This window comes from Bradyrhizobium sp. HKCCYLRH3061, from assembly GCF_051168015.1.
GTDB lineage: Bacteria > Pseudomonadota > Alphaproteobacteria > Rhizobiales > Xanthobacteraceae > Bradyrhizobium.
In genome coordinates this window covers 506,060-561,803 of sequence record NZ_JBNPUE010000001.1, presented here as the reverse complement: position 1 = coordinate 561,803, position 55,744 = coordinate 506,060, and the positions used below count along the sequence as shown (strand labels likewise).

The 55,744-nt window shown below is 65.7% G+C and carries 54 protein-coding genes (1 of these 54 only partly in view); 33 read left to right on the top strand and 21 right to left on the bottom strand.

Going from position 1 to position 55,744, the window contains the following annotated elements; genetic code table 11:
- Positions 1 to 602, top strand: partial view of a ribonuclease Z gene (locus tag ACQR2C_RS02690; protein WP_434880371.1) — the 3' portion only. Its footprint begins 304 nt before the window's first position; the window shows 602 of its 906 coding nt (coding positions 305–906); the start codon falls outside the window, past its left edge; it ends in the stop codon at positions 600 to 602.
- A gap of 21 nt (positions 603 to 623) precedes the next feature.
- On the opposite strand, the gene ACQR2C_RS02685 is transcribed toward ACQR2C_RS02690, so the two are convergent.
- Positions 624 to 2,669, bottom strand: a complete 2,046-nt coding sequence (locus ACQR2C_RS02685) for an acetoacetate--CoA ligase (RefSeq protein ID WP_434880370.1) — start codon at positions 2,667 to 2,669, stop codon at positions 624 to 626.
- A gap of 55 nt (positions 2,670 to 2,724) precedes the next feature.
- Positions 2,725 to 3,417, bottom strand: coding sequence for a TetR/AcrR family transcriptional regulator (locus tag ACQR2C_RS02680; protein WP_434880369.1), 693 nt, complete (start codon positions 3,415 to 3,417; stop codon positions 2,725 to 2,727).
- Positions 3,418 to 3,693: 276 nt separating this feature from the next.
- Here ACQR2C_RS02680 and ACQR2C_RS02675 point away from each other — a divergent pair, with 276 nt between their 5' ends.
- The 8 genes from ACQR2C_RS02675 (at position 3,694) to ACQR2C_RS02640 (ending at position 11,568) form a co-directional block, all read left to right on the top strand.
- Positions 3,694 to 4,914, top strand: coding sequence for an ABC transporter substrate-binding protein (locus ACQR2C_RS02675; RefSeq protein WP_434880368.1), 1,221 nt, complete (start codon positions 3,694 to 3,696; stop codon positions 4,912 to 4,914).
- Positions 4,915 to 5,033: 119 nt separating this feature from the next.
- Complete coding sequence (locus ACQR2C_RS02670; protein WP_434880367.1) at positions 5,034 to 6,305, top strand: serine hydrolase domain-containing protein; 1,272 nt, start codon at positions 5,034 to 5,036, stop codon at positions 6,303 to 6,305.
- A complete protein-coding gene (locus tag ACQR2C_RS02665) occupies positions 6,302 to 6,523 on the top strand; it encodes a hypothetical protein (protein WP_315802022.1) in 222 nt (73 codons plus the stop codon). The genes ACQR2C_RS02670 and ACQR2C_RS02665 overlap by 4 nt, the downstream gene beginning before the upstream one ends.
- A gap of 28 nt (positions 6,524 to 6,551) precedes the next feature.
- Positions 6,552 to 7,784 (top strand): branched-chain amino acid ABC transporter substrate-binding protein, encoded by a 1,233-nt coding sequence (locus ACQR2C_RS02660; protein ID WP_315802023.1) that lies wholly within the window; start codon positions 6,552 to 6,554, stop codon positions 7,782 to 7,784.
- 118 nt (positions 7,785 to 7,902) lie between these two features.
- Positions 7,903 to 8,850, top strand: a complete 948-nt coding sequence (locus tag ACQR2C_RS02655) for a branched-chain amino acid ABC transporter permease (RefSeq protein ID WP_434880366.1) — start codon at positions 7,903 to 7,905, stop codon at positions 8,848 to 8,850.
- Complete coding sequence (locus ACQR2C_RS02650; RefSeq protein ID WP_434880365.1) at positions 8,847 to 10,127, top strand: branched-chain amino acid ABC transporter permease; 1,281 nt, start codon at positions 8,847 to 8,849, stop codon at positions 10,125 to 10,127. Before ACQR2C_RS02655 ends, ACQR2C_RS02650 begins: the two co-directional genes overlap by 4 nt.
- Positions 10,124 to 10,873 carry an ABC transporter ATP-binding protein gene (locus ACQR2C_RS02645; protein WP_315802026.1) on the top strand — a complete coding sequence of 250 codons (750 nt, stop codon included), beginning with the start codon at positions 10,124 to 10,126 and terminating at the stop codon, positions 10,871 to 10,873. Before ACQR2C_RS02650 ends, ACQR2C_RS02645 begins: the two co-directional genes overlap by 4 nt.
- The gene (locus tag ACQR2C_RS02640) at positions 10,873 to 11,568 is read left to right on the top strand and encodes an ABC transporter ATP-binding protein (protein WP_434880364.1); all 696 of its coding nucleotides are present in this window, start codon (positions 10,873 to 10,875) and stop codon (positions 11,566 to 11,568) included. Before ACQR2C_RS02645 ends, ACQR2C_RS02640 begins: the two co-directional genes overlap by 1 nt.
- Before the next feature lie 58 nt (positions 11,569 to 11,626).
- On the opposite strand, the gene ACQR2C_RS02635 is transcribed toward ACQR2C_RS02640, so the two are convergent.
- From ACQR2C_RS02635 to ACQR2C_RS02620, 4 genes are all read right to left on the bottom strand, one after another.
- Entirely contained in the window at positions 11,627 to 12,607 is a 981-nt protein-coding gene (locus ACQR2C_RS02635) for an ABC transporter permease (RefSeq protein WP_434880363.1), read from the bottom strand.
- The gene (locus ACQR2C_RS02630; protein WP_316217787.1) at positions 12,604 to 13,584 is read right to left on the bottom strand and encodes an ABC transporter permease; all 981 of its coding nucleotides are present in this window, start codon (positions 13,582 to 13,584) and stop codon (positions 12,604 to 12,606) included. The genes ACQR2C_RS02635 and ACQR2C_RS02630 overlap by 4 nt, the downstream gene beginning before the upstream one ends.
- On the bottom strand, positions 13,581 to 15,122 hold the full coding sequence (locus ACQR2C_RS02625) for a sugar ABC transporter ATP-binding protein (protein WP_434880362.1): 1,542 nt from the start codon (positions 15,120 to 15,122) through the stop codon (positions 13,581 to 13,583). The genes ACQR2C_RS02630 and ACQR2C_RS02625 overlap by 4 nt, the downstream gene beginning before the upstream one ends.
- A gap of 75 nt (positions 15,123 to 15,197) precedes the next feature.
- Positions 15,198 to 16,337 (bottom strand): sugar ABC transporter substrate-binding protein, encoded by a 1,140-nt coding sequence (locus tag ACQR2C_RS02620; protein WP_434880361.1) that lies wholly within the window; start codon positions 16,335 to 16,337, stop codon positions 15,198 to 15,200.
- Positions 16,338 to 16,579: 242 nt separating this feature from the next.
- Here ACQR2C_RS02620 and ACQR2C_RS02615 point away from each other — a divergent pair, with 242 nt between their 5' ends.
- Positions 16,580 to 16,870, top strand: a complete 291-nt coding sequence (locus ACQR2C_RS02615) for a LacI family DNA-binding transcriptional regulator (protein ID WP_434880360.1) — start codon at positions 16,580 to 16,582, stop codon at positions 16,868 to 16,870.
- On the opposite strand, the gene ACQR2C_RS02610 is transcribed toward ACQR2C_RS02615, so the two are convergent.
- The 6 genes from ACQR2C_RS02610 to ACQR2C_RS02585 form a co-directional block, all read right to left on the bottom strand.
- A complete protein-coding gene (locus ACQR2C_RS02610; RefSeq protein ID WP_434880359.1) occupies positions 16,843 to 17,601 on the bottom strand; it encodes an SDR family NAD(P)-dependent oxidoreductase in 759 nt (252 codons plus the stop codon). The genes ACQR2C_RS02615 and ACQR2C_RS02610 overlap by 28 nt on opposite strands.
- A 307-nt stretch (positions 17,602 to 17,908) precedes the next feature.
- The gene (locus ACQR2C_RS02605) at positions 17,909 to 18,781 is read right to left on the bottom strand and encodes an ABC transporter ATP-binding protein (protein WP_315802033.1); all 873 of its coding nucleotides are present in this window, start codon (positions 18,779 to 18,781) and stop codon (positions 17,909 to 17,911) included.
- The gene (locus ACQR2C_RS02600) at positions 18,778 to 19,665 is read right to left on the bottom strand and encodes an ABC transporter permease (protein ID WP_434880358.1); all 888 of its coding nucleotides are present in this window, start codon (positions 19,663 to 19,665) and stop codon (positions 18,778 to 18,780) included. Before ACQR2C_RS02600 ends, ACQR2C_RS02605 begins: the two co-directional genes overlap by 4 nt.
- Positions 19,662 to 21,077, bottom strand: a complete 1,416-nt coding sequence (locus tag ACQR2C_RS02595) for an ABC transporter substrate-binding protein (RefSeq protein WP_434848475.1) — start codon at positions 21,075 to 21,077, stop codon at positions 19,662 to 19,664. Before ACQR2C_RS02595 ends, ACQR2C_RS02600 begins: the two co-directional genes overlap by 4 nt.
- Before the next feature lie 163 nt (positions 21,078 to 21,240).
- A complete protein-coding gene (locus tag ACQR2C_RS02590; protein WP_315802036.1) occupies positions 21,241 to 22,026 on the bottom strand; it encodes a Crp/Fnr family transcriptional regulator in 786 nt (261 codons plus the stop codon).
- A gap of 73 nt (positions 22,027 to 22,099) precedes the next feature.
- Complete coding sequence (locus ACQR2C_RS02585) at positions 22,100 to 22,390, bottom strand: gamma-butyrobetaine hydroxylase-like domain-containing protein (RefSeq protein WP_315802037.1); 291 nt, start codon at positions 22,388 to 22,390, stop codon at positions 22,100 to 22,102.
- A gap of 251 nt (positions 22,391 to 22,641) precedes the next feature.
- Here ACQR2C_RS02585 and ACQR2C_RS02580 point away from each other — a divergent pair, with 251 nt between their 5' ends.
- The 7 genes from ACQR2C_RS02580 (at position 22,642) to ACQR2C_RS02550 (ending at position 29,736) form a co-directional block, all read left to right on the top strand.
- Complete coding sequence (locus ACQR2C_RS02580) at positions 22,642 to 23,415, top strand: ferredoxin--NADP reductase (RefSeq protein ID WP_315802038.1); 774 nt, start codon at positions 22,642 to 22,644, stop codon at positions 23,413 to 23,415.
- 107 nt (positions 23,416 to 23,522) lie between these two features.
- Positions 23,523 to 25,265, top strand: coding sequence for a fumarate reductase/succinate dehydrogenase flavoprotein subunit (locus ACQR2C_RS02575; protein WP_316181613.1), 1,743 nt, complete (start codon positions 23,523 to 23,525; stop codon positions 25,263 to 25,265).
- A gap of 21 nt (positions 25,266 to 25,286) precedes the next feature.
- On the top strand, positions 25,287 to 25,520 hold the full coding sequence (locus tag ACQR2C_RS02570; protein WP_006609939.1) for a 4Fe-4S dicluster domain-containing protein: 234 nt from the start codon (positions 25,287 to 25,289) through the stop codon (positions 25,518 to 25,520).
- 2 nt (positions 25,521 to 25,522) lie between these two features.
- The gene (locus ACQR2C_RS02565) at positions 25,523 to 26,500 is read left to right on the top strand and encodes a HEAT repeat domain-containing protein (protein WP_434880357.1); all 978 of its coding nucleotides are present in this window, start codon (positions 25,523 to 25,525) and stop codon (positions 26,498 to 26,500) included.
- A gap of 355 nt (positions 26,501 to 26,855) precedes the next feature.
- Entirely contained in the window at positions 26,856 to 28,316 is a 1,461-nt protein-coding gene (locus ACQR2C_RS02560) for an aldehyde dehydrogenase family protein (protein WP_434880356.1), read from the top strand.
- A 125-nt stretch (positions 28,317 to 28,441) separates the two neighbouring features.
- Positions 28,442 to 28,846, top strand: coding sequence for a carboxymuconolactone decarboxylase family protein (locus tag ACQR2C_RS02555; RefSeq protein ID WP_316236905.1), 405 nt, complete (start codon positions 28,442 to 28,444; stop codon positions 28,844 to 28,846).
- Entirely contained in the window at positions 28,843 to 29,736 is an 894-nt protein-coding gene (locus tag ACQR2C_RS02550; RefSeq protein ID WP_434873213.1) for an NAD(P)-dependent oxidoreductase, read from the top strand. The genes ACQR2C_RS02555 and ACQR2C_RS02550 overlap by 4 nt, the downstream gene beginning before the upstream one ends.
- Here ACQR2C_RS02550 and ACQR2C_RS02545 read toward each other — a convergent pair whose 3' ends face one another.
- The 9 genes from ACQR2C_RS02545 to ACQR2C_RS02505 form a co-directional block, all read right to left on the bottom strand.
- Positions 29,737 to 30,024 carry a YciI family protein gene (locus ACQR2C_RS02545; protein WP_434880355.1) on the bottom strand — a complete coding sequence of 96 codons (288 nt, stop codon included), beginning with the start codon at positions 30,022 to 30,024 and terminating at the stop codon, positions 29,737 to 29,739. It abuts the gene before it with no gap.
- A gap of 66 nt (positions 30,025 to 30,090) precedes the next feature.
- Positions 30,091 to 31,065 carry a sugar ABC transporter substrate-binding protein gene (locus ACQR2C_RS02540; protein ID WP_434880354.1) on the bottom strand — a complete coding sequence of 325 codons (975 nt, stop codon included), beginning with the start codon at positions 31,063 to 31,065 and terminating at the stop codon, positions 30,091 to 30,093.
- 37 nt (positions 31,066 to 31,102) lie between these two features.
- Positions 31,103 to 32,080, bottom strand: a complete 978-nt coding sequence (locus ACQR2C_RS02535) for an ABC transporter permease (RefSeq protein ID WP_316236909.1) — start codon at positions 32,078 to 32,080, stop codon at positions 31,103 to 31,105.
- On the bottom strand, positions 32,077 to 33,027 hold the full coding sequence (locus tag ACQR2C_RS02530) for an ABC transporter permease (protein ID WP_316236910.1): 951 nt from the start codon (positions 33,025 to 33,027) through the stop codon (positions 32,077 to 32,079). Before ACQR2C_RS02530 ends, ACQR2C_RS02535 begins: the two co-directional genes overlap by 4 nt.
- The gene (locus tag ACQR2C_RS02525; protein ID WP_434880353.1) at positions 33,020 to 34,543 is read right to left on the bottom strand and encodes a sugar ABC transporter ATP-binding protein; all 1,524 of its coding nucleotides are present in this window, start codon (positions 34,541 to 34,543) and stop codon (positions 33,020 to 33,022) included. The genes ACQR2C_RS02530 and ACQR2C_RS02525 overlap by 8 nt, the downstream gene beginning before the upstream one ends.
- Entirely contained in the window at positions 34,540 to 35,934 is a 1,395-nt protein-coding gene (locus ACQR2C_RS02520) for an FAD-linked oxidase C-terminal domain-containing protein (protein WP_434880352.1), read from the bottom strand. Before ACQR2C_RS02520 ends, ACQR2C_RS02525 begins: the two co-directional genes overlap by 4 nt.
- 64 nt (positions 35,935 to 35,998) lie before the next feature.
- Complete coding sequence (locus tag ACQR2C_RS02515) at positions 35,999 to 36,883, bottom strand: intradiol ring-cleavage dioxygenase (protein WP_434880351.1); 885 nt, start codon at positions 36,881 to 36,883, stop codon at positions 35,999 to 36,001.
- Positions 36,884 to 36,896: 13 nt separating this feature from the next.
- A complete protein-coding gene (locus tag ACQR2C_RS02510) occupies positions 36,897 to 37,796 on the bottom strand; it encodes an NAD(P)-dependent oxidoreductase (RefSeq protein ID WP_316181632.1) in 900 nt (299 codons plus the stop codon).
- A gap of 89 nt (positions 37,797 to 37,885) precedes the next feature.
- A complete protein-coding gene (locus ACQR2C_RS02505) occupies positions 37,886 to 38,212 on the bottom strand; it encodes a Dabb family protein (RefSeq protein ID WP_434845739.1) in 327 nt (108 codons plus the stop codon).
- Positions 38,213 to 38,329: 117 nt separating this feature from the next.
- On the opposite strand from ACQR2C_RS02505, the gene ACQR2C_RS02500 reads away from it, so the two are divergent.
- From ACQR2C_RS02500 to ACQR2C_RS02425, 16 genes are all read left to right on the top strand, one after another.
- A complete protein-coding gene (locus tag ACQR2C_RS02500; protein WP_316217771.1) occupies positions 38,330 to 39,259 on the top strand; it encodes a LysR family transcriptional regulator in 930 nt (309 codons plus the stop codon).
- A 1,029-nt stretch (positions 39,260 to 40,288) separates the two neighbouring features.
- Positions 40,289 to 41,299 carry a phosphate ABC transporter substrate-binding protein PstS gene (gene pstS, locus ACQR2C_RS02495; RefSeq protein ID WP_315802052.1) on the top strand — a complete coding sequence of 337 codons (1,011 nt, stop codon included), beginning with the start codon at positions 40,289 to 40,291 and terminating at the stop codon, positions 41,297 to 41,299.
- A 97-nt stretch (positions 41,300 to 41,396) separates the two neighbouring features.
- Positions 41,397 to 42,395, top strand: a complete 999-nt coding sequence (pstC, locus tag ACQR2C_RS02490) for a phosphate ABC transporter permease subunit PstC (protein ID WP_315802053.1) — start codon at positions 41,397 to 41,399, stop codon at positions 42,393 to 42,395.
- Between the two features lie 3 nt (positions 42,396 to 42,398).
- Entirely contained in the window at positions 42,399 to 43,280 is an 882-nt protein-coding gene (gene pstA / locus ACQR2C_RS02485) for a phosphate ABC transporter permease PstA (RefSeq protein WP_315802054.1), read from the top strand.
- Positions 43,277 to 44,101, top strand: a complete 825-nt coding sequence (pstB, locus tag ACQR2C_RS02480) for a phosphate ABC transporter ATP-binding protein PstB (RefSeq protein WP_315802055.1) — start codon at positions 43,277 to 43,279, stop codon at positions 44,099 to 44,101. The genes pstA and pstB overlap by 4 nt, the downstream gene beginning before the upstream one ends.
- A gap of 30 nt (positions 44,102 to 44,131) precedes the next feature.
- Positions 44,132 to 44,848 carry a phosphate signaling complex protein PhoU gene (phoU, locus tag ACQR2C_RS02475; RefSeq protein ID WP_315713504.1) on the top strand — a complete coding sequence of 239 codons (717 nt, stop codon included), beginning with the start codon at positions 44,132 to 44,134 and terminating at the stop codon, positions 44,846 to 44,848.
- A 16-nt stretch (positions 44,849 to 44,864) separates the two neighbouring features.
- Positions 44,865 to 45,572, top strand: a complete 708-nt coding sequence (gene phoB, locus ACQR2C_RS02470; protein WP_315754964.1) for a phosphate regulon transcriptional regulator PhoB — start codon at positions 44,865 to 44,867, stop codon at positions 45,570 to 45,572.
- Positions 45,573 to 45,719: 147 nt separating this feature from the next.
- Complete coding sequence (locus ACQR2C_RS02465) at positions 45,720 to 47,036, top strand: trypsin-like serine protease (protein WP_315802056.1); 1,317 nt, start codon at positions 45,720 to 45,722, stop codon at positions 47,034 to 47,036.
- 168 nt (positions 47,037 to 47,204) lie between these two features.
- Entirely contained in the window at positions 47,205 to 48,302 is a 1,098-nt protein-coding gene (locus ACQR2C_RS02460; protein ID WP_434880350.1) for a HoxN/HupN/NixA family nickel/cobalt transporter, read from the top strand.
- A gap of 23 nt (positions 48,303 to 48,325) precedes the next feature.
- A complete protein-coding gene (locus tag ACQR2C_RS02455) occupies positions 48,326 to 49,342 on the top strand; it encodes a HupU protein (RefSeq protein WP_434880349.1) in 1,017 nt (338 codons plus the stop codon).
- Entirely contained in the window at positions 49,339 to 50,778 is a 1,440-nt protein-coding gene (locus tag ACQR2C_RS02450; RefSeq protein WP_434880348.1) for a nickel-dependent hydrogenase large subunit, read from the top strand. The genes ACQR2C_RS02455 and ACQR2C_RS02450 overlap by 4 nt, the downstream gene beginning before the upstream one ends.
- Positions 50,779 to 51,012: 234 nt before the next feature.
- A complete protein-coding gene (locus tag ACQR2C_RS02445; RefSeq protein WP_315802060.1) occupies positions 51,013 to 52,116 on the top strand; it encodes a hydrogenase small subunit in 1,104 nt (367 codons plus the stop codon).
- Positions 52,117 to 52,137: 21 nt separating this feature from the next.
- On the top strand, positions 52,138 to 53,928 hold the full coding sequence (locus ACQR2C_RS02440; protein WP_434864174.1) for a nickel-dependent hydrogenase large subunit: 1,791 nt from the start codon (positions 52,138 to 52,140) through the stop codon (positions 53,926 to 53,928).
- Positions 53,929 to 53,944: 16 nt separating this feature from the next.
- Positions 53,945 to 54,688, top strand: a complete 744-nt coding sequence (gene cybH, locus ACQR2C_RS02435; protein WP_315802062.1) for a Ni/Fe-hydrogenase, b-type cytochrome subunit — start codon at positions 53,945 to 53,947, stop codon at positions 54,686 to 54,688.
- Positions 54,689 to 54,701: 13 nt separating this feature from the next.
- Positions 54,702 to 55,289 (top strand): HyaD/HybD family hydrogenase maturation endopeptidase, encoded by a 588-nt coding sequence (locus ACQR2C_RS02430; RefSeq protein ID WP_315802063.1) that lies wholly within the window; start codon positions 54,702 to 54,704, stop codon positions 55,287 to 55,289.
- A 22-nt stretch (positions 55,290 to 55,311) separates the two neighbouring features.
- Positions 55,312 to 55,602 carry a HypC/HybG/HupF family hydrogenase formation chaperone gene (locus ACQR2C_RS02425; RefSeq protein ID WP_315736711.1) on the top strand — a complete coding sequence of 97 codons (291 nt, stop codon included), beginning with the start codon at positions 55,312 to 55,314 and terminating at the stop codon, positions 55,600 to 55,602.
- Positions 55,603 to 55,744: the final 142 nt, after the last annotated feature.

Here is a 55,744-nt window from a genome sequence, read left to right as displayed (position 1 = left end):
TCGCGGGGCTGTGGGGCGAGGGCCGCGCGCCGATCCCGCTCGAGCTCGTTCCGCTCGGGCGCGGGACGGTTCTCGATGCCGGCGAGTTTACGATCAACTGCTTTCCCGTCCGGCACCGCGACACCGACAGCTTCGGCTTCGAATTTGCAGGTCAAGTTCGCCGCCATCTGCTGCCAGACCGTCTGGCGGCGCTCGCGGTCCCTAATGGGCCCGTGCGGAAGGCATTGGCGGAGGGCCGGCCGGTCACGCTGGAGGACGGACGAACCATCGATCCGGAGGATGTTCTGGGGCCTCCGCAGGGACCGAAAAAGCTCGTCATCGTCGGCGATGCTGGAACGACCGAGGGTCTGCACGAGCATGTTCGCGACGCGGACATGCTCGTGATCGAGGCCACTTTTCTCCGGCGGGATTCGGCCATGGCTCGTGACTACGGCCACCTGACGGCCGCGGAGGCTGCCGGGCTCGCGGCGTCGAGCAACGTCGGGCAGCTTGTCCTGAACCACATCTCCGGCCGCTATCCCGACGAGGAGATCCTCGGCGAGGCGCGGGAGATTTTTACCAACAGCCATGTTGCGGTCGATTTCGATCAGCTGATGGTCTAGCTGCTCGCTCGGGCGCGTCTGCTATGTCGAGCCTGAGCCGCTCTGCAAACGGCCCTGGGCGAACGCGATGTACCAGTCGAGACAACCGGGATTGGCCATGGCGTCGCGGTTGATGACTTTGTCGAGCGGCTGCCCGAGCAGGAGCTTCTTGATCGGCAGCTCCTGCTTCTTGCCGGACAACGTGCGCGGGATCTCGGCAACCGCAAAGATCTCGTCAGGCACGAAACGCCGCGACAGGCCGGCTTCGACCGCCATGTTGATCTTCCGCTTCATCGCCGCATCGAGCGCGACCCCGTCGCGCAGCACCACGAACAGCGGCATGTAGCTGTCTCGGCCGAGATATTCGAGATCGACGACCAGCGAATCCAGGATCTCCGGCAGCGCCTCGATGGCCGAGTACAATTCGCTCGTTCCCATGCGCAGCCCGTGGCGATTGATGGTCGCGTCGCTGCGGCCATAGATGATGCAGGAGCCATCCGGATTGACCTTGAGCCAGTCGCCATGTCGCCAGACCGGCCCGCCCGCGCGCGCCTCGAAGGCGTCGAAGTAGCTCGCGAGATAGCGCGCATTCCCCGAATCGTTCCAGAACCGCAGCGGCATCGACGGCATCGGCGCGGTGCAGACGAGCTCTCCGACTTCGCCGATAACAGGCTCGCCCTGGTCATTGAAGGCCTCGACGGCCGCGCCGAGTGCGCGGCATTGCATGGTTCCGGGCATCTGCGGCAATTCGCGGTTGCCGCAGATGAAGGCGCCGGCGAAGTCGGTGCCGCCGGAGATGTTGGACCACCACATTTGCGCCTGCGCCCGGCTGCCATTGACCCGCGACAGCTCCGCGAACCGCTGATCGAACCAGGCCTGCGTGTCGGCACTGAGCGGCGAGCCGGTGGACCCGAGACAACGCAGTCGGGACAGATCGCCCGCGTCGGCCAGGTTGATATCCGCCTTGACGCAGCTCGCGAAGAACGCCGCGCCGGCGCCGAAGAAGGTCGACTTCGAGTTCGCCACGAACCGCCACAGTGTGGTCCAGTCCGGATGATCCTTGGGCCCGGCCGGGCTGCCGTTGAAGATGCAGCACGTGGTGCCGTTGAGAAGCGCGCCGACCTGGTTGTTCCACATGATCCAGCCGGTCGAGCTGTACCAGTGATAGCGCTCGCCGAACGAATTCGGCTGATAGGAGCAGCCGATGTCGTTGTGCAGCCCAAGCAGCGCGAGCGTGACGATGATGATGCCGCCGTGACCATGCACGATCGGTTTCGGCAATCCGGTGGTGCCGCTCGAATACACGATCCAGAGCGGATGATCGAAGGGAAGCCACTCCGGTTCGAAGGCATCGACGCCAGGGCCTGTTCGTGACAGGACATCCGAGAGATGGACGCCCCCGGCGACCGGCGCGCCGGCATCGTCGCTGTGCAGGATGACGTGACCGACCGTTGGCAACGACCGCCGCAGCTCCTCGACGACATCGCGGCGATCGTGCCGGCGGCCGGCATAGGTGACCGCATCGCAGGCGATCAGCACCTTGGGCTCGATCTGCTTGAACCGGTCGATCACGGCGGGCGCGGCCATGTCGGGCGCGCAAACGCTCCAGATCGCGCCGATGCTCGCGGCAGCGAGAAACGCGATCATGGCTTCGGGGATATTGGGCAGATAGGCGGCGACCCGGTCGCCTGGCGCCACGCCTTGCTCGCGCAGATGCAGCGCCAGGGCGGCTGCCTTTCGCCGAAGCTCCGGCCAGGTCGTCTCAGTGAACCGGCCGTCCTCGTGACTGCTCACGATCGCGGGCAGGCCCGCCGCATCGGCGGCTTCGACGTGACGAAATACCTGCCGGGCGTAGTTGACCGAAGCGCCCGGAAACCAGACCGCTCCCGGCATCGTGCGCTTGCCCAGGACGGTCGAAAACCCGGTCGGCGACTGCAGGTCATAATAGTCCCAGATGCTGCGCCAGAATCCGTCGAGGTCGCGGATGGACCATTGCCGCATCTTCTCGAAGCTTTCGAAGTGGAGGCCGCGATGATCCTTCAGCCACTGGCGATAGAGGGCCATTTGCGGAATATAGGGAGCTGTCATCATTGGTTCCGGCTGGTTGTTTGCGTGCATCGACCGATGGGAGACGCCGAGGCGCTCATTTCGACTTCTGCTTCCGCCGCTTGTAGAGCGCGTTGAAGCCTCCGGCCATGAAGGTCACGAACCGCTCGCGGACGGCCACGAAATCGTCGGACTTGCACAGACCGCCGGACAGGCGGTCGATGCGGCCGGTCCGTGACAGGATCAGCGAATAGGCGCCGGAGGTGAACTGGAAGCTCCAGAACAGATCCTCGGGCCTGGCGTCGGGCAGCGCCTTCTGCAGCAGACCGATGAGACGCAGCACCAGCGGATCGAGATAGGTGTCCATCATCTCCACGCCATAGCCCGGCGCGTTGGCGACCTGCGCGAAGATACGGCCGAAGTGCCGCCAGTTGTCCTCTTCGTTGACGTAGACGTCGAACGCGCCGTCATAATAGGCGCGCAGCGCGCCTTCCACGGTCGGGCGATCTCCGACCTTGGCCTCGTAGGCATCCAGCCCGGCCGTGCGCACCGTGACAGCGTATTCCATGCGGCGTTCGAACACGGCGTCGAACAGCGCTTTCTTGCCCTCGAAGTAGTAATGGATCAGCGCAGGATGGATGCCCATCCTGTCGGCCACATCCTTGATCGTCACGCCGAAATAGCCGAGCTGCGCGAACAGCTCCTCGCTGGTGTCGAGGATGAGCTTCACCGTCATCGCGCGCTGTTCCGCGCGCGTGCGGCGCCCCTCGGGCTTCGGCTCTGCTGGCATGCTCTCCGTGGTCCCTGATCGGCGCGCGCAGGAACGGCGCCGTTGTCATTTTGACGATGAGGGGGTGGGCGCGCCCGGTCAAGCGGGACTTCGGGCTTCCAACATTTTCATTTAGTGATAAATGAATGAACTTGACCGGCGGCCGGCCGAACGGTAGGTCTCGGAGACCTGATGGCAAGCGGTCGACGATCGGGCGGCGGGCAGCCAGTCTGGTCGTGCGCGGACATCATCAAAGACAAGCGGCTGGCGATGAAACAGCCGCACACGGGAGGACACATGACACGGCTCAAGTCGACGGCGGCCGCCCTGCTGATGCTCGGCGTGGCCCTTTCTGGCCCGGCGTTCGCGCAGAAGACATACGACGTCGGCGCCACCGACACCGAGATCAAGATCGGCCAGACCAACCCGCTCAGTGGGCCGGCTTCTGCTTTCGGGTCCATCGGCAAGGCGGAAGCGGCCTATATCCGCATGATCAACGAGCAGGGCGGCGTCAACGGGCGCAAGATCAACCTCATCCAGTATGACGACGCCTACAGTCCGCCGAAGACGGTGGAGCAGGTGCGCAAGCTGGTCGAAAGCGACGAGGTGCTGACCACGTTCCAGATCATCGGCACCCCCCCGAACGCTGCGGTCCAGAAATATCTGAACGGCAAGGGCGTCCCGCAGCTTCTGGCGGGAAGTGGAGCGTCCCGTTTCACCGATCCGAAGAACTATCCGTGGACGATCTCCGCCAATCCGAACTACCAGTCGGAAGCGCACATCTACGCAAGATACATTCTGGAGAACCATCCGAACGCGAAGATCGGCATCCTGTATCAGAACGACGACCTCGGCAAAGATTACGTCAAGGGGCTGAAGGACGGGCTCGGCGCCAAGGCCGGCATGATCGTGAAGGAGCTGTCCTACGAGCTGTCCGATCCGACGATCGATTCCCAGCTGGTGACGCTCAAGGCGTCGGGTGCCGATCTGTTCTACAACATGTCGACGCCGAAATTCGCGGCGCAGTCGATCCGGAAGGCCGCCGAGCTCGGCTGGAAGCCCGTCCACATCCTCGAGGTCAATGCGACGGCGGTCGGTCAGGTGCTCGTGCCCGCGGGGCTCGAGAATGCCAAGGACATCATCTCGGTCGCCTACGGCAAGGATCCGCTCGATCCGCAATGGGCCGATGACGAGGGCATGAAGCGCTACAAGGCGTTCATGGCGAAATACGCGCCCGGCGAGGACGCCAACAGCGGCTTTGCGACCTATGGCTACTCGACGGCCGCTCTCCTCGTCCACATCCTCAGGCAATGCGGTGACGAGCTGACGCGCGCCAACATCATGAAGCAGGCGACCAACATCAAGGGCTTCGTTCCCGATCTCGGGCTGCCTGGAATGTCGGTGACGACAACGCCCGACGATTACCGCATCAGCAAGCAATTCCAGATGATGAAATTCGACGGTCAGCGCTGGATCATCTCGGGTCCGATCCTGACCGACGACTTCAAGGCGGACTGATGCTCTCGTCGGCCATGGCCTGTCCGGGCGTCGCTTGCGCGCCAGGATGCCCAGCTGTCTCTCCGTCATCCGCGCCGGCCGGCGCCGAAAGCTGAACCCTGTCCGTCGGAGCGCCGCTCATGATCAGTGAAGCCGTCCGCCGCCGCCGGGGCTTCGATCCTGCGGCGCTTGCAGCGATCGGCCCGGCGCTCGCCGAATTCGTCGATCGCGGCGAGCTCGCAGGCATCGTGTCTCTCACCTCGCGCGGCGGCGAGATCGTTCATGCCGAGACGATCGGCTGGCGCGATGTCGAAAGCAGGAGTCCGATGCGCCCGGATACGTTGTTCCGGATCGCGTCGATGACCAAGCCGATCACCTCGGTGGCGGCGATGATGCTGGTCGAGGAAGGCAGGATCGCCTTGGCGGACCCCGTCTCCCAGTGGATTCCGGAGCTGGCCGATTTACGGGTCCTGCGCGACGCCGCCGGCCCGCTCGACGAGACCGTGCCCGCCCAGCGCGCGATCACCATCGAGGATCTGCTCACGCACCGCTCGGGCATCGCCTACGCGTTCTTCTCGGAAGGCCCGCTCAAGGTCGCCTATGAGCGCGCGCTCGGCGATCCCGCGATGAACCGTTCGACGCCGGACGAATGGCTCGCGGCGCTCGGCGCGCTACCGCTGGCCTATCAGCCCGGTGACCGATTCCACTACGGCCACTCGACCGACGTGCTCGGCTTCCTGATCGGCCGGGTCGAAGGCAAGCCGTTCCGGCAGGTACTGCAGGAGCGCATCTTCGCGCCGCTCGGCATGGACGACAGCGATTTCTGGTTGCCGCTCGCCAAGCGAAATCGCCTGGCGAGCCTGTACGGATATGACGAGACGACGGGGCGGCTCGCGAAGGTCGAGCCGGTCATGTATGACGAGCCGCCGGCCTATACGCCGGGTGGCGGCGGGCTGATCTCGTCCGCGCCGGACTACCATCGGTTCGCGCGCATGCTGCTCGGAGGAGGCGAGCTGGGCGGCGTCAGGTTGCTGCGGCCCGCAACCGTGGAGCTGATGCGAACCAATCGGCTGACCGATGGGCAGCGCCAGATTCCCTTCGCCGGCATGCCGCTGTGGCAGACCTCCGGATTTGGGCTCGGACTGGCGATCGCCGAGGAGGCCGTCGGCAATCCCTATGCCTGTGGCGCACCGGGCTCGATGACCTGGCCCGGCATCTTCGGCACCTGGTGGCAGGCCGATCCGGTCAATGACCTGATCATGATCTATCTGATTCAGCATCACGTGCCGGTCTCGGCGGGGACGGGGGCCACGATTGCCACTGGGCGGGGCGCTGCCGGCCGCCGTGCTCTTCCCGTCTATCAGCGGGGAACCTACGCCGCGCTGTCCCACATTGTGGAACAAGCGACATGACCGGCAAGTGCCGTCATCTCCGAGAGATGGGAGAATATGTCCACGATGTGGACGCCACATTCCGCTCGATGAAACGTCCGATCGGCGGTGAGCTGCTTGCCGGCCCATTGCCGGAGCGGCAAACACGGCTTCATCTCATGCCGAGCTTGTCATCCGGCCGTTATTCTGCTCAGTGCTTCTTCAAATTGCGCGATCATGCGCATCGATCGATCGACTGAAGTCGACAGCCAGCGAGGAAACAAAACTATGCGCAAGTTAACTTTAGCCATTGCCCTGATCGTCCCGATGCTCGGTCATGCCGCGCAGGCCGAAGACACCGTCAAGATCGGCTATATCGATCCGCTGTCCGGCGGCGGTGCCAGCGTCGGCGAGGGCGGCCTGAAGACGTTCCAGTACCTGGCCGACGAGCTCAACGCCAAGGGCGGCATTCTCGGCCATAAGGTCGAGATCGTGCCGTTCGACAATAAGACCAATCCGCAAGAGAGCCTGGTCCAGGCCCAGAAGGCGATCGACGCCGGCGTCCGCTACATCACGCAAGGCAACGGATCGTCCGTCGGGCTTGCGCTGGAGGATTTCGTCAACAAGCACAACACGCGCAACCCCGGCAAGGAAGTGCTGTACTTCAACTATGCCGCCGTCGATCCGAGCATGACCAATGAGAAATGCAGCTACTGGCATTTCCGCTGGGACGCCAGCTCGGACATCAAGATGGAGGCGCTCACCAACTACATGAAGGACATCCCGTCCATCAAGAAGGTGTATCTGATCAATCAGGACTATTCGTTCGGCCAGTCGGTCCGCAGCGACGCGCGCAAGATGCTGGCGGCGAAGCGACCCGATGTCCAGATCGTTGGCGACGAGCTGCATCCGCTGCTGAAGATCACGGACTTCTCGCCCTACATTGCCAAGATCAAGGCGTCCGGCGCCGACAGCGTCATCACCGGCAACTGGGGCCAGGACATCGCGCTGCTGCTCAAGGCCGCCGCGGATGCCGGCCTGAAGGTCAACTGGTACACTTATTACGCGGGCGGCGCCGGCGGCCCGACCGCCATCAAGCAGACGGGCCTGGATCATCAGGTCTTCCAGCTGACCGAAGGCTTCGCCAATTCGGGCCATCAGGCTGCGATGGATTACGAGAAGGCGTTCCGCGCCAAGGTCAACATGTCGCTGTGGTATCCGCGGGCGGTCAACGAGATGCGCATGTTCAAGGCGGCGGCCGAGAAGGCCAACTCCATCGACCCGGTGAAGGTCGCGGCCGCGCTCGAGGACCTCAAGCTCGAGGTGCTGGATGGCGGCACCGGCTTCATGCGCAAGGACGATCACCAGTTCTTCCAGCCGATCTACGTCTCGTCGTTCGGCAAGCTCGCGGCGAACGAGCCGTTCGACGAGGAGAACACCGGCTGGGGATGGCACCTGGTCTCCAGGGTCGATACGCCCCAGGCCATGGTGTCGACGACGTGCAAGATGGCGCGGCCGTAACCGATCCGCGCTGGCTTCCCGCACGGCCTCACCGTGCGGGAAGCGGCGTCGGCCCTGCGTCGATCTGTTAGGGAATGAGCGGCGGGGCATCGAGGCCCCGGACATTCGCGGGTGCACCGTGCTTGAACTCATCGTCATCTCCACCCTCAACGGCGTGCTGTTCGGCATGCTGCTGTTCCTGCTGTCGAGCGGGCTGACCGTCATCTTCAGCATGATGGGGGTGCTCAATTTTGCTCACGCCAGCTTCTACATGCTCGGCGCCTTCTTCGGCTTCCAGCTCACGAAATGGGTCGGCTTCTGGCCAGCCCTCCTGCTCGCGCCGCTCCTCGTCGGGGCCATCGGCATGGCGGTCGAGCGTTACGGTCTGCGCAACACGCACAAGCATGGTCACGTCGCCGAGCTGCTGCTGACCTTCGGCCTCGCATTCGCGATCGAGGAAATCGTCTCGATGATCTGGGGCAAGACGCCGCTCGACTACCGCGTCCCGGCGCTGCTGGACTTTCCCGCATTCACGATCTTCTCGACCAACTATCCGGCCTACAAGCTGTTCATGCTGGCGGTGTCGGTGGCGATCTTCGTGGCGCTGCTGATCGTGCTCAAGCGCACAAGGGTCGGCCTGATCGTTCAGGCGGCGCTGACCCATCCCCACATGGTGGGCCATCTCGGCCACAATGTCGGACGCGTGTTCATGGTGGTGTTCGGGGTCGGCAGCGCGCTGGCCGGTCTCGCCGGCGTCATCGCCGGTCCCGCCCTGGTGACGCAATCCGACATGGCCGCGGCGCTCGGGCCGATCCTGTTCGTGGTGATCGTGTTCGGCGGCCTGGGCTCGCTGCCGGGCGCCTTCATCGCTTCGCTGGTGATCGGCCTGGTGCAGACCTTCGCCGTGGCGCTGAACGGCTCGCTGGCGAGCGCCTTCGGCCCGCTCGATCCATCCGCCGGGCCATCGGTGCTCACCGACATCTGGAACGTGACGATCGCACAGGTCGCGCCGATCGTTCCCTACCTGCTGCTGGTGCTCGTCCTGATCGTGCGCCCCGTGGGCCTGATGGGGACTCGCGAATCATGACCGCAGCAGTGACCTCCGCGTCTCATCCCGCCGGATCCCGTCTCCGCTTCTATGCCGTCTGGGTGGTCGGCGTGGCCGTGCTGATCGTGCTGCCGCTGCTCTTCAATTCGGGCGGATCGCTGACCTCGTTCAGCCTCATCGGGATCGCGATCGTCTTCGCGCTCTCCTACAACATCCTCCTCGGTCAGACCGGATTGCTATCGTTCGGTCACGCGGTTCACTACGGCCTGGGCGGCTTCGCGGCCTGTCACATGATGAATGCGGTGGTGGCGCATGGCTGGCCGATTCCGCTGCCCTTCATTCCGCTGTTCGGCGGGCTGGGCGGCCTCGCCTTCGCGATCATCCTCGGCTGGGTCATGACCAAGCGCGCCGGCACGGTGTTTGCGATGATTTCGCTCGGCATCGGCGAGCTCGTGGCGTCGTCGTCGCTGATCCTGCGCTCGGTGTTCGGCGGCGAAGCCGGCATCACCACGGACCGCACCGCTCTGCCGCGCATGTTCGGCTGGACCTTCGGGCCGCAGCTGCAGGTCTATTACCTGATCGCGTTCTGGCTGGTGCTATCGGCAATCGCGATGTATGCGCTGACCCGGACGCCCCTGGGGCGGATCAGCAATGCGGTGCGCGACAATCCCGAACGGGTCCAGTTCATCGGCTATGATCCGCACGTCGTCCGCTATCTCGCCTATTGTTTCGCCGGATTCTTCGCCGGCGTCGCGGGCGGCCTCGCGGCGATCAGCTTCGAGATCGCGAACTCCGCCTATCTCGGTGCAATCCAGTCGGGCCTCGTGCTGTTCGCGACCTTCATCGGTGGGACGGCCTACTTCTTCGGTCCGATCCTCGGCGCGATCTTGGTGACCTATCTCCAGCTTGGGCTGACGAGCCTCACCAGCGTCTGGCAGCTCTATTTCGGCATCATCTTCATCGGCATCGTCATGTTCTCACCCGGTGGCATCGCCGGTCTGCTGATGATGCACCGGCCGCTGGTCCGTGCCGGAACGCTCGGAATGGTGATCCCGTCCTATCTCGTTGCCATCGTGCCGACCGCGGCGTTCGCTTGCGGCGTCATCCTGACCATCGAGACGATCGCGCGTTATTCGGGTGGCGACGCCATCAACCTGTTCGGCGTGGCCTTCAATCCGCAATCCCCCGTGACATGGGGCGTCGCCGCGATTCTGGTGGTCGCCGGCTTCTTCGTCGCGCGGTCGACGTGGCAGCGGATTGCCGGAGCCTGGGACGGGGCCGCCACCGTGGCGCGTGATCGGGGGTATCTGGCATGACCGCGGCCATCGAAGTCCGTGCCGTCGAAAAGCGCTTCGGCAATGTCGGCGTCATCCGCGACCTCAACCTGAGCGTCGCCCAGGGCGAGCGTCACGCCATCATCGGCCCGAACGGCGCTGGCAAGTCCACCACGTTCAACCTCATCAGCGGGCATATCAGGCCGACCTCGGGCGAAGTGCGATTGAACGGCGCGGTCATCTCGGGCCTGCGGCCGTTCGAGATCAACCGGCGCGGCCTGTCGCGCTCGTTCCAGGTCACCAACGTGTTCGCCCGCATGACCGTGTGGGAGAACGTCCGCTGCGCCGTGCTGTGGGCGACAGGACATCGCTACGCGTTCTGGAAGAACGTCGACAGCCTGCCGGAGGTGCGCGAGCGGACCGCCCAGATCCTCGATGACATCCACCTCACGCATCGGCGTGACATCCCCGCGGGGTTGTTGACTTATGCCGAGCAGCGCGAGCTGGAGATCGGGGTCACCATTGCGAGCGGTGCGACGGTCGTCATGCTCGACGAGCCGACGGCCGGGATGAGCCATGCGGAGACCGAGCGCGCCGTCTCGTTGATCCGGCGGCTCACCGAGGGGCGGACGCTGGTGATCGTCGAGCACGACATGAGCGTGGTATTCGGTCTCGCCGATCGCATCTCGGTGCTGGTCTACGGCCACATCATCGCGTCGGGCACGCCGGAGGAGATCCGTCGGGACCCGAAGGTGAGGGAAGCCTATCTCGGCGAGGAGGCCCACTGATGCTCGAAGTCAGGAACCTCCACGCCTATTACGGCAAGAGTCACGTCCTCCAGGGCGTCGACCTCGACGTCGCTGCCGGCGAAGTGGTGAGCCTGCTCGGCCGCAACGGCGTCGGCCGCTCGACCACCGTGAAGGCGATCATGGGCGAGGTCAGTCCGCAGGGGACGATCCGCTTCAAGGGCCGGGACATTGCCGGCTTGCCGAGCTACAAGATCGCGCGCCTTGGGCTTGGCTATGTGCCCGAGCATCGCGACATCTTTCCGAGCCTCACCGTGCGGCAAAATCTCGTGCTCGGCATCAAGGACACCCGGCGGCCGGGGAAGTGGCGCCTCCAGGACATGCTCGACATGTTTCCCAATCTCGCCGCGCGCGCCGATACGCCGGCGGGCGTGCTGTCGGGCGGCGAGAAGCAGATGCTGACCACCTGCCGGACCTTGATGGGCGACCCCGACCTGATCATGATCGACGAACCCACCGAAGGTCTGGCGCCGCTGATCGTACAGCAGGTCGGCGACCTGATCGCCCGGATTGCGGCGGCTGGCGTCGCGATCCTGCTCGTCGAGCAGAAGCTCTCGATCGCGATGCGGATCTCGAAGCGCGTCTATGTCATGGGCCACGGCCGCGTCGTGTTCGAAGGAACGCCGGATCAGCTCAAGGCCAACACCGCGGTCCGGCAGGAGTGGCTCGAAGTGTGAGGTGCAGCGGCATCCGTCGCAGATCACCGGCCGGCTTGCGGGACCAGTCGCTGTTCGATCACAGCTTCTGGCGGCCGTAGATCAGGAGCATCAGGATGATCACCGCGCCGTAGATCAGCTGGCGGCCGGCCTCGCTGATCTGCATCACCGACAGGATGGACTGCAGCAGGGTGATCAGCACGACGCCGGCGACGGTGCCGAGATAGCTGCCGCGGCCGCCGAGAATGTGCGTGCCGCCGAGCACGACGGCGGCGATCGAGGGTAGGAGATAGGCATCGCCCATCGACTGCGCCGCCTTCGACGCGTAGCCTGCGAGCAGCACGCCGCCGAAGGCGGAGAGTGCGCCCGACAGCGCGAACGCCAGCATGGTGATGCGGCGCGTGTCGATCCCCGAGAGATAAGCGGCGCGCTCGCGATTGCCGATGGCATAGATGGCGCGGCCGAACGTGGTCCGTGACAGCAGCCAGATCGCGGCGCCGCCGATGATCGTCCAGACCAGCACCGCATTGGGCAGGCCGGGCACGATCGTGCCGGTGGCGAGATAGCGCATCGCCCTGGAGGCGGAATCCTGCGGCGCGAAGCCGCCGGTGTAGGCCACCATCAGGCCTTGCGCGACCGCATTGGTCGCCAGCGTGATGATCATCGAGGGAATGCGCAGATAGGCGACGCCGATGCCGTTCAGGACACCGATGGCGGCGCCGCAGAGAATGCCGCAGGGAATCGCGATGATGGCGCCCGTCGTGCCATGAGCGGCCGCCGCGCAGGCCATCATCGCGCCCGTTGTCACGACCCACGGCACCGAGAGATCGATTTGCCCGAGCAGGATCACCAGCATCATACCGGTGGCGATCACGCCCAGGAAGCTCGCGACCTTCAACTGCTGCAGCAGATAATCCGGCGACAGGAAGCTGCGCGAATACAGGCTGCCGACCAGCAGCAGCAGCACGATGCAGCCGAACGAGGCCGCCACCGCCGGATCGATCCGACGCAGCATGGCGATCCCGCGATGGGCCGGTTGTGGTGCCGTTGCGTCGCTCATCCGAACCACTCCAGCCGATTGCGCACCCGCACCAGGCCGAACGCGCCGATCGAGACCGCGAGCATCAGCACGAGCCCCTGGAACAGCGGCTGCCACAGCGGATCGAAATCGAACACGAACAGCAGATCGCCGATGGTGCGGAACGCGAGTGCGCCGAAGATCGCCCCGATCGCGCTGCCGCGTCCGCCCATCAGAGATACGCCGCCGAGCACCACGGCCGCGATCGAGAACAGGGTGTAGGCATTGCCGCTCGCATAGGCGGCCTCGCCCGTGTAGGAGAAGAACGTCAGGAACAGGCCGCCGATCGACGACAGCAGGCCAGCCAAGGTGTATGCGACGAACTTGGCCGCGCGGATCGGCGCGCCGGACATGTAGGCTGCGACCTCGGAGGAGCCGGTCGCGAACGCGGCGCGGCCGACGACCGAGCGGCTATAGGGCACCCAGATCAGCAGCGCCGCCGCAGCCAGTGCCACGAGGCTCGTGGGCAGCACGCCGAACAACCGTCCCGTCAAGGCATCCGCCAGCGTCTCGTTGACGGATCCGCCGGGATTGGGCCGCAGGAACAGCGCGATGCCGTAGTACATCGCCCCGGTGGCGATCGTGGTCACGATCGGCTGCAGGCGCCCGAAGATCACGATCGCGCCGTTGATCATGCCGCAGACGATGCCGGTGCCGAGCACGCCGGCGACGCCGAGCGCGGTCTCGGTGGCGGTGCCGACCACGATCCAGGACGCGAGGCAGTTGGTCAATGTCAGGATCATGCCGACGGACAGATCGATGCCGGCGGTGATCACCACGATCGCCTGCGCCATGGCGACGAAGGCCAGCAGCGTCGCCTTGTTGGCCGCGGTCTGCACCATGTTGGCGCTGAAGCCGGCCGGATGATTGGTCGCATAGAGCACGAACATCGCGACGAAGATGCCGATCGCGAGCAGGGTGCCGCGCTGTTCAGCGAGCCAGTACCGCCACTCGGTCATGCCAGACTCGCTTCCGCTCGCTCGCCCTCGTCGACATTGAGCGCACTGCTGACCAGCGCGCGCTCAGTGATCTCGGCGCCCGCAAGCTCGCGCCTGATCGCGCCATCATACATCACCAGCACGCGGTCGCAGCAGCCGATCAGCTCGTCATAGTCGGTCGAATAGAGCAGGATCGCGGCGCCCTCGTCGGCAAGCCGGCGCAGCAGCCGGTAGATCTCCTGCTTGGTGCCGACGTCGATGCCGCGCGTCGGATCGTTGAGCAGGATGATGCGCGGCTTGTTCATCAGCCATTTCGCGATCACGACCTTCTGCTGATTGCCGCCGGAGAGCGCGCTGACGGCGAGATCGGGGGAGGCGGTCTTGATCTCGATCAGGCGGATCATCTCCTCGATCAGGGCCGATTGCCGCTGCCGGTCGATGATGCCGAATGTCGCGAACCGGTCGAAGGCGGCGGCCGAGAGATTGTCGCGCACCGACATCGGCAGCATCAGTCCTTCGGTCTTGCGGTCCTCCGGAATCAGCGCGAGGCCGATGCGCTCCGACTTGGCAGTGACGGGGCTGTCGATCGTCACCTTGTTGCCGTCGATCAGAATGTCGCCGCGGCAGTCGCGCAGCACGCCGAACAGCGCCAGCAGCAGCTCGCGCTGGCCCTGGCCGTCGAGCCCGCCGAGTCCGATGATCTCTCCGGCCTGCAGCGAGAACGAGATGTCCTTCAGCCGGTCGCCCCAACTGATGCTCGTGCATTGCAGCGCGGGCGGCCGCCCATCGGTCTTGCGCGGCGGCTTGTCCGGGAAAGCGTGCTTGTACTCGCGGCCGATCATCAGCTCGATCACTTCGGCATCCGTCCTGGTGCCGGCCGGGAAGGTCGAGATGCGGCGCCCGTTGCGGAATACGCTGCATTCATCGGCGAGCTCGGCGATCTCGTGCATGCGGTGGGAGATGTAGAGCAGCGCCAGCCCCTCGCTGCGCAGGCGCTTCAGTACCGTAAATACCTTGGTCACGTCGGAGGCGGTCAGCGCCGAGGTCGCCTCGTCGAGGATCAGGATCTTCGGCCGCCGCGACAGCGCTTTCGCGATCTCGACCATCTGCCGGCGCGACAGCGGCAGGTCCTTCACCAGCGCGCGCGGATGAATGTCGCCGGCGCCGGCGCGGTGTAGCGCCTCCTCGGCAAGCCGGCGCTGGGCGCGCCGGTCGATCATGCCGAACCGCGTCGGCGGATGCGAGATCATGATGTTGTCCGCGACCGATAGGTCGGGAATCAGCGACAGCTCCTGGAAGATGCAGACGACGCCGGCATCATTCGCGGCGGAGGGACCGCTGAAGGCGACCTCGCGCCCTTCGAGCGTCATCCGGCCTTCGTCCGGTGCGACCACGCCGACCATCAGCTTGATCAGCGTCGACTTGCCGGCGCCGTTCTCGCCGAGAATGGCGTGGATGCGGCCGGGGTGGACCTCCAGGTCCGCACCGTCGAGAGCGATCACGCCGCCGTAGCGTTTGGACAGTCCTACGGCGCGAAACAGCGGCTCAGCCGCGATCATGCTTGCTTCCCCAGTCGTTTGGGCAATAGGGACGGGCTGGCCGCGAGAGAACCCGCGGACCAGCGATCCATCGGCCTATTGGTTTTCCTTCGACTGGCCCATGATCTCCTGCGCCGTGAAGTTGATGCCGCAGGTCGGGAAGGAGTTGCCGACGAAGAAGTTGTCGGACTGGGCCGGGAAGTAGTCCTGATCCTTCTTGAAGTTCGGATCTTCCACGACCGCGAGCGGCAGCTTGACCGATTGCGGCACGACCTTGCCTTCGAGGGCGGCGAGCGCGACCTTGATCGCGACCGCGACCTGCGCAGGTCCGGTGCCAGCGGACGAGCATTTCAGGCCTTCCGAGGCCTTGGCGGCGCAGAACTTGCGGAAGCCGTTCTCGGTCTCGCCGCCGAACGGCACCATCTTGTGCTTGGCGTCGAGCATGGCCTGCACGATGCCGGTGTCGCCACCCTGGCCGGAGATCGCATCGAACGGGCCGTTGGTCGCGATCGCATCGGCCGTGGCCTTCTGGGCGACGCCGTCGTCCCATTTGCCGACGACCTCGGTGACCTGCCACTTCTTGCCGGAGCCGTCGAGAACGGAGTGGAAGCCGTTGTGACGGTCGGTGTCGACCGAGGTTCCGGCGACGCCGCGCACCTCAAGCACCTTGCCGCCGCCGGGCACGTTCTTGACCAGCCACTTCGCCCAGAGCTCGCCGAGACCCTTCTGGTCGACATTGACGTTGATCGCGTCCTCCGTCGCGAGAATATTGTCGAAGGCGACGAGGATCACGCCGGCCTGCTTGGCGCGCTTGATCACCGGCCCGAACGCAGTCGGGTTCTGCGCATTGACGACGATGGCGTCATAGCCGGAGTCGATGAAGTTGTTGATCGCCGAGATCTGCGCCGGAACGTCCTCGCCGGTCGAGACGACCTTGAACTCCTTGAGCTTGGCCTTCACCTCGGGCTGCGCCGCATAGGCCTTCGCGGTCTGGATCATCTGGATGCGCCAGGTGTTGGCGATGTAGCCGTTCGCCAGTGCGATGCGGTAGGGGCCCTTCTTGGCCGGAAACTTGAAGAACTTGGTGTCCTTGGTCCACGGCACCATGCATTCAGGCTCGCTCGCCGGTCCCTTGACCATCTCCGGCTCCGCCAGCGCCTTGCTGGCAAACGCGGTGACCAGCATCAGCGATGCACACGTGGCAAGGCATCGCGCCCTCATCGACTTGGACGACATTCGTGACCTCCCCTGTTGTTGTGGCGCCAGATCAATGACGCATGTGCGAGACGCCTCTTTGTTTCCGGAGGTTGTGCGAGCAATGCTCGTCGTCTCGACCCGCCAAGCGTTACTGATCAATGATAGCGCTGTCAATTACCGTCGCGCGGCTTTATGCCAAGCGGCCGGCCGTGTGTCATGTCTGCGGCTCGGACAAATCCGCGTAAATGAACATTCCCAGGATCATGTCTCAGAAGCGTCGCATGACGCTGGAGGACGGTGCACGCATCGCCAATGTCAGCGCTGTCACCGTGTCGCGGGTGCTGCGGCGGCCCGATATGGTTTCGCCGCAATTGCGCAAGCGGATCGATGCCGCTGGTTGCCTGGCTCCCGGCACAGGCGACGATCTCGCTCGGGCGCGCCGCGGGCAAGCGGCCGAGAACGCATTAGATCGACGTCGGTTTCGAGATCGCCGCACGCGGCAGCACCGGACCGCATCTCGTTGCGTCGTGATGATAGACGAGTCTCAGGCCCAGCCGCCGTCGACGATGTAGTTCTGGTTGGTGCAGGCGCCGCTGTCGTCGGCGGCGAAGAACAGCACTACGCGGGCGATGTCGTCCGGCACGAGCTTGCGCTTGAGGCATTGGCGCCGCATCAGCTCGGCCTCGCCCTCGGGCGTCAGCCACATTCGCTGCTGGCGCTCGGTCATGATCCAGCCCGGAAGGATGGAATTGACCCGGATGTTGCTGGGGCCGAGATCGCGGGCGAGAGCGCGCGTCAGTCCCTGGATCGCCGACTTCGCCGTGGTGTAGCAGGGCATGTTGCCCTGGCCGAGCACCCAGCTCACCGAGCCGAGATTGACGATCGCGCCGCCTCCCGCCTGGATCATGTCCGGCGCAACCGCCTGGGCCGCGAAGAACTGATGCTTGAGGTTCACGGCGATGCGCTCGTCCCAATAGTCCGGCGTGACGTCCTCGATCGCGTGGCGGTCGTCGCGCGCCGCATTGTTCACGAGGATGGTGATCGGCCCCAGCGCCTCGCGGACGCCGCCGACCGCAGCCCTCAGCGCGGCGATGTCGCGCAGATCAGCATGCGCGAAGTGCACCTTGGCCTCCGCAGGCAGGCTCGCCAGCACTTGCTGTGAGGCCTCCAGATCGATGTCGATGAATCCGACACGCGCACCTTGGCCGACGAAATTGCGGACGATCGCTTCCCCGATGCCGGAGCCGCCGCCGGTCACGAGAACGGCCCGATCCTTGAGGCTTGGGTAGATGGTGCCCTGCATTGGTTCCTCTCAGTTGCGCCTGGAGAGCGGCTGCGCGCGATGGCACCGGCCGCATTGCGGACGTCGTCCGTGCTGTGCACGGCCGGTGCGTCCGGCTGGACCCCTCGATGTGCGCCTGCGAGCAACCCTCACGCCCGATGTCGATGCTGACGGAGCCGGGCGTTCCCCCTGCGACGTCGTTGTTTGCTATCCGGCATTCTGCGCCAGGACCGGCCGGGACGCCAGCATCTGTTGCGCCGCTCGGGTGCGACCATCGGGCGCCTTCTTCGGAGCTGGACCGGCCGCCGTCGGTCGAGCGCAAAACCCTTCAGAGGATTTCGGAGATCGACTGGCCCTGCAACTCGATGCTCAGTCCCTGCATGCCGAGATCGGTGATCTCGCCGCCCATCGCCTTCAGGCTCTCCTCGCGGATCAACGACATCAGCCCGCGCCGCAGCGCCAGGAATTCCGACGACATCATCATCGCTTGCTGGCGTGGGCGCTCGAGCGGGATCTGGATTTCGGCCTTGATCGAGCCGGGGCGCGCGGTCATGCAGTAGACGCGGTCGGACAGGAAGATCGCCTCGTCGATGTCGTGGGTGACGAACAGCACCGAGATCTTCAGCCGCTGCCACATGTTGGTGAGGATCTGCTGCATGATGATGCGGGTCTGCGCGTCCAGCGCGCCGAACGGCTCGTCGAGCAGCAGCACCTTGGGGCCGGTGGCGAGCGCGCGCACGATGCCGACGCGCTGCTTCATGCCGCCGGAGAGACGCTCGGGATAATGGTTCTCGAACGCCTCGAGACCGGCGAGGCCGAGCAGAGTCCGCGCCGCGCGTGCGCGCTCGAACTTCGCCATGCCGCGCATCTTCAGCCCGAACTCGACGTTCTCGCGCACCGTCTTCCAGGGAAACAGCGAATATTGCTGAAACACCATGCCGCGTTCGGCGCTGGGTCCGGTCACGGCCTGGCCGTCGACCGTGACGATGCCGCTGGTCGGTTTGAGGAAGCCCGCGACAGCGTTGAGCAGTGTCGACTTGCCGCAACCCGACGGTCCGACGATCGAGACGAACTCGCCGGGCTCGACATGGATCTGGGTGTCGGTGACGGCCTCGACGGCGCCGTCGATGGTCTCGTAGCTCAGGGCGAAGTTGCGGACCTCGATATGGCCCTGTCTCGTATCCGCTGCGGCTTGGCTCATCGCGACCTCCAGGGCATCACCAATTGTCCGGCTGCGCGGATCACGAGGCTCGAGCCGAGCCCGAGCACGCCGATCGCGATCATCCCGAGCGCGATGTCGGCATACTGGACCAGTGAATAGGCTTCCCAGGTGAAGTAGCCGATGCCGAACTGTCCCGAGATCATCTCGGCCGCGATCAGCGACACCCATGCGACGCCCATGCCGACGGTGAGGCCAGTGAAGATGTGCGGCAGCGACGCCGGGAAATAGACCTCGTGGAAGATCGACGCCTCCCGGGCGCCAAGGCATTTGGCGGCGCGCACCAGCACGGGATCGACCAGCGTCATGCCGTGCAGGGTGTTGACCAGGATCGGAAAGAACGAGCCGAGAAAGGTGATGAAGACAATGCTCTGCTCGTTGGTCGGCCACAGCATGATCGCCATCGGGACCCAGGCGATGGCCGGAATCGGACGCAGCACCTCGGCGACCGGAAACACGATCTCGTGCACCAGCTTGAAGCGGCCCATGATCAGGCCGAGCGGCACGCCGACCAGCGCGGCCAGCGAGAACCCGATGAAGATCCGGCGGCAACTGAGCAGGATGTGCATCAGGAATTTCGGATCGTGGATCGCCTTGGTGAAGCTCGCATAGACCGCCAGCGGCGCCGGCACGTTGGTGAACTTCACGAAGAAGACGACGCGGTAGGTCGTCAGCAGGTGCCAGGCGATCAGGAACAGGATCAGCGACGCGGTGCCGATCAGCAGCGACTGCAGCCGGTCCTGGTTCAGCCGGAACCAGCGTGCCGCGCGGGCGGAGACGTGCGGCCGGCTCGGCGGGGGCGCGGTGCCAGGCGCGGCGGCCGCCGCAGCCTGGTCGGGCGACGTCATCAGGGCGGGGCTGCTCAAGTCTTGCCTCCCGCCACCGCCAGCTTCACGGCGTCATCAAGTCCCATCACCTTGCCGCCGATCTTGGCGGCATAGGCCTCGGCATCCTTCTTCAGCAGGAACGGCGCGATCTCGCCATTGGCGGCGGCGAAGAACGCCTGGTCGGCGAACAGCTTGATGCCGCGCGCGGTGTCGAAGACGTAGGCGACGTTGATCTTCTTGCCCTTGGCCTTGTAGTCGGCATAGGCGCCGAGCGTGCAGGTCGCGCTGCTGAAGGCTGTGATGCCCTCGCCGTCGATCCAGACCTCGCCGGCCTTGCGCGGCTCGGTGATCGGCCTGTTGCAGAACTTGTCCTCGCCGGAGATTTCGTAGTTCGCGGTGCTGGCGAGATCCTTGTCATAGTCCAGCTTCAGCTCGGCATAGGCCTTGCGGATGTAGCTGTCGTCCACCCACTTCTTCGGATCGAACTCCTTCATGCGGCCGAGGCTCTGCAGCACCTTGACGTCAGTCGCGGCGGCATCCACCAGCGCCGGCTTGATCGTCGGATCCGTGGTCATGTTGCCGCCGGGACCGAGGAAGATGTAGACGACCTCCTTGTTGATCCCGGTCCATTCCTGGATCTTTTCGGCCGCCGCTTTCGGATCCTGGCGCAGCCACTGGTTGGCGGCGATGACTGCCTTGACATAGGCGATGACGACCTCGGGATACTTCTCCGCAAAGTCGGTGCGGACGACGACGCCGTGGAAGGTCGGCAGGTTGGTCTGGACGCCGTCGAAGATCTTGCGCGCATAGCCGCGGAACGGCAGCAACTCGGCGAACGGAACGAAATCGGCGTGCGCGTCGATCTTCTTTTCCTGCAGGTTCGTCGAGCCGACCTCCGGCGTCTGGCTCACGAGCTGGAAGAAGTCCGCCGGATAGCCGGCGTCCTGAAGCGCCTTCAGCACCATGCCATGTGCGGCCGAGCCGAACGGCACGCTGACCAGCTTGCCCTTGAGGTCGGAGAGTTCATAGTAGGGCGAGTCCTTATGAACGACGATGCCGTTGCCGGAGCCGGCGAGGCTGTAGGCGGCGACCGCGATCAGCCGGCTCTTGCTCTCGGGATTGTTCTCGAAGGTGAAGCCGTTCACGATCAGCGGGTAGTCGCCCATCATGCCGAACTGCAGCTTGTTCGCCATCATCCCGTTGGTGACGGGCGGGCCGGACGTGAAGTTCTGCCACTCGATTTCGAACTTGATGTTGGCGTATTTGCCGTCCTTGGGCAGATACTTCTCCAGCAGGTGAAGCTGCCGCACGATGGTGCCGGCAGTCACCGTGTTCGTCGTGGTGTCCTGGGTGCCTATGCCGATCGTGACTGTCTCTGCTGCGACAGGCTGCGCCGCAATCAGGGACAGACAGGTGGCGGATAGTAATAGCGCGTGACGGCAGCGGACCATTCTCATCCCCGTTCGGTTGGATGGCTGATGGCGCCATGATGAAGGCCGCGTCCACGAGCGCAAATCCGGAGTTCGGCAGCGGGTGGATTAGTTGCCGTCAAAATCCGGTTGCGTACTCCTTGGGCAATTTCGCTCATGACAGCCGCTTGCATGAGCAGGCCGGCTAATCCGCGGCCTGGCCGCGCATCTCGTCCAGGACGTCGGGCCGGCAGACCACGATCTGCGACCGCCTGGTGCGGACGATATTCTTTTCCTGCATCCGCTTGAGGCTGATCGTCACCCACTGCCGCGTCGCGCCGACCATGTGGGCGATGTCGGCATGGGTGAAGGCCGCGGCAATGACCTTGCCGTCGGGATCATCCACCCCGTAGAGATCGACGAGATGCAGCAGCAGGTGGGCGAGCCGCTCGGTGATCGAACGTGTCCCCAGCATCTGGGCCAGGGCGGAGTAGCATTTTCCCTTGAAGCTCAACCCTTCGATCAGTCCGATCGCCAGATTGGGGATCTCCGCCACCAGCGTTCGCAGCTCCTTGCCCGGAAGCTGGATCACGCTGGCATTGCTGGCCGCGATGCCGGACCATTGATGCACGCCGGTGTCGAACACTTCGGGACCGCCGACGAAATTGCCGACATGCCAATAGGCCAGCGTGATCTCGCGCCCCTGCGGGGACGTGTAGAACACGCGGATGCGGCCGCTCTCGACCAGGAAAATGCCGTCGTGCCGGGCGCCCTGACTGAACAGCGTCTGGCCGCGGTTCAGGACCTTGCGGCGGCCCTGCTTCAGCACCTGCTCACGCTCGCGCAGGCTGAGCCTTTCGATCAGCGACGGCGGGCCGCCGATGGATTGCTGACTTTCGGTGAGCAGGAGCGACGAACTGGTCACCGCGCGTGCTGAGGTCATGGGAGAGGGCACGGCTTCCGCAGCTGATTTGGCCGCCTGCAGCAACATGTCTTGCCTCCGCATTGATCATACTGATCAGAAGCGGAGCAATGTTCGTGCCATCCGTCGCCGCGTGAGGGCCTCAAACGGCAGCGAGTTCCCAGAGGTATGATTTCGGATAGATGCCACGATTATGGCCGTCGGAAAACGCGATGTTCAGGCCGTAGCCGAGGTCACCGACCCCCACGATGCCGATCCCGGGAAATTGCGACGGGAAGCGGCCGTCGAAGCGGGCCCGCCTGCAATGCGCGCACATGCAGGACAGGCGCAGCCGTTCGGCGGACAGCACCGCGGGCGGGCCGCTCGCGTTCCGTAGCCGCAATGATGCCAGGTCGGGACTGACCTCGCCGTCAGCGATGTCGGCTGCAATCATGGCTCCTCCTGGTTGTGCCGAGGCCGGTGTCATCACGCTAGGGGAGACGGTTCGGAGCACCCAGCAACTAATTGCCTCGTTCGACGGAATGTCGAGCGCTGCTGCTTCGTTAGGCGCGCTGGCTTTCCTCGGAACAATCTTCGCAACTAATCCACCGTCGCAGCACGTTCGAAATTGCCGGACTGCGCCGTTTCCGCGAGATCGTGCTCAGCAACCGCCACACGGCGCGCCCCGCGCCTCAGGAGACGACGATGAGCGCTTTTCAGACTGAGACGGTGTTGTCGGTCCGGCACTGGACCGATTCGCTGTTCAGCTTCACCGCCACGCGGGATCCCGGCTTCCGCTTCCAGAACGGGCAGTTCGCGATGATCGGACTGGAGGTCGACGGCCGGCCGCTGATGCGCGCCTACAGCATGGCGAGCGCCAATCACGAGGAGGAGCTGGAGTTCTTCAGCATCAAGGTGGCGGACGGGCCGCTGACCTCACGGCTGCAGAAGATCAAGGAGGGCGATCGCATCCTCGTCGGGCGCAAGGCGACGGGAACGCTGATCGCGGGCAACCTCATTCCCGGCAGACGTCTGCTGCTGCTGTCGACCGGCACCGGGCTGGCGCCGTTCGCCAGCCTGGTCAAGGATCCCGACATCTACGAGACCTATGAGACCATCATTCTGGCCCATGGCTGCCGCCAGGTCTCGGAGCTCGCCTATGGCGAGCAGCTCGTCGACAGCCTGCGCGGCCATGACTTCTTCGGCCCCCTGGTCCGAGATCGGCTGCACCATTACCCCACGGTGACCCGCGAGCCGTTCCGCAACCGCGGCCGCATCACCGATCTGATCGCATCGGGCCAGATGTTCGCCGACATCGGCGGGCCCGACCTCGATGTCGAGACCGACCGCGTCATGCTCTGTGGCAGCCCGGCGATGTTGGCCGAGCTCCAGACCATGCTGGAGGACCGCGGCTTCGTCGAAGGCAACCACAGCACGCCCGGCCATTTCGTGGTCGAGAAGGCGTTCGTCGAGCGCTGAGCGCCGGCGGAAGAATTGCGTCCCGGCGACAACTAATTGCTATCGCCGGGCGCGCCGCTGAACAACTCTGACCCGGACCGGTGGGTCCGGCCAAGCAGGAGCTTAGAATGGCAATGGATGAGATCGTCGACGGCCTCTCGGAGGTGTCCTGCGACGTGCTGGTGATCGGCGGCGGCACCGCCGGCCCGATGGCCGCCCTGAAGGCCAAGATGAAGAATCCGAAGGCCAACGTCGTTCTGCTGGAGAAGGCGAACGTCAAGCGCTCCGGCGCGATCTCGATGGGCATGGACGGCCTGAACAACGCGGTCATCCCCGGCTACGCGACGCCGGAGCAGTACACCAAGGAAATCACGATCGCCAATGACGGCATCGTGGACCAGAAGGCGGTGTATAAATACGCCCAGAGCTGCTACGGGATCATCGAGGAGCTCGACAGCTTCGGCATCCGCTTTCTCAAGAACGAGAACGGCGACTATGCCGTCAAGAAGGTGCACCACATCGGCACCTACGTCCTGCCGATGCCGAACGGCGAGACCGTCAAGAAGGCGCTGTATCGTCAGCTGCGGCGGGCGCGCATCCTGATCTCCAACCGCTACATGGCGACGCGGCTCTTGAAGTCGAGCGATGGCCGCATCGCCGGCGCCGTCAGCGTCAACACCCGCACGGCCGAGATGCTGGTGATCAAGGCCAAGGCGGTGATCCTGTGCATGGGCGCTGCCGGCCGGCTCGGCCTGCCGACGTCGGGCTACATGTTTGGTACCTATGAGAACGCCGCCAATTCCGGCGACGGCTATGCGATGGCCTATCACGCGGGTGCCGCGCTCGCCAATCTCGAATGCTTCCAGATCAATCCGCTGATCAAGGATTATAACGGCCCGGCCTGCGCCTATGTCGCCGGGCCCTTCGGCGCCTACACCGCCAACAACGAGGACCGCCGCTTCATCGAGTGCGACTATTGGTCGGGCCAGATGATGCTGGAGTTCTACAACGAGCTGCTGTCGGGCAAGGGGCCCGTGTTCCTGCAGCTCAAGCACCTGCACGACAAGACCATCGAGGAGATCGAGCACACCCTGCACAAGGTCGAGCGACCCACGCGCGGGCTGTTCCAGGAGGGCCGCGGCGTCGACTACCGCAAGGAATCGATCGAGATGCACATCTCCGAGATCGGCTTCTGCTCAGGCCACAGCGCGTCGGGCGTGTTCGTCGACGACAATGCCCGCACCACCGTGCCCGGGCTCTATGCGGCCGGTGACATGGCCAGCGTTCCGCACAACTACATGCTGGGCGCATTCACCAACGGGTCGTTCGCCGGGCTCGACGCGATGGAGTTCGCCGACAACCATGATTTCGGCGAAATCGATGCCGCCGAGGTCGCGCTGGAGCGCGAGCGCGTGCTGGCGCCGACCAAGCGCGAGGACGGCATTCCGCCGAACCAGATCGAGTATAAGACGCGGAGGCTCGTCAACGACTATCTGCAGCCGCCGAAGGTGACGCGGAAGTACGAGCTCGGCATGCGCCGGCTCGCCGAGGTCCGCGAGGACATGCAGGAGCGCATGATCGCGCGCAACGCGCACGAGCTGCTGCGTGCGCTGGAGGTGCAGTCGATCATGGATTGCGCGGACATGGCAGCCCATGCCTCGCTGTTCCGCGAGGAGAGCCGCTGGGGGCTCTATCACTGGCGCACCGATTTTCCGGACAAGGACAACGAGAACTGGTTCTGCCACACGCTGCTGAGCAAGCAGGACGGCCGCATGACCAGCGAGAAGCGGGCGGTGCAGCCCTATGTCGTGCCGATCGCGGACGACGAGAAGGACCTCTACGACAAGCAGCGCATCCGCGCCAGCGCCTGACGATCAGACGGAGAACGAGACATGCCTCTTGCCACCTATCAGACGTCGGTTCCGGTCGTCGTCGACGACGCCAAATGCATCGCCGACAAGGGCTGCACGGTCTGCGTCGACGTCTGCCCGCTCGACGTGCTCAGGATCAGCGACATGACCGGCAAGGCCTTCATGGCCTATGATGAATGCTGGTACTGCATGCCCTGCGAAGCGGATTGCCCGACCGGCGCCGTCACCGTCAACATTCCCTATCTGTTGAGGTGATCATGTCGAGCCCGTTCGAAGCCTATGACGATCTCGACGACGCCGACGAGCGGCTCGGCGCCGCCGATCCGGCGGAGCGGCGGGTCGCGATCATCGCATTGGGACATTCCGGCGATCCCGCCGCGGTCGCGCATCTGGCGAAGATGGTCGCCGATCCCGACGCCGGCGTGCGCCAGCAGGTCGCCATGGCGCTCGGTGAGTTCGACGGGCCGGAGGCGGCGGAGGCGCTGGTCCAGCTGCTCGTCGATCCCGAGCGGATCGTCGCCTCGGCGGCCGCCGACAGTCTCGCCGAGTTCAAGGATCCCGCTTCGGCCGACGCCATCCTGCCGCTGGTGACGCATGCGCATGCCTTCGTCCGCATGGGCGCGCTGCGCGCGCTGAAGGAGCTGCGGCGCAAGGACACGCTCAAGCCGGCGCTGGAGGCGCTGCAGGATCCGGATGCCGCCGTCCGCGTGCAGGCGATCGGCGTCATCGGCTTCCTCAAGCTCGAGGAGTCGATTCCGGCGCTGACGGCGCTGATCGGAGATCCCGATGCGCATGTCCGCCGCGCGGCGGTCAGTGCGCTCGCCTTCTCGCACATGAAGATCGCCGCGGAGACCATCACCCGCGCACTCAGGGATTCCGACTGGATGGTGCGGGAGATGGCGGCCGAGACGCTCGGGCTCAATGTCAATGGTGCCGTCGCCGCCGATCCGTTGATCGCCTGCCTGGCGGATGAGTTCTGGCAGGTGCGCCTGAAGGCGATCCGCAGCCTCGGACGCATGAAGGTGCTGCATGCGGTGCGGCCGATCGGCCAATGCGTCACCCACGAGCAGGCCAATCTGCGCAAGGAGGCGGCGGCTGCGCTGGGCGAGATCGCCGCGCCCGACGGCGAGCCGTACCTCGCGCTGGTCGCCGACGATCTCGATCCCGACGTTCGCAAGAACGCGAGATGGGCGCTGCACCAGATCGCGGCGAGCAAGGCGAGAACCGGCGCGTAGTCGCGCGCCGGCCACGAGCGTTCCCGACCGCTTGCCGGACCAGGCGGCAAGCCAGATGACGAGTCTTGCGACGATGATGTCGCGGCCGATCGCGCGCGAGCCCCGCAGGGCCGCGCGCCGCACGTTCGCGTGCACCCCACGTCCGGTTCTGGACGGCTCCCGGATTGTCTGACAGAAACGTCGGACGCATCCATCGGGCATCATCACCGCTGCAGCGCAAACGAGGAGCGGCCGGCCAATCCGGCCATGGTCACACGCCTTCTTTGCCTCGGCTGTCGCGCAGCTTGAGGGGATGCGCCGTGCAAAGGTCTGAGATGACCCGCGGACGAGCTGCAAAGGAAGTCGGAGAGCTGCCATGAACGCCAATGTCAAACTGCCTGCCGCCAAGGGCGTCTTCATCGACAACAAGTGGCAGCCCGCGCAGTCGGGCCGCACCATCGCGATGCTGGCGCCGGCGACCGGCCAGGTGATCGCCTCGATTGCCGCCGGTGACGCAGCGGACATCGATCTTGCCGTAGCGGCGGCGCGCCGTGCGCTCGAAGGGCCGTGGGGCCGGCTCGCCGCAGTGGAGCGCGGGCGCCTGCTGTCGAAGCTTGGCCGCCTCGTCGAGGATCATGCCGAGGAGCTCGCGAAGCTCGAAGCGGCCGATACCGGCAAGCCGATGAAGCAGGCCAGGGCTGACGTCGTCGCCGTCGCGCGCTATTTCGAATATTACGGCGGCGCCGCCGACAAGGTGCATGGCGACACCATTCCTTTCCTGGACGGCTTCTTCGTCACGACCGTCTACGAGCCGCTCGGCGTCACCGGCCATATCATTCCATGGAATTATCCGGGGCAGATGTTCGGCCGCACCGTCGCGCCGGCATTGGCGATGGGCAACGCGACCGTGATCAAACCGGCCGAGGAGGCCTGCCTGGTGCCGCTGCGTCTTGCCGAGCTCGCGGCGGAAGCCGGCTTCCCCGCCGGTGCGATCAACGTCGTGCCGGGTCTCGGTGAGGAGGCGGGTGCGGCGCTGTCGGCGCATGACGGCATCGACTTCATCTCCTTCACCGGCAGCCCCGAGGTCGGCACGCTGGTGCAGACCGCGGCTGCGAGGAATCACATCGGCTGCACGCTTGAGCTCGGCGGCAAGTCGCCGCAGATCGTGTTCGCCGACGCCGATCTCGATGCGGCATTGACTTCGGTGGCCGCGGCGATCGTGCAGAACGCCGGCCAGACCTGCTCGGCCGGCTCGCGCGTGCTGGTGGAGCGCTCGATCTGGGACCGCTTCCTCGCCGACCTCACCTTGCGCTTCGAGAAGATCACGGCCGGTACGCCGGAGATGGACCTCGATCTCGGCCCGGTCATCAGCGCGGTCCAGAAGACGCGGATCGAAAACATGCTGGCGCGCGCCGAAAGCGGCGGGGCCAGGCGCGTGGCGACAGGCAGGATCGCCGAAGGCGTGCCCGGCGAGGGCTTCTACGTCGCGCCGGCGCTGTATCAGCACGTCGCGCGCGACTCCGAGCTGGCGCGCGAGGAGGTGTTCGGTCCGGTGCTGGCGGCGATGCCGTTCGACGACGAGGCCGACGCCGTCAGGCTCGCCAACGCCACCGATTTCGGCCTGGTCGCCGGCGTCTGGTCGCGCGACGGCTCGCGCGCGATGCGCGTCGCGCGCAAGGTCAAGGTCGGCCAGATGTTCGTCAACGGCTACGGCGCCGGCGGCGGCATCGAGCTGCCGTTCGGCGGCATGAAGAAGTCGGGCCACGGCCGCGAGAAGGGCTTCGAGGCGCTGTACGAGCTCGCCGCGATGAAGACCCTGATCGTCAAGCACGGCTAGATCAGTGGAGCCGGGGCTCCGGTCAATTCCGCCGCACGGACGCGACGACGCATGCCGTGCGGCGTTGTTGTCAGTCCGCGCGGCGAAGCGCTAATGACGTCAGGTGTTACAAGGGAGACGAGCGGATGAGTGACGAAAAGGAATTGTTCGAGAAGGGCCTGAAGGTGCGCCGCGAGGTGCTCGGCGCGGCCTATGTCGATGGCAGCCTCGCCAAGGCCGACGACTTCATGATGGCGTTCCAGCACATCACCACCGAAATGTGCTGGGGCTATGCCTGGACCCGGCCCGGGCTCGATCGCCGCACCCGCAGCATCATCAATCTCGCGATGCTGACCGCGCTCAGCAAGCCGAGCGAATTGAAGCTGCACGTCAAGGGCGCGCTCACCAACGGCGTCACGGTCGACGAGATCAAGGAGATCCTGCTGCACGCGACCGTCTATTGCGGCATTCCCGCGGGCCTCGAGGCGTTCAAGGCGGCCCATGAGGTGCTCCTCGCCGAAGGCGCCATCGCCAAGAAGGACGGCGCATGAGCGTGCCGCAAAAGGTCCTGTTCGTCGGCATCGGCAACATGGGCTGGCCGATGGCCGCGCGCCTGCTCGGCGCCGGCTTCGCGGTCGCCGTCAATGATGCCGTGCCCGGTCGCGCCGAAGATTTCGCGCGCCGGGTCGGCGGCATCACGGCGGGGGATCTTGCGGAGGCAGCGGCAGATGCCGATGTCATCATCACGATGCTGCCGACCAGCAAACATGTCGCGGACGCGGTCGCGGCATTGCGCGCGGGCCTGAAGCAGGATCACATCCTGATCGACATGAGCTCCGGCGCGCCGGCGGCCACGCAGGCGATTGCGGCCGATCTCGCCCCGCTCGGCGTGACCATGCTCGATGCGCCCGTCAGCGGCGGCGTGCCGCGCGCGGTGACCGGCCAGCTCGCGATCATGGCCGGCGGCGATGCGGCCGCGCTCGACCGCGTCGAGCCGCTGCTGCGCGCCATGGGCACCACGATCCACCGCATCGGCAGTCTCGGCTCCGGCCAGGCGATGAAGGCGCTCAACAACCTCGTCTCGGCCGGCGGCTTCCTGATCGGCATCGAGGCGCTGCTGATCGGCCAGCAGTTCGGCATCGATCCCGGCCTGATGACCGACGTGCTCAATGCCTCGACCGGCATGAACAACTCGACGCAGAAGAAGTTCAGGCAGTTCGTGCTGTCGCGCCAGTTCAACAGCGGCTTCGGCCTCGACCTGATGGTGAAGGACCTGTCGATCGCGCTCGAGGTCGCGCGCGCCAGCGGCGTCGCTGCACCGTTCTCCAATCTCTGCCGCGAACTGAGCGCCAGCGCGCAGGGATTGCTCGGACCGGGCCAGGACCACACGGCGCTGGCGAAGCTGAGCGAGGCGCTGGCCGGCGTCGAGCTGAAGGGCTGACTACCCCTGGCGCCGCAGGAAGCCGGTGATCGTCACCTTCTCCCAGATCCCGGCCGCGGCGAACGGGTCGGCGCGATTGAAGGCTTCGACCTCGGCGCGGCCGGCAGCCTCGACCAGGAACAGGCTTCCGATCATTTTCGATCCTTCGTCGGAAACCAGCGGACCGGACATCACGATGGTGACCGGAAGGCGGGCACTGTCGCCGAGATAGGCCTTGTGCGCGTCGTAGTTGGCAAGCCGGACCGGCAGCGCGTCGCGCTTGTCGAGGGCATGAATCGCAAACAGCATGAATTCTCTCCGCAAGTCGAAGCAGGACGGCGGCGTGCTGTCCTGCTTCCGGACTGATGGCTGATCCTATTTCGCGCCGAGCTTGCCGGCATCCTCGAAGCTCGGGCAGGTCCGCTGTTCCAGCGCCACGTCGAACGGCTGATAATTGTCCTTGGTGATGACAGTCGGCTTCAGCACGATCTCGTTGATCACCGGCTGGCCGCGCAATGCGCGGACGGCCATCATGGTGCCGAGGCAGCCCTGGGCGAAGCCGTTGTAGTCGCCGCTGGCGAGCAGCTTGCCGGACTTGATCGCGTCGATCGCCTCCTTGGTGCCGTTGATGCCGATCACCTGCGCCTTGCGGTTGGCGCCGTCCAGCGCCTCGATCGCGCCGACCGCCATCGCGTCGTTGGCGGCGAGCACGCCGTCGATCTGCGGGTTGGACTGCATCAGGTTCTCCATCACCTGCAGCGCCTGCAGGCGCTGATAGTTGCCGGGCTGCGACGCCAGCAGCTTGGCGCCGGGGTTTTCCTTCAGCGCGTCGTTGAAGCCGCGGACGCGGTCGACATTGGTCAGCGAGCCCTTGACGCCCTCGATGATGACGATGTTGCCCTTGCCGCCGAGCGTCTTGAGCAGGAAACGTCCGGTCTCGAGGCCCAGGCTGTAGTCGTCGGCGCCGACGAAGGCTATGAACTTGCCGCCGGCCGAGCGGTCGGTGATGTTGACGACGGGGATCTTGGCGTCGTTGATCTTCTCGACCCCGGGCACCATCGCCTTGTAGTCGACCGGCGTGAACACGATCGCGCTCGGCTTCTTCACCACGACGTCCTCGATCTGACTGAGCTGCTCGGGGATCGAATCCGGCTTGGTCGGAATGTAGTGCAGGATCTTGGCGTTCAGCACCTTCGCCATGTTGTCGGCGCCGACCCGCACCGTCTGGAAGAACGGATTGGTCTGGTTCTTGGTGAAGACGGCGATGGTCTCGCCGTCGGCGCGGGCCTGCGTCACGCCAGCGGCGATCAGCAGTGACAGCGCGAGACAGCGCGTGATCCGGTGTTGCATGTCGTTTCCTTCCCTCGTTTTTTGGTTGTCTTCCAGTTCATTGCGTCGGGCGCCTTGTCTTCATGTCGAGCCAGACGGCTATGATCACGATGATGCCGGTGACGAGCGGCTGCCAGTTGGCGCTGATCGCGAGCAGGTTCATGCCGTTCAGCACCAGCGTCAGGATCAGGGCGCCGATGAAGGTGCCGAACACGGTGCCGACGCCGCCGAACAGCGACGTGCCGCCGATCAGCACCGCGGCGATCGCCGGCAAGGTCAGGCTCTCGCCGATGTCGGCCTCGGCCGAGTTGAGCCGCGACAGGAAGATGATGGAGGCGAGCCCGGCCATGGTGCCGGACACCGTGTAGACCAGCAGCAGCCGGCGCGCGACCGGAATGCCGGACAGCCGCGCCGCGACCGGATTGGCGCCGATGGCGTAGATCTCCTGGCCCCAGATCGTGCGCTGCGCGAAGAACGATCCGATCGCGAGGAACACCAGCAGCAGATAGACCGGGATCGGCAGCCCGAGCAGATAGCCGCTGCCGATCTGGCGGAAGCCGGCCGGAAAGCCGTGGATGGTCTCGCCCGCCATGTACCAATAGGTGACGCCGTTCAGCACCCACAGCATGCCGTAGGTGGCGATGAAGGAGGGGATGCGCAGCGCCGTGACCATGAAGCCGTTGAGGAAGCCGACGCTGCCGCCCGCGAGCAGCCCGGTCAGGATCCCGAGCACGGGCGAGCCGGTCTGATGGATCACGGTGCCGGCGAGACACGCCGACAGCGCGACGTTGGCGCCGACCGACAGATCGAGGCCGGCGGTCAGCACCACCAGGGTCAGGCCGGAGGCGATGAAGAAGGTCAGGCTCGCCTGCCTGAGCACGTTGAGGATGTTGCCGAGGCTGAGGAAGGAGTCGCTCAGCACGGTCAGCGCCGCGCAGATCAACAGCGCGGCGAGCATGCGATAGAACACCTGCGCTGCGTTCTGCGACAGGAGCGAGCGCGGCGGCGGCAGCGTGTCCTTGGCGATGTCGGTCATGATCGGCTCCGCAGGCCGTCGAGGAACATCGCGACGATGACCAGCGCGCCGACGCTGGCGACCTGCACCGAGGAGGGCAGGGACACCAGATTGAGCCCGTTGCGCAGCACGCCGACGGCGATGACACCGAGCACGGTGCCGAGCAGCCAGCCATTGCCGCGCTCGAACGAGGTGCCGCCGACCGCGACCGCCGCGATGGCGTCGAACTCCATCCCGAGCCCCGCGGTCGGATGTCCCGAATTCATCCGTGCGGTCATCAGCAGTCCGGCGATGCCCGCCATCGTGCCGCCGATCGCATAGACCGCGATCAGGAGCCTTGTCGGCGACAGGCCGGCATAGCGCAGCGCCTCGCGGTTGCCGCCGAGCGCGAAGATGTAGGTGCCGAACCTGGTATGATACAGCAGGCCGTGAAACACGGCGTAGGTGGCAAGCCCCATCACGATCGGCACGGGGATGCCGAGCAGCGTCGCCGCATAGATGTCGCGGACGCCGTGGGGAATACCGACCACGCTCTGGCCGTCGCTCACGATCAGCGACAGTCCCTGTGCCATGCCGAGCGTGGCGAGCGTCGCCACGAACGGCGGAATCCCGACGACCGCGACCAGCCAGCCATTGACGGTGCCGAACGCGGCGCCGGCCAGCACCGCGGCGCCGAGGCCGAGCAGCACCGACTTGGTCGCGAGCGAGACGATGGCGACGCAGAGCGAGGTCAAGGTCAGCACCGCGCCCATCGACAGGTCGAGCCCTTCGGTCATGATGATCAGGGTCATCGGCAGCGCGAGCATGGTCAGGATCGTCGACTGCACCAGCACGTTGGAGAGGTTTGCGGCCGACAGGAAGCCGGGCGCGATCGCGCCGAACAGCGCGATCAGCAGCACTAGCACGATCGCCACGCCCGGAATGCGCTGCAAGGTTCGGATCGGCGAGACGATGGCGGTGTCAGTCATCATGCATCCCCAGTCGCACGATATTCTCCTCGGTCAGCTCGCCCCGTGACAAATGCCCGGCGATGCGGCCTTCGCGCATCACATAGGCCCGGTCGCAGACGTGGCAGATCTCGATCTGCTCGGACGAGATCATCAGCGCGGCCGCGCCGTCGGCGACCAGCCGGTCAATCAGCGCGAAGATCTCCGACTTGGCGCCGACGTCGATGCCGCGGGTCGGCTCGTCGAAGATGAACAGCCTGGCGCCGGCCGCCAGCCACTTGCCGATCACGACCTTCTGCTGGTTGCCGCCTGAGAGCAGGCCGACCGTCTGCCGCGCCGTGGGCGTTGCGATGCGCAACTGCCGGATCAGCCCGTCGGCCGTGCGCTGCGCGCCGCGGGGATCGTACAGCCCGCTCGGAAACAGCTTCTTCAGCGCCGACACCACGAGGTTGTCGCCGACGGAGCGCAGCAGCGCCAGGCCCTCGCTCTTGCGGCTCTCGGGGATCAGCGCGATGCCACGGCGCGCGGCGATGTCGGGCTCGCCCGCGATCGGCTTGCCGTCGAAGATGATCTCGCCTTCGCTGACCGGATCGGCGCCGAAGATCGCGCGCGCCACCTCGGTGCGGCCGGAGCCGACGAGGCCGCACAGGCCGACGATCTCGCCCCGCCGCACCTCGATGTTGATGTCGGCAATCCCGCTCGGCGCGCTCAGTCCCCTGACCTCCAGCACGAGCTCGCCGGGCGTTTCCGCGAAATGGCGCGGATAGCTCATGTCGATATTGCGCCCGACCATCATGCGCACGAGCTGGTCGGGGGTGACGTCGGCGGGCCTGAGATCGTCGATGCGGCGGCCGTCACGCAGCACGGTGATGCGGTCGCCGAGCGCGAACACCTCGGCCATACGGTGCGAGATGTAGACGATGGCGACGCCGTCGGCCTTCAGCCGCCTGATCAGCGCGAACAGCAGCTCCGCCTCGCGGTCGGACAGCGCCGCGGTCGGCTCGTCCATCACAAGGATCCGCGCGTTCTGGCTGATCGCCTTGGCGATCTCGACCATCTGCTGCTGCGCGACGCCGAGCGTGTCGACGATGACGGAGGGATCGATGTCGAAGCCGATCGTGTCGAGCACGCGCTTGGCGTCGGCCAGGATCTTGCGGCGGTCGATGGTGCCGGGGAGCCGGCCTCTGGGTTCGCGGCCGAGATAGATATTCTGCGCGATGTCGAGGAACGGCACCAGCGAGAATTCCTGGAAGATGACGGCGATGCCGAGCTTCTGCGCGTCGGCCGTCGATGATATCTCGACCTTCGCGCCCTTGGAGATGATCTCGCCGGCATCGGCGCTGTAGGCGCCGCACAGCACCTTCATCAGGCTGGATTTGCCGGCGCCGTTCTCGCCGAGCAGCATGTGGACTTCGCCCGGGTAGATCGCGAACGACACGTCGTCCAGCGCCTTGACGCCCGGAAACGACTTGCTGATGCCGCGCAGCTCCAGCAGCGGCGCGGGCGATGGAGCTGCGATGGCGGCCGCCGCGCTCATGACGGTGCTCCGCCGGCGAAGATCTTGCCCGGATTCATCAGGCCGGCGGGATCGAGCGCGGCCTTGATGGCGCGCATCACGGCGACGGCCCCGCCGAGCTCGTCCTCGAGATAGTCGATCTTGCCGAGGCCGATGCCGTGCTCGCCGGTGCAGGTGCCGTCCATCGCGATCGCGCGCGCCACCATGCGCGCCTGCAGCGCCTTGGCGCCGGCGAGCTCGCTGTCATCGCTGGGATCGACCAGGATCAGCATGTGGAAATTGCCGTCGCCGACATGGCCGACGATCGGCGCGAGGAAGCCGCTGGCGTCGGCGTCGCGGCGCGTCTCGGTCAGGCATTCGGCGAGCCGCGAGATCGGCACGCAGACATCGGTGATGACCGCGCGCGCGCCTGGCCGCAGGCCCAGGCCGGCGTACAGCGTGTTGTCGCGCGCGTGCCACAGCCGGCTGCGGTCCTCGGCCGCCTTGGCCCAGGCGAAGCCGCGGCCGCCATGCTCGGAAGCGATCGCCTCCGCCGTCTGCGCCTGCTCGGCGACGGCCGCCTCGGAGCCGTGGAATTCGAGGAACAAGGTTGGCGCTTCCCGATAGCCGAGCTTGGAGTAGGCGTTGATGCCGCGCATCATGACGTCGTCGACGAGCTCGATGCGGGCGGCGGGGACCGCCGACTGGATCAGGGCGATCGCGGTGTCGACCGCGTCGTGCAGGGTCGGGAAGCTGCAGGTCGCGGCCGAGATCGCCTGGGGCAGCGGATGCAATTTCAGCGTGATCTCGGTGATCACGCCGAGCGTCCCCTCCGATCCGACGAACAGCCGCGTCAGGTCATAGCCGGCGGCCGATTTGCGCGCACGCTTCGCGGTGCGGATCACCCGGCCGTCGGCCAGCACCACCTCCAATGCGAGGACGTTGTCCTTCATGGTGCCGTAGCGCACCGCCATGGTGCCGGAGGCTCGGGTCGAGCTCATGCCGCCGATCGAGGCGTCGGCGCCGGGATCGATCGGAAAGAACAGGCCGGTCGTGCGCAGCTCCGCATTGAGCTGCTTGCGGGTGATGCCGGGCTGCACCACGACGTCCATGTCGGCATCATGCACGGCCAGCACCTTGTTCATGCGAGCGAAGTCGAAACAGACGCCACCCGCGGCCGCCGCGGCATTGCCTTCGAGCGAGGTGCCGGCGCCGAACGGCACGATCGGCATGCCGGCCTCGGCGCACAGCCCGACGATGGCGCTGACCTCCTGCGTCGTCTCCGGGAATACGACGATGTCGGGCGGCATCGCGGGATAATACGACTCGCTGCGGCCGTGCTGATCCAGCACGCCGCGCGCGACGCTCGCGCGTGGTCCGATCAGGCACGAAAGCCGCTCGGCCAATGCGCCGGTGCCGACCCGCAACTCCATCGTTCCTCCCGTCCGCTTCCTCGACGACGACAGGACTCTTGACGGTCCTTGTCGTCCGCTCAGCTCAAGCCCGATCGCCGCGCTCCGCAAGCGCTTTCAGGCCGAAGTCGTAGTTGAGATGGAAATATCCCTCCGCCACCATGCGGCCATCTGGCGCACGGCCCGGCGGGCAGCGCGTGAAGTCGCGGATCAGGCTGTCCTTGACGCCGAACACGACGTCGGAATCGAGATACTGGTCGCCGGCGACGAACACATGGGTCACCAGCCGCTCGAAGCCCGGCGCCGAGATCATGAAATGCACATGCGCCGGCCGCCACGGATGCCGTCCCTGCGCCGCCAGCATGTCGCCGACCGGCCCGTCATCGGGGATCGGATAGGCGGCGGGCTTGATCGACCAGAAATGGAAGCGGCCGCCGGCATCGGTGCGAAAGCGCGCGCGCATGGCGAGATCGCCGATCTGCTCGAGCCGCTGCACGTCGTAATAGCCGTCATCGTCGGAGTGCCAGACGTCGACCACGGCGCCAGCGAGCGGCCGGCCGTCGGTGCGCGACACCGAGCCGGTGACGAGCAGCGGATCGCCCTTCATCGGCCCCGCGATGTCGTCGCCATTGGCGCGCTCCGGCGCGGCCTGGACGAAGAACGGGCCGAGCACGGTGGTCTCGGTGGCGCCTTCAGGCACGGGATGATTGATGGCGTCGACCAGCATGGAGACGCCGAGCGTGTCAGACAGCAGGATGAATTCCTGGCGCTTGTCGTCGCACATCTGCCCGGTGCGGGTGAGGAAGTCGATGCCGAACTCCCATTCCTGCTGGGTCGGACGGACCTCGCGCACGAAGGCATGGAGATGGCGCACCAGCGCCTCGCTGATCTGCTTGATGCGCGCATCGCTCGCGCCCGCTAGGCGGTCGAGCACGGCATCCGTGATCGTGGTCTCGTTGAAGTTGCGCACGAGGCGGCTCCTTTCAGACGGGCTCGCCGAGCCCGGACAGCCGTTCGACATGACGGACAGTGGCAAGGAAATCGGTCGTGGCCTCGCCCTGCGCGATCAGCGCGGCATAGGTCTCGCGGACCTGCGCCGCGAGCTGCAGCGGCACGCCGACGGCGTGACCGGCGCCGAGAATGAGATCGAGATCCTTGGCCATCTGCGCGCAGGAGAACGTCGCGGCAAAGTCGCGCGCCAGCAGCGGCGCGGTCTTGTACTTCACCATCGGCGAGGCGACCGCGCTGTCGTGCAGCACCTGCAGGATGTCCGGCCAGGCGATGCCGCCCTTGCGCGCCAGCGCCAGGCTCTCGGCCATCATCGCCGCGGTCGTCGCGATCATCAGGTTGACGGCGAGCTTGGCATAGCGCGCCTCTTCGGCCGCGCCGAGATAAGTCTGCGCGCGCGTGAAAGCCTGCAGCAGCGGCGTGATCCGCGCGAAGGCCGCTTTCGGCCCGGACACGAAGCAGGTCAGCTCGCCGGTGTGGGCGATGCTGGCATTGCCGGAGATCGGCGTGCGCAGATAAGCGACATCGCGCGCGCCGGCGGCCGCGGCGACTGCGCTCGAGGCGTCGACGCCCACGGTGCTGGTCTCGATCAGGATCGCGCCCGGTGCCATGGCCGCGATCACTCCGCCGTCGCCGAGCATCGCCGCGCGCAGCGCGGTGTCGTCGGGCAGGGACGCGATGACCACCGCATGGTCACGCGCCGCCTCCGTCGCGGACGTTGCAGCGACGATGCCGAGCGCGCGCGCCTCGCAGAGCCGCTCGGCGTTGGGATCGAACGCCGTGACGTCATAGCCGGCCTTGGCGAGCCGCGCCGCGATCGGCAGGCCGATCTTGCCGATGCCGATGAAGGCGAGGCGTTGGTCAGGAAGGGGCATCGATGCCGTCCGTCATTGGCTTGATCTGCCATGTGGTCTGGAGCCGGGCAGGGGGCGGCCGGGCAGGCCGTCGAAGATGAACGCCCCGGTCACGCGCCGGTCGCCGCAGCGATGGGATAGTCGACCTGGAAGCGGCCGATCCTGATGTCGCCGAGCTGCTCGCGCACGCGCAGGTGCTCGGGGTGCGAGGCATAGGCGTGCAGCGCGGCACTGCTGGCGAATTCGGAGAACAGGACGACGTCGCAGGCGTAGTCGACGTCGCTGACATCGAGACCGACCTCGATGTGGGTGAGGCCGTCGATCCGGCCCTTGAGGCCCTCGAACAGGGTCTTGACCTTGAGCCGGGCTGCGGCGCGCTCGGCGGCCGTCTCGGCGCGTAGCCGCCACATCACGATGTGCCTGATCGGCCCCGTCATTCGTGCGTCCTCACCTGTGCCTTGTTCTTGTCGGGCGATTTTGCCTTGCAGGAAATGGAAATAAAGCCCAAAAATTGTAACTCTGTTTTCCGCTCAGCGTAACAATTCGGCGCAACAATGGACCGTCTGCTCCAGCTCGAAGTGTTTTCCAGGACGGCGGAGCTGGGCAGCCTGTCCAAGGCCGCCGAGTCCTTGCGGATGTCCAACGCAGCGGCGAGCCGGCATCTTAGCGCGCTGGAGGAGCGGCTCGCGGTGCGCCTGATCGAGCGCAACACCCGCCGTCTCTGGCTGACCGAAGCCGGGCAGGAGCTGCTGCAGCGCTGTGGCACGCTGCTCAACGAGCTGGCCGAGGCCGAGGACGCCGTCAGCGACCGCGCGCTGTCGCCGCAGGGCATGCTGCGCGTCACCAGCTCGCTGTCGTTCGCGACGATCTATCTCGCGCCGATGCTGCCGGCGTTCCGCGCGATGTATCCGAAGCTGAACCTGCAGATCATCGCCGCCAACCGCTATCCGGATTTCATCGAGGCGGGCATCGACGTCGCGATCCGCACCCGCGAGCATGAGCCGGACTCGGGCATCGTCGTCCGCCGCATCGGGCAGATGCGGCGTGTGCTGGCGGCGGCGCCGTCCTATCTCGCCAGCCGCGGCCGCCCCGTCGTTCCCGCCGATCTCGTGCGCCACGACATGCTGATCTACAACCTTGCCAACGATCCCTATTCCCTGTCCCTGCGCAACGGAACGACGGCCCAGAGCATCCGGATCGCGCCGACGCTCGACAGCAATGACGGCCAGGTGATCAGGGGCGCGGCGCTGGCCGGGCTCGGCATCCTGATTCAGCCGCTCTACATCGTGCAGGGCGACATTCTGGCCGGCCGGCTGGTGCCGGTCCTGCTCGACTGGGAGCTGCCGCTCCTGACGATGAACATTGCCTACCAGAACCGCGTCAGGCTGCCGGCCAAGATCAGGGTGTTCGCCGATTTCCTCGTCGACCACATCCGGACCCATTCCGACCCTGGGATCTGGATCGAGCCGCCGAAGCCGGATTGAGCCGATGCCCCGCGTGCCGGGGGGAGGGGGTGTTCCGAAAAAAATAAATAGCTTGCTATTTTTCTGAAATCATGTTCTCTTGCGTGCAACCCGCCTCGAGCAGAGGGACGTACGCGTCGTCACGATACGTTGAGGTGGGCTGCGATGGACGTGACGGCTGCGCCAGACGAGCGCGGTTGGCACGGACGGCGAAGTCGTGTGGTCCTGGCCTCTCGACGCTGAGGTCAAGTCTGCGGTGGTTGCCTGACGGCACACGCGGGCGATGGGGGCAAGAAAGCCGATCCCCAGGGAGAGCACGAAGGACACCGTAAAGCCATCGCGCGGGGAAGGCCGGGTCTGTCCGGCTGTACCTGTGGTACCTGCCGCCTGCATTCTTTTGAGCAGGCGGGCCACGGGCCTCAGCCGAGGTCCGGCCTTCCTCGCGCCCTCTCGTTTCAGGGCGATATGATCGATGCATCACCTCGGGCACGGTGTGCCGTGGGGCGCGATGACGCGTGTCATGAGGCGGCGGAGCGGCCAACCAACCTTTCCGCTGTCGTCCCGGACAAGCGCGCAAAGCGCGCGCAGATCCGGGATCCATAACCCCAGGGAGGAGTTCGAGGCACGATGATGGACCGGCCGCCAAGCCACAACCGCTGCAGAGTGGGTCCCGGGTCGGCGGCCGTCACCGCTTCCCGTCGCCGACCTTGCCTGGAACGACACCGATGATTTGGCGGCCCCTTGTGGCAACTTCCACGTCGGGCGCAGCGGCCGCATGGGGTCGATGAGGTTGCGCGCGGCATAGCCGGGTCCTCCAATCTGGTTGAGCAGTGCTCGCAAACGGCGAGGGGCGGAGGCCCGCATGAAACCCCGCCCGCGCTCCGTAAAAACTCGGGTCAAATTCTAAATATCAAGAATTATCAACGGCTTGTGACTGTCATCCGACTGTCATCGAACCTTTATAAAAGCCACACTGAGGCCCCGTAAAGCGGCCGGGGAAGCGCAATCGGGCGCAGATGGCGCTTCGCTTCCCGAGCATGGAGACCAGCTATGAATTTCGTCAAAGCTATCGTCGCTGCCGGCTTGGTCGCCGCATCGACGTCGGCGTTCGCTGCCGACATCACCGGTGCGGGCGCGACGTTCCCGTTCCCGATCTATTCCAAGTGGGCCGACGCCTACAAGAAGGAGACCGGCAACGGTCTGAACTACCAGTCGATCGGCTCCGGCGGCGGCATCAAGCAGATCCAGGCCAAGACCGTGACCTTTGGCGCCACCGACGCTCCGCTCAAGGCCGAGCAGCTCGAGAAGGACGGCCTGGTGCAGTGGCCGATGGTGATGGGCGGCATCGTGCCGGTCGTCAACCTCGAGGGCGTGAAGCCGGGCGAGATGGTGCTGGACGGCGAGACGCTCGCCAACATCTATCTCGGCAAGATCACCAAGTGGGATGACGCCGCGATCAAGAAGCTCAACCCCAGCGTCAAGCTGCCGTCCGACGCGATCGCTGTCGTCCGCCGCTCCGACGGTTCGGGCACGACCTTCAACTTCACCTATTATCTCTCCGAGGCGAGCGCCGACTGGAAGAGCAAGATCGGCTTCAACACCGCGGTCGAGTGGCCGGTCGGCGTCGGTGCCAAGGGCAATGAGGGCGTGTCCGGCAACATCGGCCAGACCAAGAACTCGATCGGCTATGTCGAGTACGCCTATGCCAAGCAGAACAAGCTGACCTACACGGCCATGGTGAACAAGGCCGGCAAGACCGTGCAGCCGACCGTCGAGGCCTTCCAGGCCGCCGCCGCGAATGCCGATTGGACCAAGGCCCCCGGCTACTACGTGATTCTCGCCAACCAGCCCGGCGACAAGTCCTGGCCGATGACGGCTGCGACCTTCATCCTGATGCACAAGGAGCCGACCGACAAGGCCGCGTCCGCCGAGGCGATCAAGTTCTTCAAGTGGTCGTTCGAGAAGGGTGGCAAGATGGCCGAGGAGCTCGACTACATCCCGATGCCTGACAGCGTCGTGAAGCTGATCGAGAAGACCTGGTCTGCCGACATCAAGAGCTGAGCTGGACGTATCGAAAATTCCCCTCTCCCGGCCGCCGGGGGAGGGGTGCTACCGGGGTTGAGGCGTGTCCAAGGAACAGGGGGCGGAATTGGCAGAGATGGCGGTTCAGACCGAAGTCGGCGACATCGCGGCTGCTGCCGGGCCCTACGACCGGGCGCGCGCGCTCAGTGCCTTCAAGCTTGGCGACGTCACCTTTTACTGGATCACCCGGCTCGCCGCGATCTCGGTCCTGTTGATCCTCGGCGGCATCATCATCTCTCTCATCATCGGCGCCTGGCCGGCGATGAAGGCCTACGGCTTCGAATTCCTGTGGACGCGGCGCTGGGCGCCGTCGGCCGATCCGCCGGTGCTCGGGGCGCTCGGCCCGATCTACGGCACCCTGGTCACGTCCTTCATCGCGATGCTGATCGCGATTCCGGTGGGTCTCGGCATTGCGATCTTCCTCACCGAGCTGTGCCCGCAATGGCTGCGCCGTCCGATCGGCATTGCGATCGAGCTGCTCGCCGGCATTCCCTCGATCATCTACGGCATGTGGGGCTTCTTCGTTCTGGGCCCGTTCCTGGCCTACACGTTCCAGCCGTTCATGATCAATCTCTGCTCCGGCATCCCGGTGCTGCAGGACATCTTCGCCGGTCCGCCGTCCTATCTCAGTCTGTTCAACGCCTCGCTGATCCTGGCGATCATGGTGCTGCCCTTCATCACCTCGATCTCGGTCGACGTGTTCAAGACCGTCCCGCCGGTGCTGAAGGAAGCGGCCTACGGGGTCGGCTGCACCACCTGGGAGGTCGTGCGCAGCGTCGTCATTCCCTACACCCGTGTCGGCGTCATCGGCGGCGTCATGCTGGCGCTGGGTCGTGCGCTCGGCGAAACGATGGCGGTGACCTTCATCATCGGCAACTCGTTCCGGATCTCATCGTCGATCTTCGCGCCGGGCACCACGATCTCGGCCGCCATTGCCTCTGAGTTCCAGGAGAGCGACGGCCTGCACCAGTCGAGCCTGATCCTGCTCGGCCTGCTGCTCTTCGTGCTCACCTTCTTCGTGCTGGCGAGCGCGCGCCTGATGCTCATGCGGCTCCAAGCAAAGGCGGGAAAATAAGCCATGTCCAGCGCAGATTCGCTCACCGCCGATACGCCGGTCAATCCGATCTATGCGCGCCGACGCCGCAGGGACATCGTGATCCGCGGCCTCTGCGTCGCCGCCGCGCTGTTCGGCGTCACCTGGCTGGCGCTGATCCTGTTCACGCTGTTCTATAACGGCCTCGCCGGCCTCAGCCTGCAAGTGTTTTCCGCCGACACCCCGCCGCCGGGCTCGAGCGAAGGCGGACTGCGCAATGCCATCGTCGGCTCTCTGATCATGACGGTCATCGGCGTCGGCATCGGCGCGCCGCTCGGCCTGTTCGCCGGCACCTATCTGGCCGAGTACGGCCGCAACGACCGCCTGACCTCGGTGATCCGCTTCATCAACGACATCCTGCTGTCGGCGCCCTCGATCATCATCGGCCTGTTCATCTATGGCGCTGTCGTGGTGCCGATGGGCGGCTTCTCGGCGCTCGCAGGCTCGCTGGCGCTGGCGGTCATTGTCATCCCCGTGGTGCTGCGCACCACCGAGGACATGCTGCTGCTGGTGCCCAACCCGCTGCGTGAGGCGGCCTCGGCGCTCGGCCTGCCGCGATCGCTGGTGATCCGGCGCATCGCCTATCGCGCGGCGCGCTCGGGCCTGATCACCGGCGTGCTGCTGGCCACCGCCCGCGTCGCCGGCGAGACCGCGCCCTTGCTGTTCACCGCGCTGTCGAACCAGTTCTGGAGCCTCAACCTCTCCAAGACGATGGCCAACCTGCCCGTCACCATCAACAACTTCGTCCAGAGCCCCTATGCCTATTGGAAGCAACTGGCCTGGAGCGGAGCCCTTCTGATCACTCTGGCCGTGCTCGCCCTGAATGTCAGTGCACGCATTCTCGGCGCCGAGAGGAACGCAAAATGACCGACCTGTCCGTATCCGTCAGCCAGCCCAATCCCGCCGCGCTGAACGGCAAGGTTTTGCCGGAAGCCCCCGCCAAGGTGACCGCGCGCAACCTGAACTTCTATTACGGCGATCACCACGCGCTGAAGAACATCAACCTGTCGCTGGGGACCAACCGCGTCACCGCGTTCATCGGCCCGTCCGGCTGCGGCAAGTCGACCCTGCTGCGCATCTTCAACCGGATGTACGATCTCTACCCGGGCCAGCGCGCCGTTGGCCAGCTCATGCTGGACAACACCAACATCCTCGATCCCAAGCTCGACCTCAACCTGCTGCGGGCCCGGGTCGGCATGGTGTTCCAGAAGCCGACGCCGTTCCCGATGACGATCTACGAGAACATCGCCTTCGGCATCCGGCTGTATGAGAAGATCTCCAAGTCGGAGATGGACGACCGGGTCGAGAAGGCACTGCGCGGCGGCGCGTTGTGGAACGAGGTCAAGGACAAGCTCAACGCTTCGGGCCTGTCGCTGTCAGGCGGCCAGCAGCAGCGGCTGTGCATTGCGCGCACCGTGGCGGTCCGGCCGGAGGTGATCCTGTTCGACGAGCCGTGCTCGGCGCTCGATCCGATCTCGACCGCCAAGGTCGAGGAGCTGATCCAGGAGCTCGCCGAAAACTATACGATCGCCATCGTGACACATAACATGCAGCAGGCGGCGCGCGTCTCCGACAAGACCGCCTTCATGTATCTCGGCGAGCTGATCGAGTTCGACGACACCAGCAAGATCTTCACCTCGCCGAGCGATCGGCGGACCCAGGATTACATCACCGGCCGGTTCGGCTGACGCCGACGACATTGACTTCAGGAGATCATCATGGCCAGTGAACATACCGCCAAGGCGTTCGACAGCGATCTGCAGGATCTCACCCGGCTGGTGTCGGAAATGGGCGGCCTCGCCGAGCGTCTGATCGTCGATTCCGTCGATGCGCTGGTGCGGCGCGACATCGCACTCGGCCAGAAGGTGGTCGCCACCGACGCCGAGGTCGACAAGCTGCAGCGCATCATCGAGGAGCGCGCCGTTCTTACCATCGCCCGGCGACAGCCGATGGCGGTCGACCTGCGCGAGATCGTCGGTGCGATGCGGGTCGCCACCGATCTGGAGCGCATCGGCGATCTCGCCAAGAACATCGGCAAGCGCGTCGCGGCGCTGGAGAGCGACTTCCATCCGCTCAAGCTGATCCGCGGGCTCGAGCACATGACCGACCTGGTGCAGTCGCAGGTCAAGACGGTGCTGGACGCCTATGCCGCGCACGATTTGCCGGCGGCGATGACGGTGTGGAAGGGCGACGAGGAGGTCGACGCCATCTGCACCTCGCTGTTCCGCGAACTCCTGACCTACATGATGGAGGATCCGCGCAACATCTCGTTCTGCATCCATCTGATGTTCTGCGCCAAGAACATCGAGCGCATCGGCGATCACGCGACCAACATCGCGGAGACCGTCTTCTATATGATCGAAGGCCAGCAGATCATGGACAAGCGCCCGAAGGGCGACATGACGAGCTTCGCATCGACGATCCCCGGCAACTGAGAGAGACGGTTCTGACATGGGCGCCCGAATTCTGGTGGTGGAGGACGAGGAGGCGCTGACGACGCTCCTGCGCTACAACCTCGAGGCCGAAGGCTACGAGGTCGAGACGGTGGCGCGCGGAGACGAGGCCGACACACGGCTGAAGGAGCGCGTTCCCGATCTCGTCGTGCTCGACTGGATGCTGCCGGGCCTGTCCGGCATCGAGCTGTGCCGCCGCCTGCGGGCGCGGTCCGAGACCCGGCAATTGCCGATCATCATGCTCACCGCGCGCGGCGAGGAGAGCGAGCGCGTGCGCGGCCTCGCGACCGGCGCCGACGACTACATCGTCAAGCCGTTCTCGGTGCCGGAGCTGCTGGCGCGCGTGAAGGGCCTGCTGCGGCGGGCGAGCCCGGAGCGGCTGGCGACCGTGCTGTCCTATGGCGACATCGAGCTCGACCGCGAGAAGCGCCGCGTGGCGCGCTCGGGACGGCCGATCGATCTCGGCCCGACCGAATACCGCCTGCTCGAGTTTTTCCTGGAGCATCCCGGCCGCGTGTTCAGCCGTGAGCAGCTGCTCGACAGCGTCTGGGGCCGCGACATCTATATCGACGAGCGCACGGTCGACGTCCATATCGGCCGCCTGCGCAAGCTGCTCAATCCGGGCCGCGAGCAGGACCCGATCCGCACCGTGCGCGGCGCCGGCTATGCGCTCGATGATCGCTTCGCCAAGAGCGAGCAGGTGTAAGGGGCGATCGGGCGTGAGGATGAAGCAGGTGTGAGGCGCGAGGGGGCCCGATTGAGGAGATCGCGGTCCGCTTTCCGCCACGCCGCCGCCGTCTTGATCGTGTCTGCTTCGTGGCCCGTCACGATGTTTCGGTCCCAGCGGACGCCCTTGATCAAGACCATCATCATATCTCTAGCCGTGCTGCTCGGCAGCGCGGCGGGCGCCGCGGCCGCCGAGCTCGAAGACGCGGTCGCCGCGGCGGGAAACGGACAGCACGCCGCGGCGATGCGCCGCCTGCTGCCGCTGGCCGCCAAGGGCGATGCGCGGGCGCAGTTCGACGTCGGCTTCATGGAGGCCTTCGGCTGGGGCCAACCGCGCAACCCCGCCGAGGCGCTGGCGTGGTATCGCAAGGCCGCCGATCAGGGCCTCGCCGTCGCCCAGCATTATCTCGGCATCGCCTATGTCAACGGCGAAGGTGTCGCGAGCAATTATGGCGAAGCCGGCCGCTGGTTCAGCCGCGCGGCAGCGCAGGGCTTCGCCCAGTCGCAATACATGCTGGGCCTGATGCTGCTCGACGGTCGCGGCGTGAAGCAGGACGTCGTGCAGGGCTACGCCTGGCTGGTGATGGCGGGTCGCAGCGGCGTGCGATCGGCCGGCCGCGACGTGCAGAGGGTCAAGCTGACCGAGCCGCAGCGCGTCCAGGCCCAGAGCGCCATTGCGGCCTGGCGGCCGAAGCCGGAATCGGCGGAGGCGGGCGTCGCCGCTCCGCGTCCGGAGCAACTGCTCGGGCTCGACCGCCACATCGGCGAGGTCGTCGATCCCACCTCGTGGCCGGCGTCGTCGATCGGCGTCGTCACCGTCGCGCAATACTCGACCGGCGGCTGGTGCACCGGCACTCTGGTCGCGCCGCGCGTCGTGCTCACCGCCGCGCATTGCGTGTTCAACGGCGTCGCGCAGGTCAGCCCCGGCAATGTCCGCTTCCTGGCCGGCATGAACAGGGGCACGCCGGCGGCATCGTCGGTCGCCGACAAGCTGATCGTGGCGCCGGACTTCGTCCCGACCCGGCACGACAGATGGTCGCTCGACCGCTCGCCCGCCGATTGGGCGCTGATCGTGCTGAAGGATGCGCTGCCGTCGAAGCCGGTCGCGGTCAAGGCGCTGACGCGCGAGGAACTGCAGGCTGCGACCAAGGCTGGCGCCATTTCCGAGATCGGCTACGGCCAGGAGCGGCGCTATTCGCCGACCGGCCAGCGCAATTGCAGCGCCGGCATGACCAGCGATGCCCGGCTGCTGACGGTGCATTGCCTCGCCAATTTCGGCTATTCGGGCTCGCCGATCCTGGCCGAGGTCGGCGGGCAGCCGACCGTTGTCGGCATCTTCTCGGCGTTCCACGAGGAGACCCGGCTGATGTTCGCCGCGCCCGCAAGCCAGTTCGAGGCCGTCGTGCGGCGCGAGATTGCGGCGCAGAGTGCCTCGGCGCGGTGAAGGGGGAGGGGACGAGAGAGGTCCCGCCGCTGGTCACGATCTGTGCGCGACTGGATAGCGGGTTGCCAAGCGAGCGGGCGATCCGGCAAGTGCAGCCGATTTTTTCCTGCAGCTTTCGCCTGCAGCGGGGCTTTACCGAACTGGCCTGGCTCTTGCTATAGTTCGAGTATGACGATTGTTCCAATTGATCATCCTCGTGCCCCGCGGCTGCTGTGGTGGCGGTCGCAGCCCGGCAGGACCGTTGCGCTCGTCGCTGGGCTGGTCGCGGCCAATGCGGTGGCCTGGGCCTGGGCATTCGCGCTCTACGCCGACCGGCCCGCCATCGTCGGCACCGCGATGCTGGCCTGGCTGCTCGGACTGCGCCATGCCGTCGATGCGGACCACATCGCGGCGATCGACAATGTGGTGCGGAAGCTCGTGCAGGACGGTCGCGCCCCGCGCGCCGCCGGCCTCTATTTTGCGCTCGGCCATTCCAGCGTCGTCGTCATCGCCACCATCGTGGTGAGCCTGGTGGCCGGCGCAGATCTGTTGAGTGAGGACAGCGCCATCCGTGCGATCGGCGGCACCATCGGCACCTCGGTCTCCGCAGGCTTCCTGCTGCTGATCGCCTTCGCGAATCTGGTGCTGTTCGTGAACCTCTGGCGCCGCCCATCCCACCCCCATTCCGACATGGATGCCGCCGGTAGCGCCGGGCGGGGCCTGCTCATTCGTCTGCTGCGGCCGGTGCTCCGCGTCGTCTCCCGCGCCTGGCACATGTACCCGCTCGGCTTCCTGTTCGGCCTGGGCTTCGACACCGCCAGCGAAATCGGGCTGCTCAGCCTGTCGGCGACCGAGGCGGCGCGCGGGGCGAGCCTGGCGCATGTGCTGGTATTCCCGGCGCTGTTCGCCGCGGCGATGGCCACCGTCGACACCGCCGACAGCGTGCTGATGGCCGGCGCCTATCGCTGGGCGCTCACGGATCCCGCGCGCAAGCGGCGCTACAATCTGGTCATCACCGGCGCCTCGGTCGCGATCGCGCTGGTGATCGGCGGCGTCGAGGCGGTCGCGCTGCTGACGCCCCGGCTTGGCTTCACCGGCGGATGGGCCGAGGTCGTCACTGCGCTGGGCGATGATCTCGCCAACCTCGGGATCGTCGCCATCGGACTGTTCGGCCTGATCTGGGCGGGCGCCGTGCTGCTTGGCCGCCGTCCGGGCGGTTCCGAGGATGCGCCGGGTGAGGAGCTTGCCAGCGTTCGCGCCGGGGCGCTAAACCCGAGAACGAAATAGGATCGAGCGCGCGGGTACGGATGATGGCCGGCTCGGACGAAATGACCAGGATGCTGTGGCTGCAGGGCGCGAGCTGCGGCGGCTGCACGATGTCGATCCTGGAAAGCGGTGCGTCCGGCTGGTTCGACGAGTTGCGCCAGTCCGGCATTGACCTGATCTGGCATCCCTCTGTCAGCGAAGAGACCGGGGACGAAGTCGTCGAACTGTTGGAGGCGATCCGCGACGGCCGCGAGCGGCTCGATCTGCTGGTGCTCGAAGGCTCGGTCGCACGCGGGCCGCATCTGAGCGGCCGCTTCAACATGCTCGCCGGCACCAACCGCTCGATCTATCACTGGCTGCTCGATCTGGCGCCGCTGGCCGACTACGTCGTCGCCGTCGGCAGCTGCGCGGCCTATGGCGGCATTCCTGCTGCCGGCATCAACCCGACCGACGCGGTCGGATTGCAGTTCGAGGGCAGTGACATCGGCGGCGCGCTCGGCGCGGGATTCCGCTCGAAACGCGGGCTGCCGGTGATCAACGTCGCAGGCTGCGCGCCGCATCCGGGCTGGATGATGGAAAGCCTGCTGGCGCTCACCTCGGGCGATCTGACGGCAGACGGCCTCGACGCAGTGGGACGTCCGACCTTCATCGCCAATCACTTGGCTCATCACGGCTGCTCACGCAATGAGTTCTACGAGTTCAAGGCGAGCGCTGAGACGATGTCGGAGCGCGGCTGCCTGATGGAGCATCTCGGTTGCCGCGCGACGCAGGCGGTCGGCGATTGCAATCAGCGCTCCTGGAATGGCGGCGGCTCCTGCACCAAGGGCGGGTACGCCTGCATCGCCTGCACCTCGCCGGGCTTCGAGAGCACGCAGAACTATCTGGAGACGGCGAAGCTCGCGGGCATTCCCGTAGGCCTTCCGACCGACATGCCGAAAGCCTGGTTCGTGGCGCTTGCCGCGCTGTCGAAATCGGCCACGCCGCGCCGCGTGCGGGTCAATGCGACGGCGGATCATGTCGTGGTGCCGCCGGGCCGGCCCAGTGACAAGCGCCGTCCATGACGCGGATCACGGTCGGGCCGTTCAATCGTGTCGAAGGCGACCTCGAGGTCAGGCTCGATATCGAGAGCGGCCGCGTCACCAGGGCGGAAGTGACGGCGCCGCTCTATCGCGGCTTCGAGCAGATCCTGGAGGGGCGGCCGCCGCTGGACGCGCTGGTGATCGCACCGCGAATCTGCGGCATCTGCTCGGTGTCGCAATCGATCGCCGCCGCCGCCGCGTTGCGCCAGGCCATGGGCATTGCGGCAGCGCCAAACGGCATCCTCGCGGCCAACATTGCCCATGCGGCCGAGAACGCGGCGGACCATCTGACGCATTTCTACATCTTCTTCATGCCGGACTTCGCCCGCGACGCCTACGTCGCGCACGCTTGGCATTCGGCTGCGGCCGAGCGTTTCGCGGCGACGAAGGGCAGCGCGGCTCGCGAAGCGTTGCCGGCGCGCGCGCGGCTGCTCGAGATCATGGGCCTGATCGCCGGCAAATGGCCGCACAGTCTCGCCTTCCAGCCGGGCGGGACGACGCGCGCGATCGAGCTCGGCGAGCGCGTGCGCCTCAACGCGATCGCGGCGTCGTTTCGCGGTTTTCTTGAACGCGCCGTGTTTGCCGACAGGTTGGAGAATGTGCTCGCCTTGTCGACGTCGGACGAGCTCGACCGTTGGCGCGAGGGCCGCGCCGGCGACTTCGCGCATTTCCTGCGCATCGCCGACGCGCTCGATCTGGCGCATCTTGGCCCGGGCTCCAGCCTGCTGATGAGTTTCGGCGCTTATCACGAATCTGACAGTGCGCACTTCCGGGCCGGGCTTCGCACCCGCGATGGAACGATCGAAGCGCTGCCGTCGAATCGGATCACGGAGGACGTGTCGCACGCCTGGATGCGTGCGACCTCGCTCGATCCGGCCGAGAGCCGGACCGAGCCCGACGCCGACAAGCCCGACGCCTATAGTTGGTGCAAGGCGCCGCGGCTTGCGGGAGAACCGGTCGAGGTCGGCGCTCTCGCAAGGCAGGCCATCGACGGTCAGCCGTTGATCTCCGCGCTGCTCGCGGGCGGTCGCAGCAATGTCCGCAATCGTGTCATCGCCCGGCTGATCGAGACCGCGCGCCTCGCGCTGGCGATCGAGCATTGGATCAAGGCACTGCGTCTCAACGAGCCGTTCTGCGACAACAGCGCCAGTACGGCCGACGGCAATTTCGTCGGGCTCGTGGAAGCTGCGCGCGGCAGCCTGGGCCACTGGCTCGCGGTGCGCTCCGGCCGCATCGAGCGCTATCAGATCATCGCGCCGACCAGCTGGAATTTCTCTCCGCGCGACGCGGATGGGATAGCCGGTCCGCTCGAACAGGCGCTGGTCGGCACCGAGGTCGGCGATGCCGGCGCTCGTGCGGTCGGCATCCAGCACGTCGTGCGGTCGTTCGATCCGTGCATGGTCTGCACGGCGCATTGAGCGCGCTGCACACAGGTAGGCAGCAAGCGGAAACAAGCTTGTCGGTGCAAAGCGCGTGATTTCCGATTATCGCGCGCGATCCGCTGTCGAAGCCTTAGCCGCTGCGGCCTCACTGCTTCAAGCATCTGGAATCATTATGATTCAAATCCAGGGATGATGCTGGCCCGCATCTTGCTGTCCTTCTCGCCAGAACGCGATCACACGATCGCCAACGCGATATCAGGGGGAGGACTCATGGGCGCGGCAACGGAAACTTTTTACAGCGTCATCCGGCGTCAGGGCATCACGCGGCGCAGCTTTCACAAATTCTGCAGCCTGACGGCGACGAGCCTCGGGCTCGGGCCGGTCGCGGCGAGCCGCATCGCCAATGCGCTGGAGACCAAGCCGCGCACGCCGGTCATCTGGATGCACGGGCTCGAATGCACCTGCTGCTCGGAGAGCTTCATCCGTTCGGCGCATCCGCTGGTGAAGGATGCCGTGTTGTCGATGATCTCGCTCGACTATGACGACACGATCATGGCGGCGGCCGGCCACCAGGCCGAGGCGATCCTCGAGGAGACGCGCGCGAAGTACAAGGGACAGTACATTCTCGCGGTCGAGGGCAATCCGCCGCTGAACGAAGGCGGCATGTTCTGCATCGACGGCGGCAAGCCGTTCGTCGAGAAGCTGAAGATGATGGCCGAGGACGCGATGGCGATCATCGCCTGGGGCGCTTGCGCCTCCTGGGGCTGCGTGCAGGCGGCGAAGCCGAATCCGACGCAGGCGACGCCGATCGACAAGGTCATCACCAACAAGCCGATCATCAAGGTGCCGGGCTGCCCGCCGATCGCCGAGGTCATGACCGGCGTCGTCACCTTCATCACTACCTTCGGCAAGCTGCCAGAGCTCGACCGCCAGGGCCGGCCGAAGATGTTCTACTCACAGCGCATCCACGACAAGTGCTATCGCCGGCCGCATTTCGACGCCGGCCAGTTCGTCGAGGAGTGGGACGACGAGGCGGCGCGCAAGGGCTACTGCCTCTACAAGATGGGCTGCAAGGGCCCCACCACCTACAACGCCTGCTCGACGGTGCGATGGAATGGCGGCGTATCGTTCCCGATCCAGTCGGGTCATGGCTGCATCGGCTGCTCGGAGGACGGCTTCTGGGACAAGGGCTCGTTCTACGACCGCCTCACCAACATCAAGCAGTTCGGCATCGAGCACAACGCCGACCAGGTCGGCATGGTGGCCGCGGGCACGGTAGGTGCGGCGGTCGCAGCGCATGCGGCGGTCACGGCGGTCAAGCGTCTCGCGACCAAACGCGACGACGCCAAGGAAAACGCCAAGCAAGATCATTGATCGAATTCAGGACAGGCAACGATGGGCATCCAGACTCCCAACGGCTTCAATCTCGACAATTCCGGCAAGCGCATCGTCGTCGATCCGGTCACCCGCATCGAGGGACATATGCGGGTCGAGGTCAACGTCGATTCCGACAACGTGATCCGCAATGCGGTCTCCACCGGCACGATGTGGCGCGGTATCGAGGTGATCCTCAGGAACCGCGATCCGCGCGACGCCTGGGCCTTCACCGAGCGGATCTGCGGCGTCTGCACCGGAACGCACGCGCTCACATCGGTGCGCGCGGTCGAGAACGCCCTCGGCATCACCATTCCGGAGAATGCCAACTCCATTCGTAACCTCATGCAGCTTGCGCTGCAGGTGCACGACCACGTCGTGCACTTCTATCATCTGCACGCATTGGACTGGGTCGACGTGGTCTCGGCGCTCTCGGCCGATCCAAAGGCGACGTCGACCTTGGCGCAGTCGATCTCGAGCTGGCCGCTGTCGTCGCCCGGCTATTTCAGGGACCTGCAGACCCGTCTCAAGAAGTTCGTCGAGTCCGGCCAGCTCGGTCCGTTCAAGAACGGCTATTGGGGCAGCAAGGCCTACAAGCTGCCGCCTGAGGCCAATCTGATGGCCGTGGCACACTATCTGGAGGCACTCGATTTCCAGAAGGAGATCGTCAAGATCCACACCATCTTCGGCGGCAAGAATCCACATCCGAACTGGCTGGTGGGCGGCGTGCCGTGTCCGATCAACATCGACGGCACCGGCGCGGTCGGCGCCATCAACATCGAGCGGCTGAATCTCGTCTCGTCGATCATCGATCGCCTGATCGAGTTCAACGAGCTGGTCTATCTTCCCGACGTGGCCGCGATCGGCTCGTTCTACAAGGACTGGCTCTACGGCGGCGGCCTGTCCGGCAAGAGCGTGCTCGCCTATGGCGACGTGCCCGAGCATGCCAACGACTACTCGGCCAAGAGCCTGAAGCTGCCGCGCGGTGCGATCATCAACGGCAATCTGTCGGAGGTGTTTCCGGTCGATCATGCCAATCCGGACGAGATCCAGGAGTTCGTGGTTCACTCCTGGTACAAATATCCCGACGAGACCAAGGGGCTGCATCCCTGGGACGGCATCACCGAGCCGAACTACGTGCTTGGCCCCAACGCGAAGGGCACCAAGACCGACATCAAGGAGCTCGACGAGGGCGGCAAATATTCCTGGATCAAGGCGCCGCGTTGGCGCGGCCACGCCATGGAGGTCGGGCCGCTCGCACGCTGGGTCGTCGGCTATGCGCAGAACAAGGCGGAGTTCAAGGACCCGGTCGACAAGTTCCTGAAGGATCTCGACCTGCCTCTGACGGCGCTGTTCTCGACGCTCGGCCGCACCGCGGCACGTGCGCTGGAATCGGTCTGGGCCGGACGGCAGATGCGCTACTTCCAGGACAAGCTGATCGCCAACATCAAGGCCGGCGACAGCTCGACGGCGAATGTCGACAAATGGAAGCCGGAGAGCTGGCCGAAGGAGGCCAAGGGCGTCGGCTTCACCGAGGCGCCGCGCGGCGCGCTCGCGCACTGGATCAAGATCAAGGATACCAAGATCGACAATTACCAGTGCGTTGTGCCGACGACCTGGAACGGCTCGCCGAGGGATCCCAAGGGCAACATCGGCGCCTTCGAGGCGTCGCTGATGAACACCCCGATGGCCAATCCCGAGCAGCCGCTGGAGATCCTGCGCACGATCCATTCCTTCGATCCGTGCCTGGCCTGCTCGACGCACGTCATGAGTCCGGATGGCCAGGAGCTGGCCGAGGTCAAGGTCAGGTAGTACGGGGAGCAGGGTCATGATGGATGCAGTTGCACGCCCGCCCGAGTCGGGGACGGACATCGCCGCGATCGCAGCCGACGCCGCCGGCGAGCATGCGGTCGGCCGGCCCACGGTCTATGTCTACGAAGCGCCCGTGCGCATCTGCCACTGGGTCAACGCGTTCGCGATCATCGTTCTGATGATCACCGGCTATCTGATCGGATCACCGCTGCCGACGGTGTCGGGGGAGGCGTCGGCGAATTTCGTGATGGGCTACATCCGCTTTGCCCATTTCGCGGCCGGACAGGTGCTGGCGGTGTTCTTCCTCGCCCGCATCTTCTGGGCTTTCGTCGGCAACCACCACTCCCGGCAGATCTTCTACATTCCGGTGCATCGCAAGCAATTCTGGAAGGAGGTGCTGCACGAGATCCGCTGGTACGCGTTCCTGGAGCGTGAGCCGAAGATGTATGTCGGCCACAATCCGCTGGCGCAGACGGCGATGTTCACCGGCTTCACGCTGTTCGTGACCTTCATGATCGTCACCGGCTTTGCGCTCTATTCGGAAGGCACCGGGATCGACAGCTGGCAGCACAAGCTGTTCGGCTGGGTATTCGCGATCTGGCCGAACAGCCAGGACGTCCATACCTGGCATCATCTCGGGATGTGGGCGCTGGTCACCTTCGTGATGGTGCACGTCTATGCCGCCATTCGCGAAGACATCATGTCGCGCCAGAGCATCATCTCCTCGATGATCTCGGGCGAGCGGCAGTTCCGCGACTGACAGGAGGGCCGGCATGGTCGATGAGCGCGGGCGCGACCGCATTCTGGTGCTCGGGATCGGCAACATTCTCTGGGCTGACGAAGGCTTCGGTGTGCGGGTGGTGGAGGAATTCCACCGCCGCTTCACCGTGCCCGACAACGTCACGATCCTCGATGGCGGCACGCAGGGGCTCTACCTCGTCAACTATGTCGAGGAAGCCGATAGTCTGATCGTGTTCGACGCCATCGACTACGGCCTCGTGCCGGGCGAGCTCAAGCTCGTCCGGGACGACGAGGTGCCGCGCTTCACCGGCGCCAAGAAGATGAGCCTGCACCAGACGGGCTTCCAGGAAGTGCTGAGCGCGGCCGACCTGCTCGGCCGTTATCCGCAACGGCTTGCGCTGATCGGCTGCCAGCCGCTCGACCTCGAGGATTGGGGCGGGCCGCTGACCGCGCCTGTCCTCGCGCAGATCGGGCCGTCGATCGAGCTGGCCTGCGCCCTGCTGGCGGAATGGGGCGCACCCGCCGTGCCGCGGCGTGAACCGCTCGCCGGCGACGAACGCCTGCTTGCGAACGACATCGACCATCACAGCTACGAGCTGCGGGCGCGCCCGGCCGAGTGACCGCGCCGCGAGGAAATCCGCCATGTGTCTTGGCCTGCCGATGACAATCCTCGAGACCGATGGCGTCTCGGCACTGTGCAGCTTCGACGGCGAGGAGCGCCGCGTCTCGGTGCTGTTGCTGTCGAACCCGCCGGTGGGGGCCAAGGTGCTCGTCTATATCGACAACGCCGTTCGCCTGCTCGATGACGAAGAAGCGCGGCTGATCGGTGAGGCGCTGCGCGGCCTGCAGGCGGCCGTGAACGGCGAGAATTGCGATGACTTCTTCGCGGATCTGATCGGGCGCGAGCCGGAGCTGCCGGAGCATTTGCGGTAGCGGCGTGATGCCCTCGGGCAGCGCCGGATTGCTGATAACAGAATTTCCATAGATGAAGTAAGTTTGCAGGCTTTGTCTGGAAAGCACCTTTCCGATTTCTTGCGCAATCCTTAGTTGCAATAAAAACCGAATATGTTTCAAT

Coding starts and splice junctions, on each gene's coding strand:
- ACQR2C_RS02685 (WP_434880370.1), bottom strand. CDS start 2,669: ATGACAGCTCCCTATATTCCGCAAATGGCCCTCTATCGCCAGTGGCTG.
- ACQR2C_RS02680 (WP_434880369.1), bottom strand. CDS start 3,417: ATGCCAGCAGAGCCGAAGCCCGAGGGGCGCCGCACGCGCGCGGAACAG.
- ACQR2C_RS02675 (WP_434880368.1), top strand. CDS start 3,694: ATGACACGGCTCAAGTCGACGGCGGCCGCCCTGCTGATGCTCGGCGTG.
- ACQR2C_RS02670 (WP_434880367.1), top strand. CDS start 5,034: ATGATCAGTGAAGCCGTCCGCCGCCGCCGGGGCTTCGATCCTGCGGCG.
- ACQR2C_RS02665 (WP_315802022.1), top strand. CDS start 6,302: ATGACCGGCAAGTGCCGTCATCTCCGAGAGATGGGAGAATATGTCCAC.
- ACQR2C_RS02660 (WP_315802023.1), top strand. CDS start 6,552: ATGCGCAAGTTAACTTTAGCCATTGCCCTGATCGTCCCGATGCTCGGT.
- ACQR2C_RS02650 (WP_434880365.1), top strand. CDS start 8,847: ATGACCGCAGCAGTGACCTCCGCGTCTCATCCCGCCGGATCCCGTCTC.
- ACQR2C_RS02645 (WP_315802026.1), top strand. CDS start 10,124: ATGACCGCGGCCATCGAAGTCCGTGCCGTCGAAAAGCGCTTCGGCAAT.
- ACQR2C_RS02640 (WP_434880364.1), top strand. CDS start 10,873: ATGCTCGAAGTCAGGAACCTCCACGCCTATTACGGCAAGAGTCACGTC.
- ACQR2C_RS02635 (WP_434880363.1), bottom strand. CDS start 12,607: ATGAGCGACGCAACGGCACCACAACCGGCCCATCGCGGGATCGCCATG.
- ACQR2C_RS02630 (WP_316217787.1), bottom strand. CDS start 13,584: ATGACCGAGTGGCGGTACTGGCTCGCTGAACAGCGCGGCACCCTGCTC.
- ACQR2C_RS02625 (WP_434880362.1), bottom strand. CDS start 15,122: ATGATCGCGGCTGAGCCGCTGTTTCGCGCCGTAGGACTGTCCAAACGC.
- ACQR2C_RS02620 (WP_434880361.1), bottom strand. CDS start 16,337: ATGTCGTCCAAGTCGATGAGGGCGCGATGCCTTGCCACGTGTGCATCG.
- ACQR2C_RS02615 (WP_434880360.1), top strand. CDS start 16,580: ATGACGCTGGAGGACGGTGCACGCATCGCCAATGTCAGCGCTGTCACC.
- ACQR2C_RS02610 (WP_434880359.1), bottom strand. CDS start 17,601: ATGCAGGGCACCATCTACCCAAGCCTCAAGGATCGGGCCGTTCTCGTG.
- ACQR2C_RS02605 (WP_315802033.1), bottom strand. CDS start 18,781: ATGAGCCAAGCCGCAGCGGATACGAGACAGGGCCATATCGAGGTCCGC.
- ACQR2C_RS02595 (WP_434848475.1), bottom strand. CDS start 21,077: ATGGTCCGCTGCCGTCACGCGCTATTACTATCCGCCACCTGTCTGTCC.
- ACQR2C_RS02590 (WP_315802036.1), bottom strand. CDS start 22,026: ATGTTGCTGCAGGCGGCCAAATCAGCTGCGGAAGCCGTGCCCTCTCCC.
- ACQR2C_RS02585 (WP_315802037.1), bottom strand. CDS start 22,390: ATGATTGCAGCCGACATCGCTGACGGCGAGGTCAGTCCCGACCTGGCA.
- ACQR2C_RS02580 (WP_315802038.1), top strand. CDS start 22,642: ATGAGCGCTTTTCAGACTGAGACGGTGTTGTCGGTCCGGCACTGGACC.
- ACQR2C_RS02575 (WP_316181613.1), top strand. CDS start 23,523: ATGGCAATGGATGAGATCGTCGACGGCCTCTCGGAGGTGTCCTGCGAC.
- ACQR2C_RS02570 (WP_006609939.1), top strand. CDS start 25,287: ATGCCTCTTGCCACCTATCAGACGTCGGTTCCGGTCGTCGTCGACGAC.
- ACQR2C_RS02565 (WP_434880357.1), top strand. CDS start 25,523: ATGTCGAGCCCGTTCGAAGCCTATGACGATCTCGACGACGCCGACGAG.
- ACQR2C_RS02560 (WP_434880356.1), top strand. CDS start 26,856: ATGAACGCCAATGTCAAACTGCCTGCCGCCAAGGGCGTCTTCATCGAC.
- ACQR2C_RS02555 (WP_316236905.1), top strand. CDS start 28,442: ATGAGTGACGAAAAGGAATTGTTCGAGAAGGGCCTGAAGGTGCGCCGC.
- ACQR2C_RS02550 (WP_434873213.1), top strand. CDS start 28,843: ATGAGCGTGCCGCAAAAGGTCCTGTTCGTCGGCATCGGCAACATGGGC.
- ACQR2C_RS02545 (WP_434880355.1), bottom strand. CDS start 30,024: ATGCTGTTTGCGATTCATGCCCTCGACAAGCGCGACGCGCTGCCGGTC.
- ACQR2C_RS02540 (WP_434880354.1), bottom strand. CDS start 31,065: ATGCAACACCGGATCACGCGCTGTCTCGCGCTGTCACTGCTGATCGCC.
- ACQR2C_RS02535 (WP_316236909.1), bottom strand. CDS start 32,080: ATGACCGACATCGCCAAGGACACGCTGCCGCCGCCGCGCTCGCTCCTG.
- ACQR2C_RS02530 (WP_316236910.1), bottom strand. CDS start 33,027: ATGACTGACACCGCCATCGTCTCGCCGATCCGAACCTTGCAGCGCATT.
- ACQR2C_RS02525 (WP_434880353.1), bottom strand. CDS start 34,543: ATGAGCGCGGCGGCCGCCATCGCAGCTCCATCGCCCGCGCCGCTGCTG.
- ACQR2C_RS02520 (WP_434880352.1), bottom strand. CDS start 35,934: ATGGAGTTGCGGGTCGGCACCGGCGCATTGGCCGAGCGGCTTTCGTGC.
- ACQR2C_RS02510 (WP_316181632.1), bottom strand. CDS start 37,796: ATGCCCCTTCCTGACCAACGCCTCGCCTTCATCGGCATCGGCAAGATC.
- ACQR2C_RS02505 (WP_434845739.1), bottom strand. CDS start 38,212: ATGACGGGGCCGATCAGGCACATCGTGATGTGGCGGCTACGCGCCGAG.
- ACQR2C_RS02500 (WP_316217771.1), top strand. CDS start 38,330: ATGGACCGTCTGCTCCAGCTCGAAGTGTTTTCCAGGACGGCGGAGCTG.
- pstS (WP_315802052.1), top strand. CDS start 40,289: ATGAATTTCGTCAAAGCTATCGTCGCTGCCGGCTTGGTCGCCGCATCG.
- pstC (WP_315802053.1), top strand. CDS start 41,397: ATGGCGGTTCAGACCGAAGTCGGCGACATCGCGGCTGCTGCCGGGCCC.
- pstA (WP_315802054.1), top strand. CDS start 42,399: ATGTCCAGCGCAGATTCGCTCACCGCCGATACGCCGGTCAATCCGATC.
- pstB (WP_315802055.1), top strand. CDS start 43,277: ATGACCGACCTGTCCGTATCCGTCAGCCAGCCCAATCCCGCCGCGCTG.
- phoU (WP_315713504.1), top strand. CDS start 44,132: ATGGCCAGTGAACATACCGCCAAGGCGTTCGACAGCGATCTGCAGGAT.
- phoB (WP_315754964.1), top strand. CDS start 44,865: ATGGGCGCCCGAATTCTGGTGGTGGAGGACGAGGAGGCGCTGACGACG.
- ACQR2C_RS02460 (WP_434880350.1), top strand. CDS start 47,205: ATGACGATTGTTCCAATTGATCATCCTCGTGCCCCGCGGCTGCTGTGG.
- ACQR2C_RS02455 (WP_434880349.1), top strand. CDS start 48,326: ATGGCCGGCTCGGACGAAATGACCAGGATGCTGTGGCTGCAGGGCGCG.
- ACQR2C_RS02450 (WP_434880348.1), top strand. CDS start 49,339: ATGACGCGGATCACGGTCGGGCCGTTCAATCGTGTCGAAGGCGACCTC.
- ACQR2C_RS02445 (WP_315802060.1), top strand. CDS start 51,013: ATGGGCGCGGCAACGGAAACTTTTTACAGCGTCATCCGGCGTCAGGGC.
- ACQR2C_RS02440 (WP_434864174.1), top strand. CDS start 52,138: ATGGGCATCCAGACTCCCAACGGCTTCAATCTCGACAATTCCGGCAAG.
- cybH (WP_315802062.1), top strand. CDS start 53,945: ATGATGGATGCAGTTGCACGCCCGCCCGAGTCGGGGACGGACATCGCC.
- ACQR2C_RS02430 (WP_315802063.1), top strand. CDS start 54,702: ATGGTCGATGAGCGCGGGCGCGACCGCATTCTGGTGCTCGGGATCGGC.
- ACQR2C_RS02425 (WP_315736711.1), top strand. CDS start 55,312: ATGTGTCTTGGCCTGCCGATGACAATCCTCGAGACCGATGGCGTCTCG.